This is a genomic window from Dyadobacter sp. HNCC25DJ184 (assembly GCF_056895215.1).
Genome location: NZ_JBXHAQ010000001.1, coordinates 57,672 through 115,342 on the forward strand (window position 1 = coordinate 57,672; position 57,671 = coordinate 115,342).

General features: G+C 43.3%; 41 protein-coding genes (2 of these 41 cut by a window edge). 12 read left to right on the forward strand and 29 right to left on the reverse strand.

What is annotated here, in order from left to right; genetic code table 11:
* The 5 genes from AC1XUD_RS00245 to AC1XUD_RS00265 all read right to left on the reverse strand — a co-directional run.
* Positions 1–2,127: the 5' portion of a SusC/RagA family TonB-linked outer membrane protein gene (locus AC1XUD_RS00245; protein WP_483358922.1), read on the reverse strand. The gene continues 1,029 nt to the left of window position 1, outside the view; 2,127 of the gene's 3,156 nt are visible here — the first part of the coding sequence; the start codon lies at positions 2,125–2,127; the stop codon falls past the left edge of the window.
* 784 nt (positions 2,128–2,911) lie between these two features.
* Complete coding sequence (locus AC1XUD_RS00250) at positions 2,912–3,808, reverse strand: carbon-nitrogen hydrolase (protein WP_483358923.1); 897 nt, start codon at positions 3,806–3,808, stop codon at positions 2,912–2,914.
* Between the two features lie 355 nt (positions 3,809–4,163).
* On the reverse strand, positions 4,164–5,129 hold the full coding sequence (locus AC1XUD_RS00255) for a glycosyltransferase family 9 protein (protein ID WP_483358924.1): 966 nt from the start codon (positions 5,127–5,129) through the stop codon (positions 4,164–4,166).
* Positions 5,113–6,033 carry a lysophospholipid acyltransferase family protein gene (locus AC1XUD_RS00260; RefSeq protein WP_483358925.1) on the reverse strand — a complete coding sequence of 307 codons (921 nt, stop codon included), beginning with the start codon at positions 6,031–6,033 and terminating at the stop codon, positions 5,113–5,115. The genes AC1XUD_RS00255 and AC1XUD_RS00260 overlap by 17 nt, the downstream gene beginning before the upstream one ends.
* Positions 6,034–6,117: 84 nt before the next feature.
* Positions 6,118–7,026 (reverse strand): lysophospholipid acyltransferase family protein, encoded by a 909-nt coding sequence (locus tag AC1XUD_RS00265; RefSeq protein ID WP_483358926.1) that lies wholly within the window; start codon positions 7,024–7,026, stop codon positions 6,118–6,120.
* A gap of 104 nt (positions 7,027–7,130) precedes the next feature.
* Between AC1XUD_RS00265 and AC1XUD_RS00270 the strand changes: the two genes are divergently transcribed.
* A complete protein-coding gene (locus tag AC1XUD_RS00270) occupies positions 7,131–7,472 on the forward strand; it encodes a hypothetical protein (protein WP_483358927.1) in 342 nt (113 codons plus the stop codon).
* Positions 7,473–7,611: 139 nt separating this feature from the next.
* On the opposite strand, the gene cobA is transcribed toward AC1XUD_RS00270, so the two are convergent.
* The 9 genes from cobA to AC1XUD_RS00315 form a co-directional block, all read right to left on the reverse strand.
* A complete protein-coding gene (gene cobA / locus AC1XUD_RS00275; RefSeq protein WP_483358928.1) occupies positions 7,612–8,385 on the reverse strand; it encodes a uroporphyrinogen-III C-methyltransferase in 774 nt (257 codons plus the stop codon).
* Between the two features lie 87 nt (positions 8,386–8,472).
* On the reverse strand, positions 8,473–10,689 hold the full coding sequence (locus AC1XUD_RS00280; RefSeq protein ID WP_483358929.1) for a HEPN domain-containing protein: 2,217 nt from the start codon (positions 10,687–10,689) through the stop codon (positions 8,473–8,475).
* A gap of 75 nt (positions 10,690–10,764) precedes the next feature.
* The gene (locus AC1XUD_RS00285) at positions 10,765–12,009 is read right to left on the reverse strand and encodes a sulfate adenylyltransferase subunit 1 (protein WP_483358930.1); all 1,245 of its coding nucleotides are present in this window, start codon (positions 12,007–12,009) and stop codon (positions 10,765–10,767) included.
* A gap of 78 nt (positions 12,010–12,087) precedes the next feature.
* On the reverse strand, positions 12,088–12,987 hold the full coding sequence (cysD, locus tag AC1XUD_RS00290) for a sulfate adenylyltransferase subunit CysD (protein WP_483358931.1): 900 nt from the start codon (positions 12,985–12,987) through the stop codon (positions 12,088–12,090).
* Positions 12,988–13,062: 75 nt separating this feature from the next.
* Positions 13,063–13,764 (reverse strand): phosphoadenylyl-sulfate reductase, encoded by a 702-nt coding sequence (locus AC1XUD_RS00295; protein WP_483358932.1) that lies wholly within the window; start codon positions 13,762–13,764, stop codon positions 13,063–13,065.
* Positions 13,765–13,826: 62 nt separating this feature from the next.
* A complete protein-coding gene (locus AC1XUD_RS00300) occupies positions 13,827–13,937 on the reverse strand; it encodes a hypothetical protein (RefSeq protein WP_483359465.1) in 111 nt (36 codons plus the stop codon).
* A gap of 328 nt (positions 13,938–14,265) precedes the next feature.
* Positions 14,266–14,610: a hypothetical protein gene (locus AC1XUD_RS00305; protein ID WP_483358933.1), complete on the reverse strand. Its 345-nt coding sequence runs from the start codon at positions 14,608–14,610 to the stop codon at positions 14,266–14,268.
* Positions 14,611–14,633: 23 nt separating this feature from the next.
* Positions 14,634–15,821: a trans-sulfuration enzyme family protein gene (locus tag AC1XUD_RS00310; protein ID WP_483358934.1), complete on the reverse strand. Its 1,188-nt coding sequence runs from the start codon at positions 15,819–15,821 to the stop codon at positions 14,634–14,636.
* Positions 15,822–15,966: 145 nt separating this feature from the next.
* A complete protein-coding gene (locus AC1XUD_RS00315) occupies positions 15,967–17,136 on the reverse strand; it encodes a sulfite exporter TauE/SafE family protein (protein WP_483358935.1) in 1,170 nt (389 codons plus the stop codon).
* A gap of 294 nt (positions 17,137–17,430) precedes the next feature.
* Here AC1XUD_RS00315 and AC1XUD_RS00320 point away from each other — a divergent pair, with 294 nt between their 5' ends.
* Positions 17,431–19,062, forward strand: coding sequence for an amidohydrolase (locus tag AC1XUD_RS00320; protein ID WP_483358936.1), 1,632 nt, complete (start codon positions 17,431–17,433; stop codon positions 19,060–19,062).
* Positions 19,063–19,172: 110 nt separating this feature from the next.
* Here the strand turns inward: AC1XUD_RS00320 and AC1XUD_RS00325 are convergent, their stop codons facing one another.
* The 9 genes from AC1XUD_RS00325 to AC1XUD_RS00365 all read right to left on the reverse strand — a co-directional run bounded on the left by AC1XUD_RS00325 (position 19,173) and on the right by AC1XUD_RS00365 (position 36,581).
* Complete coding sequence (locus tag AC1XUD_RS00325) at positions 19,173–21,464, reverse strand: FAD-dependent oxidoreductase (RefSeq protein ID WP_483358937.1); 2,292 nt, start codon at positions 21,462–21,464, stop codon at positions 19,173–19,175.
* A gap of 91 nt (positions 21,465–21,555) precedes the next feature.
* A complete protein-coding gene (locus AC1XUD_RS00330; protein WP_483358938.1) occupies positions 21,556–23,634 on the reverse strand; it encodes a glycoside hydrolase family 2 protein in 2,079 nt (692 codons plus the stop codon).
* A 47-nt stretch (positions 23,635–23,681) separates the two neighbouring features.
* A complete protein-coding gene (locus AC1XUD_RS00335; protein ID WP_483358939.1) occupies positions 23,682–25,388 on the reverse strand; it encodes a sodium:solute symporter family protein in 1,707 nt (568 codons plus the stop codon).
* 42 nt (positions 25,389–25,430) lie between these two features.
* Complete coding sequence (locus AC1XUD_RS00340; RefSeq protein ID WP_483358940.1) at positions 25,431–28,019, reverse strand: glycerophosphoryl diester phosphodiesterase; 2,589 nt, start codon at positions 28,017–28,019, stop codon at positions 25,431–25,433.
* Positions 28,016–29,047, reverse strand: coding sequence for an FAD:protein FMN transferase (locus AC1XUD_RS00345; RefSeq protein WP_483358941.1), 1,032 nt, complete (start codon positions 29,045–29,047; stop codon positions 28,016–28,018). Before AC1XUD_RS00345 ends, AC1XUD_RS00340 begins: the two co-directional genes overlap by 4 nt.
* Before the next feature lie 26 nt (positions 29,048–29,073).
* Positions 29,074–30,876 carry an FAD-dependent oxidoreductase gene (locus tag AC1XUD_RS00350; protein WP_483358942.1) on the reverse strand — a complete coding sequence of 601 codons (1,803 nt, stop codon included), beginning with the start codon at positions 30,874–30,876 and terminating at the stop codon, positions 29,074–29,076.
* Between the two features lie 2 nt (positions 30,877–30,878).
* On the reverse strand, positions 30,879–32,048 hold the full coding sequence (locus AC1XUD_RS00355) for a hypothetical protein (RefSeq protein WP_483358943.1): 1,170 nt from the start codon (positions 32,046–32,048) through the stop codon (positions 30,879–30,881).
* Between the two features lie 6 nt (positions 32,049–32,054).
* Positions 32,055–33,548 (reverse strand): RagB/SusD family nutrient uptake outer membrane protein, encoded by a 1,494-nt coding sequence (locus tag AC1XUD_RS00360; RefSeq protein WP_483358944.1) that lies wholly within the window; start codon positions 33,546–33,548, stop codon positions 32,055–32,057.
* A gap of 21 nt (positions 33,549–33,569) precedes the next feature.
* The gene (locus tag AC1XUD_RS00365) at positions 33,570–36,581 is read right to left on the reverse strand and encodes a SusC/RagA family TonB-linked outer membrane protein (protein WP_483358945.1); all 3,012 of its coding nucleotides are present in this window, start codon (positions 36,579–36,581) and stop codon (positions 33,570–33,572) included.
* Positions 36,582–36,905: 324 nt separating this feature from the next.
* Between AC1XUD_RS00365 and AC1XUD_RS00370 the strand changes: the two genes are divergently transcribed.
* Positions 36,906–38,087 (forward strand): LacI family DNA-binding transcriptional regulator, encoded by a 1,182-nt coding sequence (locus AC1XUD_RS00370; RefSeq protein ID WP_483358946.1) that lies wholly within the window; start codon positions 36,906–36,908, stop codon positions 38,085–38,087.
* Between the two features lie 762 nt (positions 38,088–38,849).
* On the opposite strand, the gene AC1XUD_RS00375 is transcribed toward AC1XUD_RS00370, so the two are convergent.
* The 5 genes from AC1XUD_RS00375 to AC1XUD_RS00395 all read right to left on the reverse strand — a co-directional run bounded on the left by AC1XUD_RS00375 (position 38,850) and on the right by AC1XUD_RS00395 (position 46,533).
* Positions 38,850–40,313 (reverse strand): alpha-L-fucosidase, encoded by a 1,464-nt coding sequence (locus AC1XUD_RS00375; protein ID WP_483358947.1) that lies wholly within the window; start codon positions 40,311–40,313, stop codon positions 38,850–38,852.
* A 160-nt stretch (positions 40,314–40,473) separates the two neighbouring features.
* On the reverse strand, positions 40,474–41,898 hold the full coding sequence (locus AC1XUD_RS00380) for an alpha-L-fucosidase (RefSeq protein WP_483358948.1): 1,425 nt from the start codon (positions 41,896–41,898) through the stop codon (positions 40,474–40,476).
* 158 nt (positions 41,899–42,056) lie between these two features.
* Entirely contained in the window at positions 42,057–43,091 is a 1,035-nt protein-coding gene (locus AC1XUD_RS00385; RefSeq protein WP_483358949.1) for an isoaspartyl peptidase/L-asparaginase family protein, read from the reverse strand.
* Between the two features lie 252 nt (positions 43,092–43,343).
* Positions 43,344–44,705: an alpha-L-fucosidase gene (locus tag AC1XUD_RS00390; RefSeq protein ID WP_483358950.1), complete on the reverse strand. Its 1,362-nt coding sequence runs from the start codon at positions 44,703–44,705 to the stop codon at positions 43,344–43,346.
* Between the two features lie 970 nt (positions 44,706–45,675).
* Positions 45,676–46,533, reverse strand: a complete 858-nt coding sequence (locus AC1XUD_RS00395; RefSeq protein WP_483358951.1) for a sterol desaturase family protein — start codon at positions 46,531–46,533, stop codon at positions 45,676–45,678.
* A gap of 218 nt (positions 46,534–46,751) precedes the next feature.
* On the opposite strand from AC1XUD_RS00395, the gene AC1XUD_RS00400 reads away from it, so the two are divergent.
* Genes AC1XUD_RS00400 through AC1XUD_RS00410 form a run of 3 tightly spaced genes read left to right on the forward strand, consistent with a single transcriptional unit; the run spans position 46,752 to position 49,352 of the window.
* Positions 46,752–47,642 carry a hypothetical protein gene (locus AC1XUD_RS00400; protein WP_483358952.1) on the forward strand — a complete coding sequence of 297 codons (891 nt, stop codon included), beginning with the start codon at positions 46,752–46,754 and terminating at the stop codon, positions 47,640–47,642.
* Positions 47,643–47,652: 10 nt separating this feature from the next.
* The gene (locus tag AC1XUD_RS00405) at positions 47,653–48,282 is read left to right on the forward strand and encodes an ABC transporter ATP-binding protein (RefSeq protein ID WP_483358953.1); all 630 of its coding nucleotides are present in this window, start codon (positions 47,653–47,655) and stop codon (positions 48,280–48,282) included.
* A complete protein-coding gene (locus tag AC1XUD_RS00410) occupies positions 48,279–49,352 on the forward strand; it encodes a hypothetical protein (RefSeq protein WP_483358954.1) in 1,074 nt (357 codons plus the stop codon). The genes AC1XUD_RS00405 and AC1XUD_RS00410 overlap by 4 nt, the downstream gene beginning before the upstream one ends.
* Positions 49,353–49,393: 41 nt before the next feature.
* Here AC1XUD_RS00410 and AC1XUD_RS00415 read toward each other — a convergent pair whose 3' ends face one another.
* Positions 49,394–50,107 (reverse strand): SDR family oxidoreductase, encoded by a 714-nt coding sequence (locus AC1XUD_RS00415; RefSeq protein WP_483358955.1) that lies wholly within the window; start codon positions 50,105–50,107, stop codon positions 49,394–49,396.
* A gap of 143 nt (positions 50,108–50,250) precedes the next feature.
* Between AC1XUD_RS00415 and AC1XUD_RS00420 the strand changes: the two genes are divergently transcribed.
* The 6 genes from AC1XUD_RS00420 to AC1XUD_RS00445 form a co-directional block, all read left to right on the forward strand.
* Positions 50,251–51,576 carry a cytochrome P450 gene (locus tag AC1XUD_RS00420; RefSeq protein ID WP_483358956.1) on the forward strand — a complete coding sequence of 442 codons (1,326 nt, stop codon included), beginning with the start codon at positions 50,251–50,253 and terminating at the stop codon, positions 51,574–51,576.
* Between the two features lie 242 nt (positions 51,577–51,818).
* A complete protein-coding gene (gene fabG / locus AC1XUD_RS00425; RefSeq protein WP_483358957.1) occupies positions 51,819–52,565 on the forward strand; it encodes a 3-oxoacyl-[acyl-carrier-protein] reductase in 747 nt (248 codons plus the stop codon).
* 136 nt (positions 52,566–52,701) lie between these two features.
* Positions 52,702–54,768 (forward strand): VWA domain-containing protein, encoded by a 2,067-nt coding sequence (locus AC1XUD_RS00430; protein WP_483358958.1) that lies wholly within the window; start codon positions 52,702–52,704, stop codon positions 54,766–54,768.
* A 67-nt stretch (positions 54,769–54,835) separates the two neighbouring features.
* Positions 54,836–55,756 (forward strand): DUF2279 domain-containing protein, encoded by a 921-nt coding sequence (locus tag AC1XUD_RS00435; protein ID WP_483358959.1) that lies wholly within the window; start codon positions 54,836–54,838, stop codon positions 55,754–55,756.
* Between the two features lie 59 nt (positions 55,757–55,815).
* Positions 55,816–56,799, forward strand: coding sequence for a Smr/MutS family protein (locus AC1XUD_RS00440; RefSeq protein WP_483358960.1), 984 nt, complete (start codon positions 55,816–55,818; stop codon positions 56,797–56,799).
* Positions 56,800–56,917: 118 nt separating this feature from the next.
* Positions 56,918–57,671, forward strand: the 5' portion of a protein-coding gene (locus AC1XUD_RS00445; protein WP_483358961.1) for a DUF4403 family protein. The gene runs 560 nt beyond the window's last position; only the first 754 of its 1,314 coding nucleotides appear in the window; the start codon lies at positions 56,918–56,920; its stop codon lies beyond the right edge, outside the window.

Here is a 57,671-nt window from a genome sequence, read left to right on the forward strand (position 1 = left end):
GAACTTGGTCATATTTCCGTTCCATGATCCGCTGGCAGTAAATGTCTGCTGCAATGCATATGGATCGGCGTCGTTTCCAACCTGAGCCAAACTTGCCCGCACTTTACCAAAACTGAATACGTTGCTCTGGATATTCAATAGATCGGTGAAAACAGCACTCACGGAAGCAGAAGGATAGAAGTAGGAACGGGCGTTGGATGGCAAAGTACTGGACCAGTCATTGCGGGCTGTCAGATCAAGAAAAAGCTGATTTTTCCATCCTAACTGTGCAGATCCGAATAAGCTTTGAACTTCCGATTTCATGATCGCGCTTTCATTCGAATTCAGGCTCGGTACGGAGTTGGAAGCATTATATATACCATCCACCACGAGCTCGCCAACACTTAAATAGTTTCTTTTGTAATAGTTGGTTCTGTTAATACCACCTCCCTGAACATTCAATGAAAAGTCGGTAGCCAGGGTTTTGTTGAACGTGATGATCATATCCGTGTTCGTTTCCTGGTTTCTGAGCGTTTCATCCGTGTATCTTCCCGGTGTTTTTACGCCGTTCCTAATACGTTCAAAGTTGGTGATATTGGTACGCGTGTCGTTCCAGACATCGGTTCCGCTGCGAAGCATGACGCTCAACGAAGGAAGAATTTTATAATTCAATGATATATTTCCCAGCAAACGATCCTTATCATTAGCCTGTGTCAGCTTATCCTGAATAAAAAATGGGTTTGTGAAAAACGTATGTTGCCAGTTTGGTGGATCCGTATCACCAGGTTTTTGGTTGTGAACGGCTGTGTAGTCGTTGTAGTTACGAAGTTGTGCCCACGATACATGTCTGTGTGACCATATGAACTCCTGTCCTGAGGTATATCCCCTGTTGTCTGCGCCGGATTTGATATACTCAGCTGACAGTGCAACAGATAGTTTTTTAGTCAGGTTGTAGCCAGTATTGATCTTGAAATTGTATCTATGGAAGTCGTTATTATAGGCAATACCTTTTTGATTGGTTAAGCCAAGACCCAGACGGAAATATCCTTGTTCGTTTCCGCCCGAAAGTGCCACACTGTTAGATATCGTCTGACCTGTGTTCCAGAATTCCTCCCAGTTGTTTGGTTGCGGTGTAAGTGGAGCTACATCATTTCCAGTCCACCATTGTCTCACGAGTCTTCCGTCCATTGGAGCACCCCAGCTTTCATCCGTTCCGGCAGTACCTGTCAAGGGTGCATTAGGTCCATATGCATCTCTGAATTGCTGAATTTCTAATGGATCGGTGATCGACCCGCTCCATCCGTCGTGATACCACGTACGATATCCAAAACCGCCACCATATGTATTCTGAAATTTAGGTTTGATCCAAGGTCTTTCAAAAGTGATGTTTGAGTTAACTTCTACGCCAATTCCTTTTGTTCCCTGGCCGGTTTTTGTCGTGATCAAAATGACTCCGTTTGCAGCACGTGAACCATATAGAGCGGCTGCATTCGGGCCTTTAAGAACCGATACTTCCTTGATATTGTCAGGGTTTACTTCCGACATTCCTCCACCATACTGGTTGCCAGCAGAAGTAGCAGCAGCTTGTTGCATTGGTACCCCGTCAATAACGATCAAAGGCTGATTATTACCCGAAATAGACCCCGCACCACGAATCTGGATGGTTGACCCGCTACCAGGACCACCATTTGACTGAATGCGAACCCCGGCGATTTTACCGGATAATGAATTTGCTACGTTTGTCGAACGAGATTCCGTCAGCGCGCTTCCCTTCACTTCTTGAACTGTATATCCAAGCGCCTTTTTTTCTCTTTCTATACCGAAAGCAGTTACTACCACTTCCGCAAGCTGGCGAGTGTCCGCCACTAATTTAATATCGAAGCTCGTTTTATTCCCGATGGAGACATCCTGAATTAAAAATCCTACGTAGGAAACAACAAGAACGCCGTCGCCTGGTACAGAAAACTTAAAGTTTCCGTCGGCGTCGGCGTTTGTGCCTGTGTTCGTGCCTTTATAAATGATGGAAGCTCCTGCAAGGCCCGTTCCGTCTTCGGCAGCGGTCACTTTTCCGCTTATCTCTCGGACTTGACCGAAAGCTGCAATAGAAAAGATGCTCGCCCATAAGGAAAATAGTAATGATTTACGCATGGGTATTCCGATTGGTTAGGTGAGATTTTATTCTAGCTGGATCAAGAGCAGAAAAAGTTATGGCTGTGTAGTGTCCACACTGTCGTGCGCCGCACACACATAGGCATGGACAGATCAAACACAGCCATAAGCTTGCACAACTGCTTTTCCGGAAAGCAATACCCTCTTTAATCGAGGACAGGCAAAGCGATTTCAGTATCGGTCGTCCGACCGGAATACCAAACATGTTATGCTTGTCCTCGTTACAGGGATTTAGTATTAAAAAAGTTATATAGTGCGCAGGTAGAAGCTGTCGGATTTATGCCCCTTTTAAGAGATTAATCCGGTTGAGCTTCACTTTACACTTTCAGACCTAATTAAGTGCGGCTAAAATAGATCTGATACTTACGAAGCATGGTCATTCGTTTAATGACAGTTCAAATATACTGACAATGATAAAAAATGCAAGAGAAATAATTAAATAATTAAGTTTTTGAGCAATAAAAATTGGTTGTTTAGAACAATGGTAAAATATTATGGTACTTATCCTTTATTATTTATTAAAAAAGCTGGTGCTGAATCCTTCGTACCTGGTAGTAGTATTTCTTCTATTTGGTTAAACGTATATAAGTCTCTTGAAATCAGATAATTATACAATTTAATTATTGGTTTCGATTAATTTTGACCGGATTCGCTCAAAAAGTGGGAATAAGTCCGAAAACTGAGGAATGCACAACAAAAAGGGAGTTGCCAGCGACAACTCCCTTTTTGTTATAGAAGAATAGTTATATTTCTCTTGTGTCCGTTAGTCGATAAATCGTTTCAATATCGGCTGATAGGAATCAATGCGGCGGTCGCGCAAGAACGGCCAGGTAGTTCTGTAATAATCCAGTTTTCCAAGATCCAAGGGCTCGGTATGAACCACTTCCTGGTCGTGCGGCGCAAGATATAGCAGTCTTCCCTGTGGATTGGCAATAAAAGAACCGCCCCAGAACAACTGCTCAGCTTCTACACCAACCCGGTTGACCGACACAACGTAAACTCCATTCGCAACTGCATGTCCACGCTGGATCGTCTGCCAGGCACCATATTGTTCTTCATTGATGATTGGATCCTTTTCATTCATATCCCAGCCGATGGCAGTAGGGTAGAACAAGATTTCCGCGCCCATCAGGCTGGTTATTCTCGCTGCCTCCGGATACCATTGATCCCAACAGATGAGTACACCAATTTTCGCGAATTTGGTCTCAAAAATCCTGTATCCGGTTTCATCTTTTTGGCCTGGCAGGGCTGCATCGCCGGGAGTAAAATAAAATTTCTCATAGTACCCCGGGTCGTCGGGGATATGCATTTTACGATATTTGCCCAGATATGTGCCGTCGGCATCGAGAACGGCCGTGGTATTATGATAAAGTCCGTGTGCCCTTTTCTCAAAAAGAGAGGCGATGATTACGACATTCAATTCCTTTGCCAACTGTCCCAAAGTCTCGGTGGAAGGACCAGGAATTGCTTCGGCCAAAGCAAAATTGCCGTGGTCTTCTATATCACAAAAATATAATGACTTGAATAGCTCCTGAAGACAAACAACCTGAGCTCCCTGCGCCGCAGCTTCCCGAATTTTGGAAACTGCTTTATTGAAATTGGCATCCACATCGCCGGAGCAACTCATCTGAACTAAACCAATATTTACTTCCTTGCTCATTTAAGAATATAATTACTTGATGGAATGTGATTTTTTTGGTTGAACGTTAATGGTTAACGAGCTGCCATTTTCTAAATTTTTAGCTTTCATCGTCAAACAATTATTAAACCTTCAATCCTTCTCTCATTCAATTAACAAAGTTATTAATTTATGATAGCTTATAATCCACTTTTTTCTCCTTCGATAAGGCACGTATTATGTAATTTGATTTTTTGATGTTCTTCTTCAAGTAAGCGCAATCTTTCATAGTTTGTTTGCAAAATGTTAAGAATATGATACGGATATTCATTAGATTTCTTTATTCTTCCAAACCTGACTGTGCTAAAATCACCTTCCTATCTTTTCACCGTCTTCCCTACAAAACAAAATCAAACGAACTTTCTGTCATACATTTGAAATGTTTTTTTGGGCAAGCCTTATATCCGATTTTAGAACATGGGCGACAGGATATTTCATTGTTTTCGATGCTTTCAAAAGAGGTTTGATATGGATACATGCCGAAAGCCGGGACTGTGTTTCCCCAAATCGCGTATGTTTTCTTTTTGAAAGCCGCCGCGACGTGCATCAAACCGGTATCGTGCGTGAAAACGATTTGAGCCTGTTTTAATATGGATGCCGATTGATTGAAATTATATTGCCCACATGCATTATATATTAACTGGGATCCGAGGGCTTCTTGGATCTCCTTTCCTGCATCCGCATCTTCCGGACCGCCAAGTAATATGATCGGGGAGTCGATTTTTCTACAAAGTTCGATCATTCTGTATACAGGCAGCTTCTTGGTCTGGTGTTGTCCACCGATGGCATATGCGGTAAATCGCCTTTGATGGGTTTCCGGAAGTCTTCCCTGCGCAATCATATCCTTTTCAGGAATGAAATAGTCAAGGCCTTGATCGTCATTCGTGACATTTAAAGTTCCGAGTGTATCCATATACCTGTCCACAATATGGATATCGGGCATTCGGTTGATTTTGAAATTGGTCAGAAGAAATTTTTTGAGATTTAGTTTATCAAAACTAAATGAAGGTTTGCCCAACGCCGTTTTAATACGAAGCGTCCGAATATTGTTATGAAGGTCTATGACATAGTCGTAATTTTCCTTCTGCGCGTTGGCGAGTACATCCTTTATATTGTCTTTGAGTAATATCGCACGGTCGATATAAGGATTATCGGCCAGCAAAAAACCGAACTTTTCCTTGGTCATATAGTGGACTTCCGCTTCAGGATATTGCTGCTTAAGGCAACGGATCACGGGCGTAGTCAATATGATATCACCGATTGATGAAAAACGCAGGATCAGGAATTTAACTTTTTTGTTCACGATCCAGGACTTCGAGTAGCTGTTCTTTTTGCAAAATTGCAGGGCGTTTATGTTTCCAACGTTTGTGGCTCCAAAGCCAGTTGTCAGGTTGAAGTCGAATATCTCTTTCCAGTAATTCGACCTGTTTTTCAAGTATAGCGTTAACCGGTTCCTCTTGGGGATGGGCCGTAATTTCTTCTACCTGGATTCTGTAATGACCTCTTTCTGGATTTCTGAAAATTGCCCCGTACAGAACAGGGGCGTTGAGTGCACGGGATATGCGTTCCACGCCTCGAAAAACACCGGTATCCTGATTCAAAAAACGGGTCCAATATGCTTTAAACGGATTTGGCGACTGATCATTCACGAGCAGGAACATGAACGGTTTTTCACGAGGCAGCGTGGCGACATGGTATGCCTCATGCATGGGTACCATTTCACTTCCAAATCTCGTTCTGAGATTGTAGATCCAATCCTCAAACGCGTCGTTGGCTAGCTTGTGATATACCACCACTACTTGATGTGAAAGCCGAACGGATGCAAAAAGATTTGCCATTTCCCAATTACCAAAATGACCTAAAACTACCACGAGGTTCTTTTTTTGCTCATAATATTTGTCAAACAAATAAGAATCCAACTCAAAACGCTCCAGTAATTCATTCTTTGAGACAGAGTTCATTTTCGCAGATTCAAATACAATATCCGTCACATTTCTGTAAAATACACCCGCGATTCTGTTGATTTCGCTGATTGGTTTTTCAGGGAAACTGTTTTTCAGGTTGTTGAGCACCACTTCTTTCCTATATCCAAAAACGTTGAAAGCCAGGAATCGAAATATGCCTGAAAGACGGTAAAGAGTTTTCCATGATAGCCTGGAAATAGCCGAGATGACTTTAAGGAGAATGGTCGTGGTAATGTTTTCCATACATTATCTGCTTCATATACAACGATATAGGGTCAGAACATTTAACCATATCAGCAAAGAAGCTCACGCGCACTACCTAGTCTGTCAGAGAATCTGGTTCAGCAATTGTTCCGGTTTCAGGCATTCTGGTTTCTTATGTTTCCACCTACGATGACTCCAAAGCCAGTTGTGTGGTTGCCGCCGAATATCCTTTTCCAGCATTAAAATCTGCTTCTCCAGAATACCATTAACGGGAACTTCCTTTGGGGTATTGGTTAAAGTTGATATTTCAACATGATAATAACCTCTTTTGTTCTCCACTTTGCTGAATTCTGCGTACAAAACAGTCAGATTAAGCTTTCGGGCAATGGCTTCAACTCCACGAAAAATACCCGTGTCCTGGTTCAAAAAGCTGGTCCAGAATGCTGTTTTAGGGTTTGGAGATTGGTCATTTGCCAAAACGACGACGTATGGACGGGAACGGGGCGTCAACAACTCTTTAAATATCTTATCCATCGGTACCAATTTGGCACCGAATCGCGTCCTGAGGTCGAGAAACCATTGATCAAATATGACATTTTGAAGAGGTCGGTATACCACAATGCAGTCATGTGTGAAAGCCAGTGACGAAAATAAATTGGCCAGCTCCCAATTGCCCCTATGCCCCATCAAAAAAATGGCACTTTTCTTATTTTCATAGAGATCGTCGACAGTGCTCAGATCGCCTTTGAGACGATCCCGAATTACGTCCGGAGATGCGGTTCGAAATTTCAGGGTTTCGAAAATCAGGTCGGTGAAATGGATACAAAAATTCTTTTCGATTTCACGAAGCTCCTGATCCGTTTTTTCAGGAAAACTATTTCTGAGATTAGACGAAATAACTTTCTTACGGTATCCTATAACATTAAATATCAGCCAACTTAAAGCGGTCGAAAATCTGAATGCATTTTTCCATGATAGATGACCTAGACTATTGAGGACAAAAATTGAAATTTTCGCAAATAAATTATTCATAAACATATTTTCACAAAAGTAAGGATATGAAATGTTTATAAAAAATTAGTATTAGTTTTTAAATTTGGGTAGCTTCACTATGCCTAACCAATGCGTAACCTTCTGTGTTAGAACACTTATTTGACATAAAGAACGATCGTCGCCTGAGTATGTACCTTTACCGTATGGGTTTTGGTATGTGGCTGATGTACCTGGTTTTAGGTGCTCCTGCACTTCACGCATACAAGCAGTATCGTACAGATTGCGGTGTATTTTCGTTCGTACTGATGATTGCGGGGTTTTCGGCAGCTATGGTATATGATTATTTCCATAACCGAGAGGCATATGAATATAAGAAGAAATGGCTTTTTATCAGCTATCTTATTCTCGCTCTGGTTGTCTATTTCATTGAATTCCAGCATATGGGTGCGCTCCCCGACTTGAAATCATTATTACACCTTTTTTAAAATCGGGTAATTTTCGACTTCGCCTGGTAAAATTGCCGGTTGTGCCGCAATTGTTACCGAAAATCCAGAGGATCTCTATTTTCTAAAATGCCTGTTTTTTGGGGTTAAGCTTTTCGGGGCAAGGTTTAATAGACATAGTTCAATCTAAATCCTTATTCTGCAAATTGTCTCTTTGAATCAACTTTTCAATTTCTGAGGCGGAAAGATCGGGTAGGGCAGCTAACTGGCCGATCACGATGATGGCGGGCGATGCAATACCGCTTACTTTCGCTAGGGCGGAGATATTACTCATCTTTCCCGTAACTACCGACTGATTCTCAAGCGTACCGTTTTGGATGATGCTAACCGGTGTATCGATTTTGTTGACCCGGGCATATATCTCGGCTATTTCATCGAGCTTGTGAAGGCCCATCAAAATAACAACCGTTGCCGTGGACTGCGCGGCCAGTTTAATATCCTCTGACAATTCGTGGTTTTTGGTGGTACCGGTAATCACCCAAAAACCTTCACTTATTCCGCGGCTCGTTAGTGGTATACCTGCCGCTGCTGGTGCCGCATAGCTACTCGATATACCTGGAATTACTTCAGTCTCGATTGCATGCCCTGCAGCGAATACCAATTCCTCGTAACCTCGCCCGAATATAAACGAATCGCCACCTTTCAATCGCACCACTTCTCCATATTGAGTAGCATATTCCAGGATAAGCTCATTGATTTCAGACTGACTGCAACTGGTTTTGCCGAAGCGCTTTCCAACCAAAATCTTTACACAATCCTGAGGACAGTAATCGAGCAAATGTGGGTGCACGAGGGAATCATATAGCACGACCTTCGCTTTTTGTAAAGCTTTAATGCCTTTTAAAGTAATGAGGTCAGGATCGCCGGGACCGGCGCCAATGAGCGTGAGTTTCATATTGAGGCTTTCGGCGATCAGCTGTTGGCTATCGAACTTATGCTCAATTGAGAGCTGAAAGCCGATAGCCGAAAGCTGATAGCCATTTTAACTATCTTTTCCGAATGAAAGCTCTTGTAAAACAGGAGCACCTGTTTCCATTAACTGGGCTTCACGGGAGTTTTGAACAAAAGCAAGGAACGATTCGGCTGTACTGATATAGTATGCCGCAAATTCCTGAGTCGGTTCGAATTTATTGATACTGAAAGCCAATGCCTTAAACGGCGTTTCGGCAGATTCGAAAGCACTGAATTCAGCTGGAATATCATATTGGAAATCTTTTCCGAAATGCTGATCAAAGTCGTTTACGATACCATATTGGGTATTGGTGTTCACTTCTTTGGTCATCAACAAACCTTTCGCTCCTGTGATCAACACGTTATATGCATGATATATCGCATCAGCCCAAACTCCCGATTCCAAGTTTTCTTTCGCCAGATTGAGTTTTTCGGTTGCTTCAATGATTGTTGTTCCAACTAAATCAACTAACACGCTGGCGCATTCTCCCACTCCAACTTCGGTTTTGAAAAGCTCGTCATGATCCCAGTCGCGGTAGTCGCTGTCCTGAACTGTTGTCAGGTCAGCAAGCGGTTTCAGCAATTGGTAAAAATAGTTTTTGGTCTGACGTGCATAGTATTGATTATAATATTCACCGTCGAAAGCATTTGTCTCAAAATCATTAAACAGATAGCGCAACACTTCAGGTCCGCGTTTGGTTGGAACTTTGATTACTTTATCACCGATTAAACCAACGCCATCACCTGAAAAACCGCCACCCAACAAAACCTGCAATGCCGGAAGAACCAGTTTGCCGTTTTTGATAGAGCTTCCGTGGAAACCTATATTAGATGCATTATGCTGGCCGCAGCCATTCATACACCCGCTTATTTTTATTTTAATATCCTGATTATAAATCATTTCCGGATATTCTTTCTGCATTACATCTTCCAACACACGGGTAATACCGTAGCTGCTGGATATGGCGAGGTTACAGGTATCCGTTCCAGGGCAAGTGGTGATATCAGCCGTACTGTCGAAACCTGGATTGGCAAGACCCAATTCTTTCAATTTGATGTACAATGCTGGAAGATCTTCTCCTTTAACAAAGCGAAGCAAATATCCCTGGTTAACTGTCACACGTATATCGTCGGCCGCATAAGTGCGCACGATATCGGCCAGTGCACGTGCAGTGTCAGAACTCATATCTCCCAAAAGAACGCGCAGGTTTACACCATACCACCCTTTTTGTTTTTGTTCAAAAACGTTGGTTCTGAACCATTTGGTGAAAGTGTCTTTATCTTCAATATCAGAAGCCAGAGCAAGTACTTGTTCTTCTGTAATTGACGCTCTTTCAGCATATTCCGGAGCGAAGGTCAGGTTAGGAAGAAGGTCTTCCGGAATTTCGTAAGTTTTGTTTTTCAAAGCTTTACGTTCTTCCTTCGCTCTTGCCATCATTTCATCCAGACCAAGGTCGTTCAGAAGAAATTTCATACGAGCTTTATGACGACGAACTCTTTCTCCGTATCTGTCAAAAACACGCAAAAGTGATTCGATAAAAGGTATCGCTTCGTTTTCTTCCAGGAATTCGAAAGCAGTTTGCGCAGAAAAAGGTTGCGCTCCCAAACCTCCGCCGATTAAAACTTTAAATCCTCTAACCTGCTCTCCTTTTTCGTTGGTTCCCATTTTAGCGATCAGACCCACGTCGTGGATAAAGCCTAATGCAGAATCTTTTTCCGACGAAGAAACAGCAATTTTGAATTTACGACCCATATCCTGACATATCGGATTACGGAGGAAGTATGCGAATATGGCATGAGCAGTCGGAGAAACGTCAAACGGTTCGTCTGGATCAATACCAGCAATCGCCGAGCCCGTTACATTTCTTACCGTGTTACCGCAAGCTTCTTTCAAAGTAATGCCTGCGTCTTCCAGATCTGCCCATAATTGGGGCGAATCGGAAAGTTTAACGAAATGAAGTTGTATATCCTGGCGCGTTGTAGCATGCAGGTTTCCGGTAGCAAACTTGTCTGACGTATCCGCAATCCTCACCAACTGATCAGCAGTGATACGGCCGTAGGGTAATTTGATACGAATCATTTGCACACCCGGCTGGCGCTGGCCGTATACTCCGCGGGTTAATCTGAATTTACGAAAAGCTTCCTCAGGGGTTTCTCCATTGGCAAACGATCCGATTTTATTATTTAAATCCAGAATATCGCGTTTGGCGGCGATTGAAACTTTGTCAGAAATTAATATGTCGCTCATGGTGTGAATTCTTATTGTCTATCGGATTAGTATATTAAATAGAGCTGAAATAAATCGGCTGACATTCAGTCGATTTTATTCAATCATACAAGCTCCTACGGTAATGTTTGACGTTTCATCTATCAGAATGGCAGCGCCTGTGGCCCTGTTAGTCTGATATGAATCGTAAGCGATCGGCTGAGCTGTTCTTAGCACTATTCGAGCTACATCATTCAGTTTCAGGCCTTCAACTTCGTCTATTTTCTCGTAAGAATTTATATCTATCTGGTATTCAATGCTTCTTACTGAACAGCGTGATCTTGCCGTTCCATGTTGAAGAACAAACTTACTGCCCGGTTTCAATTGTTTTTTGTCGTCCATCCAGCAAATCAACGCCTCCACATCCTGGCTAACGATTGGTGAGTTGTCAACGGTTACGATTGTATCACCGCGACTGATGTCTATATCATCTTCAAGCAAAATCGTTACAGACTGTAAAACAGACGCAGACTCTATTTCGTTTCCGCCATACTCGATTTTTGCTATTTTTGATTCCTGTTCAGATGGCAACACCTTGATCGCATCACCCACTTTAAAGGTACCGCTTTGAACTCGACCGGCATATCCACGGTAATCGTGAAGCTCCTCAGTTTGGGGGCGGATTACGTACTGAACAAAGAAACGACCGTCTTCTGTGTTCTGATCTTTCAAGACATTTACCGTTTCGAGTACCTGCAGCAACGTTTCTCCGGTGTACCAAGGCATATTAGCAGACCTGTCCACAATATTGTCGCCGTTCAGGGCACTTACCGGGATGATCGTCAGATCTTTAATAGACAATTTTTGAGCCAGTTCTTTATATGAACGGGCAATTTCCGAAAATGCATCTTCTGAATTTCCAACCAGATCCATTTTATTAATAGCCACAACAACATGCGGAATACCCAACATGGAAGCGATCAGTGAGTGACGGCGAGTCTGTTCGACCACACCGTGACGTGCATCCACCAAAATGATTGCCAGGTCAGCATTACTTGCGCCAGTCACCATATTACGGGTATATTGGATATGCCCAGGTGCATCTATACTGATAAACTTTCGATTGGGCGTCTGGAAGTATTTGTAAGCTACGTCAATCGTAATTCCCTGTTCACGTTCCGAACGAAGTCCGTCAGTTAACAAAGCCAAGTCAATTTCCCCTGCATTCCTGGTTTTGCTGGCTTTTTCAATAGCCTCCATCTGGTCTGCAAGTATATTTTTTGTATCGAAAAGCAGACGTCCGATGAGCGTACTTTTACCGTCATCTACCGAACCTGCTGTTATAAATCTTAATAAATCCACCTTTAAATTTAATTTTGAATGATCGAATTTTGAATGAGTGAATGGTTTTCATTACCCCTTCTTCCTTTCGCCTTTTTATTAAAAATATCCGCCTTTTTTGCGATCCTCCATTGCAGCTTCAGTCTGCTGGTCGTCGATACGTGTTTCACCACGCTCGCTGATGCGGGAAACTGTAATTTCCGCGATCACCTCGTCAAGCGTAGCAGCGTGTGATTCAACGGCAGCCGTACAAGTCATATCACCAACAGTCCGGAAACGAACGGTACGGGTTACGATTTCGTCATTCGCATCTTTTTCAATTACCGGTGTATTGTTCAACAAACGCCCGTCGCGAAGGATAAGCTCTCTTTCATGGGCAAAATATATAGATGGAAGATCGATCTGCTCTCTTTTCAGATATGCCCAAACGTCGAGCTCAGTCCAGTTAGAAATCGGGAAAACGCGAACGTTTTCTCCTTTATGAATACGCCCATTAAACAGGTTCCAAAGCTCAGGACGCTGACGTTTCGGATCCCACTGACCGAACTCATCACGGAAAGAGAAAATGCGTTCTTTTGCTCTCGCTTTTTCTTCATCACGACGAGCACCACCGATACAGGCGTCAAATTCAAACTCCTCGATGGTATCCAGTAAAGTAAAGGTTTGCAGCCAGTTGCGACTTGCGTTCTTACCCGTAGGTTCTTTCAATCCTTTCGCTTTGATGGTATCTTCCACATACCGAACGATCAGTTTTGAACCCGTTTGTTCAGCCAGCGCATCACGATAATTGATGGCTTCAACAAAGTTGTGGCCCGTGTCTACGTGTACCAAAGGAAATGGGATCTTCCCAGGAGCAAAAGCTTTCTGGGCCAAACGTACCAAAGTAATTGAGTCCTTACCTCCCGAAAAAAGTAAAGCAGGGCGCTCAAACTGCCCGGCAACTTCGCGCATGATGTAAATTGCCTCCGCCTCTAACTGATCCAGATAATCAAAATTCATATTCTCAAATTATTTTTTACAATACTGAATTGACCCTTCAACCGCTTGTCGGCAAGAGGTCAGTTTTATACACAACTACCTGGCGTGCAGGCCACACTCCTTTTTGGATTCATCTTCCCACCACCAGCGTCCGGCGCGGAAATCTTCGCCTTCCATGATCGCACGGGTACATGGAGCACATCCAATACTCACAAAACCCTTGTCGTGAAGTGGATTATATGGTAAACCATTTTGCTTCACATATGACTTAACTTCTTCAAAACTCCAGTCAAGTAATGGGTGGAATTTTACCAGCTGATGCGCTTCGTCGGCTTCAAGGTTGTCCATAGACTGACGGTTTCCTGACTGCTCTGCCCTGATTCCCGTCACCCATATTTTTGCACCCTTCAACGCCCGGTTCAATGGTTCCACCTTTCTGATAAAGCAGCACTCCTTACGGTTTTCAACAGATTCGTAGAAGCTGAGTGGTCCTTTGGTACTTACGAGATTTTCAACGGCCTCCGTTTGCGGATAGTAAACTTTAACCTTTGTATCGTAACGATTATTGGTTTTTTGCAAAGTCATATAGGTCTCTGCAAAAAGTCGCCCTGTATCCAGCGTAAAAATGGTAATATCCAGATTGTTTTTTAAAATGAAATCTGTGATCACCTGATCTTCATATCCCAAACTCGTTGAGAATACAACCTCTCCCGGAAAAAGCTCCGCCAATATGGCCAGCGATTCTGTCGGGGTTTTGCCTGCTATTGCAGCGCTTATAGAAGGTATGTTTATGTTCATGGTTGTTAAACTGATCACTTTATCTTTCTAAATTTAGTAATCAGTATTTTTATTTTAATTAGTCATATTTCAAAACACACAACTTTCAAATACTGGTTGTCCAAATGTTGGAAATCTTTATCCGTTGTAACCAAAGTTGCATTCAGGGCGCTTGCAAAAGCTGCAATCCACAGGTCATTTTAGCCCATATTTCTTGCTGATGCTTTTAAAGGTTTATCCTCTAATCTACCCTGGCTAAAAGCATCGATTTCTGCGTAAAGGGCAATGATCTCGTCGGATATTATATCTGCCTTTGAAATTCATTCATAAACTCGATCAACTCTTCCTTCTTTTTAGCTCCCTAGTTATTTTGAAAAGCAATCGAATAAAGTTCGCCGATTACCATCGGAGGAATAAATATCAGAAATCCCGGCTCCTATATTTTTAATTTCAATTCAACACCACTCCAAACGGGATGTTTCCTCAAAAATGCCAGAACAATATTCGTATCAAGCACATACCTCATTTTGTTAGTTGCGCTAACAAAACTTCAAGAGGTTCTTGTATATCCAATGAATCTCTCAATTCTTCCAGCTTCTTTTTGTCCAGTCCTTTATTCCCTTGTTTCTCTTTAAGCTCAGCGACCCACTCTTCAACAGACTCGTGTTTTTTACGTGGTGTTATGAGGGCCTTTAACGGATCGCTGTTGTCCAGAGTATTATATATCAGTTCATTCATAGAAACACCTGCCAAGTCGGTCGCTTGCCTTGCAGAGAGTGCCCCTTGCTGGTAAAGTTGTCCGGCTATTGAAAGCAAAACCTTTTCCTTTTCAAAATCTTCCGGAAGATTTATGGTCAGTGTTTTCATGGCGATTTTCTTTAAATTACCTTTTATCCTAATATATCAATTTTTGCAGAAACCTCCACCGCATTTGTGAAATCCTCGATCAGGTCATCGATATGCTCAATTCCTACTGAGATCCTGATCAAGCCTTCTGTGATGCCCAATGCCTCTTTCTCTTCAACTTTTAGCTTGGCATGGGTTGTAGTGAACGGGTTTGTTACAATCGTACGTGTGTCCCCCAAATTCGAAGAAAGCGTAACAATTGTCAATTCCTTCATGAATGCCGCAACGCGCTCGAAGCCACCTTCCAATTCAATTGTCACGATCGCTCCACCAGCTGTCATTTGCTTTTTAGCCAAGTCATATTGCGGATGTGATTCCAGAAATGGATATTTCACCTGCTTCACGTCAGGATGTTTAGCAAGGGCTGTAGCCAATTGAAGTGCGTTGGAGCAATGTTTTTCCATTCTCAACTCCAATGTCTCCAGGCTTTTTGTCAATATCCACGCGTTAAACGGTGATAGAGACGGGCCTGTCTGGCGACAGAAAAAGCGTAATTCTTTGATATATTCCGTTTTGCCAACCACGACTCCACCAAGTACACGTCCCTGACCATCCATGAATTTGGTAGCTGAATGAACAACCAGGTCAGCACCATAATCGGCAGGGTTTTGTAGAATTGGCGTTGCAAAACAGTTATCAACGTTGAATATCAACTTGTGTTTTTTGCACAACTTTCCGATCATTTCAAGATCAACCAAATCCAGACCCGGGTTCGACGGGGTTTCAAGGTACACCATTTTGGTATTAGGTTGAACCGCCGCTTCCCACTCCTCTGCTGATGCAGAAGCATCCAGATAGGTATGGGTAATATTCCATTTGCTCAATATCTGAGAAATAACCTGATGCGCAGATCCGAAAAGTGCGCGACAGGCCAATATATGATCTCCACTTTTTAACAAAGCAGCCATACTCGCAAAAACCGCAGCCATTCCGGTAGCCGTAGCCACGCCATCCTCACAGTTTTCAAGCATACAGACTTTGTCTATAAACTCCTGAACGGTAGGATTGGAAAAACGTGAATAAAGATTTCCTTGTTCAGTTTCGTCAAATATCGCTTTGCCTTGCTCGGCTGATTCGAAAGTGAAGCTACTCGTCAGGAAAAGTGGTGTCGAATGTTCCCGATACCCTGTCTTTTTTGTTTGCGTTCTTACTGCCTTGGTCTGCTTTTTCATTTTTGAAGCTGTTAGCTATTAGCTTTTAGCTGTTAGGCATTGGCGTTTAGCTGTTGTACTTATTTTCTATTTTTAATTCAAACCGCCCTTTGTTCTCTGTTTTGATAACCATTAGCACTAATTGCTAAGAGCTAACCCCTAACAGCTATAAGCTGCTCAGAACCATATAAATAATTCTTAGGCTGACAATAATGACGATCGTTCCTACCATAATCATCATGGTTTTGATAGGCAGCTTTCGCGACAGGCTCGCTGCAATCGGAGCCGCAACCATTCCGCCCAAGATCAATCCTAAAACTACCTGCCAGTGTGAGAAACCAATGATAGTGATAAAGGTTATCGAGCTGGCCAGTGAAACGAAAAATTCGGCCAGGTTAACCGAGCCGATCGTATATTTTGGATGCCGTCCACGTGCGATTAGCGTTGAGGTTACGATAGGTCCCCAGCCTCCGCCACCGATCGAATCCAGTGTCCCGCCAGCTAAGGCAAGCCATCCGATTTTCCTGATTGGCTTCTTTTCAATTCGCTTCTTTAACGCTTTCTGAATGATAAGAATTCCCAGGATCAGGGTATAAACTGCAACCAGAGGTTTAATAATATAGATATATTGTTCTAATGACGAAAGCAGGTATGCTCCCAGAATGGCTCCCAACACTCCCGGAAACAATATCTTGGCGAAAAGCTTACTATTTACATTGCCGAATTTCAAGTGCATATACCCCGACGCACCACTTGTAAAAATCTCGGATGAGTGAACGCTGGCACTAACTGCCGAAGGTGGCACACCCAATGTCAGCAAAAAGGTAGATGCAGTTACGCCATAAGCCATTCCCAGCGCGCCGTCAATCATTTGAGCCACAAATCCGCCTAAAACGTAATAGAAAAAGGCTTGATTTAACTCCAGTTCGTCCCACAAAACCGTCAGCCTGTCATAGGTAAAATAAGTAAAAATCAGGTGTCCAACGATCATGAGCGCAATTGCGGCAAAAAAGTTTACGGCTACCTCAGTGCGGGATCGTTTTCTCAAAGTGGCAGCCCATATCTTTTGCTGAATGGTCTCCCAGGTTAGTTCTGCCTTGTGTGGTTTTGTCGGATGTGGGTGATTTTCGGCAGGTTTTTCTGCAAGGGAAGCAAATATTTCATCAGACTCTCCTGGTAGGTCACGCAGGAATACTTTATTCCCGTTCTCTCTTGCCAATGCAGCCAGGCGTCTGTCCTCCTCAGGATCTCCACTGGCAATAATGGTAACAGGGATTGTTTCCCAGCCTTTCAGTTCACTATTAGGTGTAGGTAATGAGTCCGCTTCTTCCTTCAAGTCTATAAAGTATAGTATTATTATAGAGTAATTGCCCACTAAAAATAGCAAACGAATGGTTTGCTATTTAGCGCCGCAAAGTTAGGGCTATTTTGTTATTAATCAAAAGAAGAATGTGGGAAATGGGGTCGTAAGAATGGACTATTTTTCTACTTTACAGGGTCAGGATTTGTCAGGAAATACTCGGATACGTCACACTTATTTGTACTAAAGTTAAAATTCAATATTTTGAATGCTGGCTTCCCTTCCGTAATTTTTCATTTATTTCTTTCATCCGGCTTTCACCCAATTATTATGAAATCGACCTCTATCTGCCTGATAGTTGCTTTTGCCTTTTTTGCGACAGGCTGTTCGCGAAAGAAGAATGCTGAGTTGATCGTCCATCATGCAAAAATCTATACAGTTGATGAGGGTTTTGATACTGCAGAAGCGATGGCTATTAAGGACGGGAAAATACTCGCGGTGGGAACGAATGAGGAAATTCAGTCAGGATATTCGGCGAAGGAGGTAATGGATGCAAAAGGGAAATTCGTGTATCCCGGCTTTATCGATGCGCATTGCCATTTCACAGGTTTTGCAACCGATATGTGGAAATGCGACTTGACCGGAACAGGATCTTTTGATCAGATCACTACGAAAATAAAGGAGTACAGCACCCATGCACCGATGGAGTGGATATATGGCCGGGGCTGGGATCAGAACGATTGGGCTGTCAAGCAATTTCCAGACAACACTGAATTGAACAAGCTTTTTCCAGACAGGCCGGTTTTCCTGAAAAGAATTGACGGACACGCGGCATTGGCTAACTCAGTGGCACTCAAGCTTGCCGGAATCACTTTAAATACCCAAATTAACGGAGGCACAATTGAAAAGACAAACGGAAAACTGACAGGGATATTAGTGGACAACGCCATGGATATTGTGGAAGCGAAAATACCGCCGATATCAGATCAACTGGCAAAAGAATATTATGAAAAGGCTCAGGCAATGTGTTTTGAATTGGGTTTAACCGGAGTGCACGATTGCGGCGTAAATGAGCACACTATCGATTTGATAGAAGAGGCACATCATAGCGGCAAATTGAAAATGAAAATTTTTGCATTACTGAGCGACAATCCGGCATATTACAAAAAATGGATATCCAAAGGCCCTTACAAAAAAGATCGCCTTCATGTGGGTGGTTTTAAGGTATATGCAGATGGAGCTTTGGGAAGTCGGGGAGCTAGTTTGTTGAAAGACTATTCCGATCAGCCAGGTTGGAAAGGATTTCTACTGAGTAAACCCGCTCATTTTGACAGTCTTGCAAAGGCGTTATATGCTTCTGCTTTGCAAATGTGTACCCACGCAATCGGCGACAGCGGCAACCGTCAGATATTGAAAACATATGCCTCAGTTTTAAAAGGAGCCAACGACAGAAGGTGGCGGATTGAACACGCGCAGGTTGTCAACGAAGCTGATTTTCATTATTTTAAAGATTTCAATATCATTCCTTCAGTCCAACCAACACACGCTACCAGTGATATGTATTGGGCCGAAACCCGTTTAGGACACGACCGCATGAAAGGTGCATATGCCTATCAGAGTTTGCTAAAAACGAATGGCTGGATGCCACTTGGAACCGATTTTCCGGTCGAATATATCAGTCCGTTTAAAACTTTTTTTGCTGCAGTTGCCAGGCAGGATGCAAAGGGATATCCTGCCAATGGTTTTCAGATGGACGAAGCACTCACACGTGAGGAAGCCCTTCGGGGGATGACGATTTGGGCTGCAAAATCTGCATTTGAAGAAAATGAAAAAGGAAGTCTGGAGCCAGGCAAAACGGCAGACTTCATCTTGCTCGATATTGATTTATTAATAGAGGATAAAGGAAAGTTGTTAAATACCAAAGTACTGGGGACCTGGGTGAATGGGGAGAAGGTGTTTTAGGGATTCGGAAAAGTGTCCCATTATCATGAATAAATCAAGAATTGAATTTGGTAAATGGTTGATATAGATCCGCCATCCGTTTATTGAAGATGACGGATCTATTACGGAACCTAATAACACCTAACCTCAAAGAGCGAGACCGGAACATTCGGATTTTGTCCCGAAAGCTTAATTTTCAAATGCTGAGTATATACTGGCTCTTCCAATAAAATCGTTCGTCTGCTCAAATGGTTATCCTTGATCTCTGCGACGACTTCATTATTGCAGTTCAGAACGGAAACGTTACCAACACAAAATGGCATCACAGTTTCGGGATGTACATAAATTACATTTTCCATCGGGTGATCGTAGTCCGTGTCAAATACCAGCTCAATTTTAGAAATGGCTTTGGGCTCGTTCCAGGATATGGTCAGCAACGGATTGGTATCGTTGAAGTCAGCGACCCAGGCATTCGGTTGAGATATAGGACGATGAAGACCGTTTCTCAGATTTTCCGTTCCAAATACGTCCAGCGGTTGCGCTAATTTCATAGCCACATTCCTGCCTTCCGGGCGACGCTTCGGGCACCAGAATTCGAAAGTATCCACGCCGATATCTTCCGTCGGCTCTTGTTTTCCATAGTTAGAAACGGCAGGGTTCGTTGCGTTGAAAACTGAAACGATGCCTGAAATTCTGGCTTCGCTATATTGCAATTTCACCTTGTCATTTTTCATAAAGCACACGAAAACATAACATGGCTCGTCAAATTGAGCAGGCCAGTCCACGGTTAGTTCGTGTTTGCCTTTTGATAATGTAAAGCTTTGATTATCAATTGTGATATCAGGTGTATGGTTGATGCTCTTGCTGCTTTTACGAAGCTCAACCTCCAAAATGGTATCTTCTTCCACTTCTACCCAAAATGTAATAGCAGGCAATTTTTGAGCAGAAACAGGCAGCATTTGAGCCACTGAATCGTTAATTGTTTCCCAGGTACCCACTCCTGGTAACTCTTTTAATTTTAAGGTGGAAGATGCCGTGATATGCTCCGCGCTTTGCACCAGATCTTCCTTATCCTGAATGTCAATTTGTGGCAAATATTGCCCCGAACGCCAGAGTTCGAGTTGTAGTTCTGACAGATGCCTACTACCAACTTCGCGGGGTGAGCACTTATATTTCTTGCATAAAGCAGCCGCAATCGCCACCGCCTGTCCGCCCACAGCGCTTGTGGCCATTACTCGCGTGGATGCAAAAGCAACATGCGTCGCGCTCATGATTCGGCCAGCAATGAACAGATTGTTGACATTTTTACTATAGTAGCACCGATATGGAATAGGGTATACCCCCTTGCTATGCCACTGATTACAACCTGATTGATCGCTGTATATCCCGTCGGCGGGGTGCAAATCGAGACTCCAGCCTCCAAATGCGACTGTATCTTCGAATACTTTTTGTTCAACAATATCCTGTTGTGTGAGCAAATAATCTCCTTCAAACCGACGGCTTTCCCGTTTGCCGGGAATTGTTCCAACCCATTCCAGTGTCATGTTTTCTGACTCAGGAAAGTCGCCGGAGTTTTTGATATAATTCCACGCACCATATACCACTTTCCATAATTCCCATTTGATTTTTTCTGTATCATGAACAGTATCCAGACGTCCACCATATTCCAGCCACCAAAGTCGGCAGCCAAAATCTTTTGGGGTAAATGTTTTATAACGAGGTATTTCTGTAATATCCTGCAATGCAAACGAAGGCGGTACAAACTTGACAGGACGCCCCACGTCTTTGGAATAAAAATACATGGAATGGCCAAGCAGCTCGCCATATGACTTGTCCGGCGCGAATTTTTCTCCAAATTCTTCCATCGATTCCGCACCCATCCTGAACGCAGCACCTGAAAGAAACCCGACAATTCCATCACCCGAAGCATCACAAAAAAGTGGTGCGCTTAATGCATATTGTGTGCTATTTTGACTGCAAAATGCATACACGGTTTTGATGAGATCCTGTTCGCTATTCTGAGCTAATCCTTTATCCATATCATAAACCGCCGTGTTTAAAAGTAGGGTGATATTCTCTTCTTCGACCACCTTTTCAAGAAGAACGGTATCGAATATCAGTGGATTTCCATCCGGGTTCCGGTACAAATTTTCCACCATGATCTCGTCAATTACGCCCGTCTCGCGTGCCCACCGGTTGTTGTTGCCCATATGTGAGGTTGCTCCCAAAATCCATAGTCTTACTTCACTGGAACAATTACCACCTAACACGGGCCGGTCTTGCACTAAAGTCACTTTCAATCCTGCTCTTGCTGCCGTAATTGCGGCACATGTCCCGGTTAGTCCTCCACCGACTATTACCAGATCGGTTGATTGTGAGATAGTTTTAGGGCTTCTTTTTGGGGTGTACTCTTCCTTTATCATGGTTATATCTGGTATTTGGTCTAACCTGACTGACAATCTTGGTTTTCTAAATTATTGTCATTCAGGTTGTTGTGATTTTGCTAGTCGTGTATTATTTCAATTCTATGATCTGTTCCAATATTTTGAAGTCACCGGGCTTATAAACGCTAACGGGTACCGATTGATCAAACCCTTTGATCTTCAAGGTAATGCTCGCGCTTTCGCCGGGGTTCAAATTTCCGATTGGGTAGCTGTTGCCGTCTGCTTTTAAATAATAATTCCGGATCGCATATGCAGGAAAATCTCTTCGCGCGGTAATTTTCACTACCAACTGATGAATACCGTCTGAACCGGGCTGATATGACACTTTTTCGATAGTCAAAGGCGCCATTTCCGATTGGTAGGTATAGTAGGCAGGTCTCGGAGTTCGGTCGGGGCGAACGAGACCCCATGGCCGGTATCCGTTAATATTGGTACCATGGTGACGGCTCTGATAGTCATTATATGTCCACCAGGACGCCCCGACAACATATGGTCGTTTTCGGATTTCGGCGTTGACCGCTGAAATGTGCTGTGCCTGAGCTACTTCGCTTTCATTAAAATTGTGAGTGTCCGTTCGGGGTTTATCGAGCCAGAATTCCTTTTTATCGTCAGCCCTTACACCCCATTCGCTGATCAGTATGGGCTTGTCGGGGTATAAGGCGTGTATATGGTCAAGTACTTTGGCATGGTTTCCATAAGTATTGGTAGACACAAAATCCACATACTGGCTTGCTTCGTCTTCCGGTTTTTTGGGTAAAGTATTCAGGCGCATCGTCGCGAAAGTGTATAGTCGAGTAGGATCCAGCTGTTTCGCATATTCAATCATATCCTTTGTCCAGCGCTGACCTTCGGGAAAATCGGACAAATATTCGTTTCCAACGCTATATGCAATTACGGACGGATGGTTCCAATCACGCTCAGCCATTTCCTTAAACTGAGAGCGGAATTTGGTACGCATCGAATCATTATCCATTTGATTTGGAGTCATTTGCCAGTTTCCGGCTTCGCTGATGATCAGCATCCCGTACCGGTCGGCCAACTCATAAAATTGTTCGGTTGGAGTATAATGTGTCAATCTTTGAAACTCCATTCCGGCCTCTTTCATCAGTTTGAAATCCTTTTCCACAAGCCAGTCTGGCTCCAATGAACCGAGACCCGGATAATCAACCACCCGATTTGCGCCGCCCACTTTGATCGGCTGACCATTCAAAAGCAATTGCGCGTTTTTGACTTCAACCTGTCTTATTCCAAAATTGGATGAGATCGTATCTCCGGCCAAAACAGCCCTGATGTGATATAAATTAGGATCGTCCAGATTCCACAGCTTGGTCTGCGCAGCGGTGAGAGTTGCTGATGATTCTATGATTCCGGTTTCCCCAGCAGGGATGCTTTTCGATTCGCTCTTCCAGCTGATATTCAGTGGTTTATTTTGAAATGAAATCGAAATTGTTGCCTTTGGAGACGCTGTGTTTTTTGAAGCATTGTGAACTCGAATCAATGTTTTAATTGTCGCGGTGCCTTTTGCCAGGTCCGGATTGGCTTCGATTTTGATATTATTTGCATAAACTTCCGGCTCGACAGTGAGGTAAACAGGACGAACCAATCCACCATAATTCATCCAGCCCACAAACGGGTTATTGATTTGATTGTAATCTTTGGCCCCCGGTATCGTACCGATATTCCAGGTATTATTATTGACTGAAACCGCAAGAAGATTTTCTCCGTCCCTTAGTAAATCCGTGATATCGAAGCTAAACGGAGTATATCCACCCTCATGCTTGCCCGCTTCCTTGCCATTTAACCAAATCCGGGTTTTATAATAAGCTGCATCAAAATGCAGTATTACACGTTTCCCACTGGCGATTTTCCATGGAAATGATTTGCGGTACCAGGCAGTTCCGGTATAAAACTGAAACCGGGGATCAACAGAAAAGCAGTGGGGAACGGTGACTTTATCCATACGAAAAATTTCCTTCGGATCGTCTGCATACCATTTGCCGACAACGCCCATCTCGGCCGGATCCAGTGCGAAAGACCATTCGCCGTGAAGTGGAATCGCATTGGCCTGACGAATACTATATTGCGCCAAAGCTGACCAGGAGTTTCCTGCTATTAAAATTAAAAAGATAAACCTGCTAAATAATTTCATTGGAATTGTAACTATTTGATATTGAGTATTTTTTTGAATTTTGTTATTCAGACTGCGACTTGTTCAGGTTCGGGCTTTAGTTTTTTTGAAGCACTGAATGGAATCCATGCCGCAAGCAAAATTACCGCTGCGATAGACATGGTTATACCGCTTCCCGAAGTTGTGAAAGTGCTTAACACGAAGAGTATCAATGAAGTGAAAAGCAAAGCACCGGCGATAACCTGTAATCCGAAACGATTTTGGCGTTTGATTTCTATAGCTTCTTCAGGACTTGCCCCGACAAGATTGTCGATGCGTTTTTGTTCGCGTTCTACTTCATAATCGGTGAATTCCTGAGCGGTAATATTTCTGGATCTTGCCCACAATTCGTAGGCCAGCAGAAGCAGCAAAGGAATACCGACTCCGACAATCGTTTCCATACTTCTCGATAATTTGAAATCAAGAAGAAGCGGGGAGAGAACTTTGAAAAAGAGATTGACTGAAAGACCGATAAAGGTTACCCATAGCGTCACTTTTCCATTCAGCCTTTTCGAAAACAACGCCCATAGCGGAGGAGCGAGCAGCGGTCCTCCGGAAATCGCAGATATACTCAGAACCACCTCCACAATCCCTCCAGCTGCCGGTACAAGCAACGCTATCACGATCATACCCAGTCCGAAAACCCACGACGAGCCTCTGGCGACGCGGATCAATTGCTTGTCAGAAGCAGCAGGGTTGATCATTCCTTTATATATGTCATTTGTAAAAACGGCCGAAACAACGTTCAATGCAGTGTTTGCACTTGCTGACGTGGAGAAATACATTCCTGTTAACATCAGTCCGAGCAGGCCTGGCGGGAGCACGAGTTTACAAATCATAAGGTAGGCATTTTCGGTATCCAGGCCGGTCAGAGACGGGTTGATAGCCTTGTATATCATCGGCGGAAACATCCATATTACAGGGCTGATCAGATATAACGCGGCAAAAAGATAAGCTACTTTCCGGGCCGATTTTTCACTGTCAACGCTTGTATATCGCTGCACCATAGTCCAGTTTCCACCGATATAGCAGATATGATATATCACAAATGCCGCGACAAAACCAATGGTATATTCGCCATTGAGCAGATTAAAAAAGTCATCAGGGACATGCTGCGTAAATCCTTCCCAGCCGCCGACGCGGTTGAACGAAAGGGGTAAAAGGATGAAAACCGCCGCGCATAACACTACGAATTGAAGTATATCGGTTACCATTACCGCCCAAAGTCCGCCGATGGCAGTATAGGTGATCATGAATAGTCCAAGCACTATTGTACACGGAACTAGTGGCAGGTCGAGCGATGAGCTTACCAACCTGGCAACCGGGTACAAAACCGATCCCTTAATAAAAATGGAAACGAGGGTGAAAATGAATATATAGGTTTTCTGAACGGTAGCACCGAGTCGTTGTTTGATGAACTCTGCGGCTGTGAGAGCACCGGTTCTTTTCCATCTTGGGGCTAAAAAAAGACCAGTTAGAAGTGCGCCTATGCACATCGTCCATTGAATTGTGATGGCTACCCAACCATGTTTATAGGCAATGGAACCCCATGCGACGAACGTTCCGGCTGAGAAAAAACTCATGAAAAGCGATAAGCCTCCGATAAACCACGGCACAGCTTCCCCTCCCGCAAAAAACGACTTCAGATTTCGGCCGGTACGGGCAAATAGCAGCCCGATGCACAAAACGAAGGCAGAAAAAATGATAATCACTACGGTATCAATGGTACTGTTCATAAGGTCAATCAGGTAGTAAAGTATTAGGTAGCGTGTTGATTATTAATATTTTATAGATATTGTCCGAATGCCAAATGCCGGCATCGTCATTGGAATGGGAAGATGAACGTCGGCTATTGAACCTTTAAAATCAACATAGCTGATTTCGCGGATGTTTGCGTTGGGCTCGGGTAATTTTGCTTCACGTAATGCCACCCGAAAACTGTTTTCAGAAGCCTCGTTGTTAAGCATTGTTACATAAATCGTTTTGGTTTTTTCCGATTGTGAAATGATATAGTCAATCGAGGCATTGTCAATATTGACCAAACCTTCAATGAGTGCGAGCTGCGCTTTGTCGCCATATACATTTCCTGGTTCGAATCCATATGTTTGGTGCGGACCGACTTTCGGCGTGACAAATCCGCGGGGAAATGAAATTTTTCCGTTGGAGCGTAAATTGGCTTCTGATAAAAGGTAGTCCGAAATCCAGCCGATTTGCCACCAGGCATGGTGAGGGTAGGGGCCAGCGCCCCTGTTCATCGCCTGCCAGTAATAAGAAGCAACGCTGGTTTTACTATCCACGAACGCATCACGACCGATCGCTGCAGACCGTGCCATGTCTGCGAATATCTGTTCCCCAGTCAGTTGATGCATTCGGATAAACATGCCCGCATGGCTTGCCAACTGGATAGGCCCGAGGCGAACAGCCGAACCGAAAATGCCGCCATGTTCAAAACTCAGACCAGTTTGAGATATTTCCCAATCTTCAAGATGCGTGCCATTTACCAACTTTTCCTTGTGACTGGCGATTGGGTGCGTGTAAACTGAAGCGGTATAAATTTTAGCGCATTTAATGGCGGCGACTTTGTATTTCTCATCTTTCGTAATATCGAATAGATCAAGATAGGCCTGAGCGGATTGGCCGGTAGCGAAATCGGGGGCATATCGGGCATCCCCGCAAACTCCAAGAAATGAACCCCTGTTTACTCCGTTTTTTAGAAACCAGTCTGCACCTTTTTTTGCTGCAGCGAGGTACTTGGGATCTTTAAGAATTTGGTAGGCTACCAGTAATCCATAAAACGTGGATCGATAGTCTTTTATGTCTTTGAAAACTTCTTCCTCTGTTTTGTGATCATATGCCACAGCCCAGCTGCCATCGGTTTTTTGCCATGCCAGGAGCCGATCTGCACCTTCTTTTAAACGCGCTTTGAGCTCTTTATTCTGAGGTTCAAAAAGCAGCATGTTGCCAATGTCAAGCATTACATAATATGTAACTGCAATAGGTTCAACGACTTCGCCCCATTCTTCCACAAATTTTTTACTCTTCGCCAGATAATATTGACCTTGCACTGCTCCTTTGAAAAAGCCATCGCTGGTTTGCTGTTGTGCGAGTTTGAAATTGAGTGCTGGCGGTAAAACTTCGTCCCTTAATTTTGGGTCGTTCGTCTCTTTGGCAAGCATAAACATGGCACCATAATCGGAGTTTTTCATTGCGTCTTTATTCGAGCCAACCACTCCGCCCAGATAGGATTGCGCGCCGATTTCTCTCCCTTTATATTGCTCGATATTCCAAAGCGAGGTTTTTGGGTCCGTTAAATAATGATGCATTTTTTCAATGCGATCCGTCAGTGATTGTTTGCTTTTTCTCAATTCCAACGTGTTGTGAAAGCCATAGATATCGTTAGCAGCGTGTTTCAGTGACGCAAACCAGTCACCGTTTTGCATACTATATCTGAATGAAAATGATATTTGCTGACCGGCAGTCAATTTGGAGGTTTCTTCACCCAAAACCGGATAGTACATGGTCGGGCTCAGCTGCGCTTTTCTGTTCATATGCGACAAGCCAAGCAGCCAGTCGGTCTGAGTAATTTTGTCTTTGGCCCATGGGTCGCGGGCAAGGCCAGGCTCAGGAATTACGCTTAATGTCACTCCTGTTTTTGAGGTTACCAATGGATTTAAAGTACTGGCGCAACGCTCCCGATAAACTACTGGACGGGTCGGTATTCCATGGCCATATGCATAGGCTAGCGCGAAATTGGGCTGCATGTAGTTTCCCTGAAAATATCCGGGAACCGAAACCCATTGCATATCAGCAGTTTCCAGGTAGGCCAGGGTCGGCGACGCCATTGAATAATATCCGTCTTTTTTGGCGGTTAGGTTCAACGTTACTTTGATATCGGTCGGATATTCAGGATCCAGCTGCCATGTCGACTGGATTTTGGCAACTTCAGTTTCTTTCGAAAACTGAATACTATGGTCGGTCTCATTTACGGATTCCGGAAGAAAATGATATGCTTTTCCGGCGGTGTTCAATGCCACTTCCGTTGTACTTTCTTTCCACTGCAGTTGCTGATAATGATAGGCGTCTTCCGGGAATTTTCCCCCCGTTATTTTTTCAAAAACCTCTTTGGGTTCCGATGATGGTTTAATGTCGGTATATAAAAGCGTATACTCACCGGAAGACTTGAATGCATTGATCCACTGAGCACCTTTCTTTGTCTTAATGGATGCAATATTCAACCCGTTTGCGCCACTTTGCCATTGAATCTGAACGGCATTATTTTGCAAAACAACAGGCTTTTTAGCCTGGCCATACGCGCTGGTCGAGATAATGGTTATAAGGAAAAGTATGCGTAAATGATTTATTTTCATGGTTTTAGTAATGTTATATAGTTTTTTAATTCAGGAGATATCAACTGACTGATGTTTCCCGAAGCGTCGGAATATTGTATAAAAACGTGCAGATCGGGACGGCGTATCAGGAGCTTTTGAGACTCTTCCATATCCATCAGTACAAAAGCCGTAGCAAACGCGTCGGCGGTCATGGCGTCGGCTGCGAAAACGGTCGCATTTAACACAGTGCTGGCTTCTGCCATACCCGTTTTTGGGTTGATGATATGACTATATCTGATTCCATCCTGAACATACTGGTTTCGATAATTTCCAGAAGTAGCCATGGCCATATCCCTCATTTCGACCATGGCACAAAGCTGGCCGGGTATAGTCGGGTTTTCGATACCGAGTTTCCAAAAATGATCGCTGTCTTTTTGTCCGGCCCATCTCATTTCACCTCCGATTTCAACCACATAATTTTTGATGCCTTTCTGACCTAAAAAATTAGCAACGACGTCTACGGAATATCCCTGGGCAATCGCGTTAAAGTCAATACGAACACCTTGCTTTTTCGATTTTATCTGAACTGAATCAAATTGAATGTGTTGAAAACCAACGTATTGCAGGAGTGAGTCTAGGTCAAATTCTGCTCTCTTTTTCTTTTTGCCAAAACCATATGCTTCAACCAAAGGCAAAATAGTCGGATCAAAAAGCCCTTTTGTTTCCAGAAAGACTTCTTGTGACTTTTTCAAAACAGGAAAAAAATGCTCTGAAATGAATGTGAATTTTCCGTTTTTATTAAATTCAGTAATCTCAGAATCAGTGCGATAGCCGGAAAGTGATTTATCAATCTGTTGCAAAATTGAATCAATTTCTGATTTCTGAACCGGGCTTTTTTCTGAACAATACCGGATCTGATAAGTGGTCCCCTGCGCTTCTCCATGAATCGTCAAAAGAGTATCCGTCGCTGAGGTATACACCGAAGTATGGCCAGCAACCGCGCCAGCCGACGCTATTGAAAGCACGATACATGGGGCTGCCAAAATCAGATTCAGTATTCTAATCATTCTATTTCTGTCTGTATATCAATTGATTATGGTCTTGGAGCGATCGGTTCATCCTTGATGATCGCCATCAGCTCCGGTAAATGTTCCTGATATATTGCTCTCGGTGTGGTGTTGTATTTTTTGGTCAAAGCAGCTGCAAAGCCAACCACTTCACCCATCATACCGCAGGTGCGCATCACGCGCGTACTTCCAAAAGCCACGTGGGTAGTGCTTATATTCCTGCCGGCCATAAAAAGATTCTGGATATTGCGTGAGTAAAGACAGCGATATGGGATCGTATATGGCGCAACTTTGATATGCTTGGTTCCCGCAAAAAACTCCTGTCCTTCAAAATATTTGCTGTTCGTCGCATCCGGGAAGTGAAGGTCGATAGTCCAGGTTGCGGTTACGGTACCATCGTCATAAAATTTACCTTCCTGGATATCCATCTGGTTCAAGATATGGTCGCCCAATATCCGGCGCGACTCACGTTTTCCGCCAATATAGGCCACCCAGGCCAGCTCTTTTTTTGCGTACTTGTCTTTTTTGTTATTTTTCAAATAAGACCAATTGCCATATATCGCCCTCAAATTATGGTCGCGGATTTGTTCGGCTTGGGTAATGGTGTTGAAATTGCCAAAACCGGTTTCCCATTCCCAGTCGGCCTTGCCTTTGTCGATATGGTATTCGTCGGAGAATTGAATAGCCCACGGCGTTTCGGGGAATGTGGTGACTGTATCGCGATCCATCGATGCCCACAAGTTGGATGTGCCGAGCGTAAAATCATCTGACTGATCTGCTGCCAGCGATTCTCCGGTTTCGGCTTTGCTTTCGCGGCCCATCCGGAAATCTGCACCTGCGAGATAAGCAATCGTCCCGTCGCCCGTGCAATCGGAAAAGAACGATCCCTCAAACCTGATTTCCTGGTTCGTGGCAATATCACGCGCTACTACTGCAGTAATGATATCCGCATTTTTCTCAACTTTAAATGCATAAGTATTCAGATATAACGATATGTTTTTCTCTGCTTTAACAATCGCCGTTTTTCTTGCATCTCCATATTCTTTTGCATCAGGATTGCCATTACCCGGGTCGCCATTGTCCATTTCCCGCACAATTCTTCCGAGTTTTGGATAATGATTTTTATCAATATCACCCATCAAATGAACCCGGATTTCGGAGCTGTTATTACCACCCAAAACTGGCCTGTCCTGAATTAGTGCGACTTTCAATCCCTGACGGGAAGCGGATATGGCAGCACATGTTCCGGCGATACCGCCTCCCACCACAACCAGATCAAAATGTCCTGCGTCCGTTGCCTTTTCTGATAAATGCAGCTGTTTTCTTCTGAATTGAGATAACGCTTCGAGCTCATTTGGTGGCGTGAAATTCGCCGCGTCCGTAAATAGCAACGCGTCACAGCGGCCATTAAAACCTGTCAGATCTTTGAGAGCCAATTGCGTATCCGAATTTTTGATATCCACCTCGCCGCCATCATACCATTTCCAGGCATCAGAACCGCTTTCACCAAATACCTTTGTGGTACTTTTTCCGTCGATCAAAACCTGGAACTTTCCTGGCCCTTTCGGAAATGGTGCCCAGTCTTTCGTGCGGACCCACATGCGGTACTTGCCAGTTTTTGGGAAATGCACCTTTGTCGTCGCGTCTTTCACAGGGCGACCCATTCCGTGCGCCATGATGTAAGAAGATCCCAAAACAACATACGATTGCTGGTCAATCACCCATCCGCCTTTATCCGCGAAAGATTCTGTTTCGACAAAAACAGTTTGCTGGGCCATCAGCTGAAAACTCAGCAAAACGAGGCTTAGTATATTTAGTAATGTTTTCATATTCAGTTATTTGGGTTAGGAACCGTGTTTTTTTTGGACTTTATGTATCGATCCATTTCTGATTTGACAGCTGGGATATCGGGATGAAAATGATCGAGGATGCCATAGATTTTAGAAGAATAATTACCCTCCTTATTCAACTGTGACGATAGTTTTTCCAAAGTTGCGTTGGATAATGATGGTTGCGTAATAAGCAATTTTGCCATCAGGTCTGACTGCTCTTCATTGGCAGTTGTGATATCCTGCGCAATGGCCAGCGCCAGGTCAGCGCTCAGAGGGATATCCTGCAGTTTTTTTAGAATTGATATTTGCAAAGTGTAGCCAGCCTTGTGATATGATTCCCACAACCAGGTCTGCATTTCGCTACTTTTAAAAAATGGAGGACTTGTTTTTTGCAAAGCATGGCGGGCCACAAAGACATTTTTCCCATTGATGACATGCTTGACATCCTCCGTGAAAGCGGGCTGAATGTTGCCATTCTGATCCATCACTTTTCCCATCGCAAAATATTGATAATGGTGATTGGTGCCCGCAAGAAATTCATGTAAAAGTCTGTCGTCCACATAGTTTTCAATAATGCTTTTTATTTCGTCAGAAGTATGGCCGTAGGCGATATGCCAAAGGGTGAAACAAGTATATACCGCGCCGTCAATTACTTCATTCTTAATGGTTTTCAACGTAGCTCCTGCTTTTGCATCCACGGAATCAGCCAGGTTTTCCGTCCCTTTTGAGATCAAATCTTCCATCTTCAAACCGGCAAAAATGGAGTTTGGCTTTGCTAATATGTCTGCCAGTTTTTCATATTCATCCGGTTTGAATTCGTCATGGTCCACTTTCGTCAACACTTTTCCTTTTGGCATATCATACCGCATATAATTGCCGAGTAAGTCCCAATAGAAATTGATATGCACCGGTTTACATTCGTTGGTATAACAAACAGGAGTGAATATATTCCGGAAAAAATAGGCAGGATTCCCGGCTTCGTCGAAGGCCAGATTCAAGACATACGACGTGGTATCGTTTTCTTTGATTTTAAATTTTTTGATCCGGCCAGCAGAGAGCTGAACGGCTTGTTCGAGATACGGATGTAATGGCCGATAAGAAGCCCTCACAACATTGTGAAGGCTCATTATCAAAAAGATCGTGAAGAACGCGAAATGACGTTTTTTCATCAGCATCTATTTCCAGTCGGCGTTTTGTTCCAATTCGGGATTGGCGTTGATCTCATCCTGTGGAATCGGGAAATATTTGTTTTTAGCCTGAACAGGACGATTTGGGTAAACTGAGTTCACGGCTTTCGGGATCACGTCGAGGAATTTTCCGGTTCGGGTGAGGTCATACCAGCGGTCGCCTTCGCCGAAGAATTCCCATGATCGCTCCTGAATAACCGCGTCGATAAATTCCTGTTTGCTCAGTCCAGTACCGAGCTTCTCCAGTCCCGCTCTTGTCCGAATCGCATTGATATACTCATATGCCAATGCCGTTGGTCCATTCAGCTGTGCTTCCGCTTCTGCCGCGATCAGGTAAACATCTGCGAGGCGCAAAATTGGAATGTTGTTGATTAGTCCTGTGCTGGAAACCGGATCCTGATACTTCTTAATCAAAACTGCCTCGGTAGTGATCGGTGTAATATCCTTCTGTGCAACCCAGGTTCCTGCCTTGTTAAGATAAGTTGTGTCTAGCAATTGTCGGCGTTTATCTTTTGGATCAAAAGACTTGAAGAAGTCCATATATGCGAACATGGATCCGTAGGAAGTCTTCGCATATTCAACCCCTGCACTCCCCACGGGTCCGCATAACCCAACGAGCTGGTGACTGTTTCCCGGCGTAATCGGATCTGCTTCATATGCCCAGATGTTTTCAACGCGGGCCGCGTCTTCCTTAAGATAACTATAAACATCCATCACGTTGGGCATCAGCGAATATTTGCCCGACGCAATAACTGACTTGGCTTTTTCAAGCGCCTTAGCCCAGTCCTGATTATAGAGTGCTGCCTTTGCGTATAGCGCCCCAACTGCTTCATTGCTGGGCCGTCCTTTGTCTACAGAGGGAAAGGAAGCAAGCCCGGCCTGCGCTGCCATATCCAGATCGCTGTATATCTGTTTATATACATCAGTCGCGGCGCTTTTTGGGACATATGCTTTGGCTTCCGAAGTGCTCGGTTCGGTTTTTACGACTACATCACCAAAGTTTTTGGCGAGCGTCCAGAAGTAAAAAGCACGAAGAAAATATGCCTCACCGATGATCTGCTTTTTGCGTTTTTCATCCATCGTGGCTTCAGGCACTTTTGCGATAATCCAGTTCGCTTTTTCAATACCGCTATACGAAGAAGACCACAATTGCAACGGCGATTCATTGGTTCTACCTGCGCTCTTTTGAACCGTATAAGTTGGTTCGACCGTAAAAAGTGTCAATGTATTTCTTCCTACCACGCCACGCGGGTATATCTGATCGGCGCTGTAATCTGGTACCATGGTAGCTGCCGGGCCACCGTACATGCTTGATACTCCGCCATATACGGCCAGTAAACCCTTTTCCGCGTCGGATGCTGTTTTGTAATAATCTTCAACAAAAATGGAAGAATAGACCTCTTCATCCAGCTGGCAGGATCCCATTCCGAGGGCCAGGGCGATAAGCGGGATGGTTTTAAATATTTTTTTCTTAGATATCATGTTCTAGCGAGTTTTGAGCTATTAAAAAGTAAGTTGAACGCCTCCCAGGAATGATCTTGCCTGTGGATATACCAGATTGTCAATACCGATTGTAGTATTGGAACCCGCATAAGTGTTCACCTCCGGATCAAAACCGGTATATTTTGTAATCGTGAAAAGGTTGTTGGCGCTGACGTAAATTCTCAATCTGCTGATACCTTTCAAATTTGGAAAAGCATAGCCCAGCATCAGGTTTTTACAGCGCATGTAAGACCCGTCTTCCATCGGATAGCTGCTGATGGGCAAACGGCCGGCAACCATCGGGCTAACATATTGATTGCTTTGGTTTTCCGGCGTCCAGCGGTTTTCAACTCCCTGGAAAAGATTGCGTTGACCAAGTGGATTTTCGAACGAAAGGCGGCTGGCATTATAGATATCATTGCCATGCGTTCCCGAGAAAAATGCGCTCAGATCAAAGCCTTTATATGCCACATTGGTTGAGAATCCATAGATGAATTTCGGGTTCGGATTGCCGGTAATAACCTGATCAGCAGCATTGATAGCACCGTCGCCATTGATATCCTTCACTTTGTGTCCACCCAGACGGCCATCATATCCCGGCACGATTGCTTCTCCGGTCTGGTTGATTCCGTCGAATACATAGGTTTTGAATATCCCCAGTGGCTGGCCCACTTTCAGGACCGTGTAATTGGTCACAAACCTTTCGTCAGTCGTTCCGCCGTCCAGATCAAGCACTTTGTTGCGATTGAAAGTGATATTGCCGTTGACCGACCATTTTACCGGGCCGTCCAGGATTGTTGCGTTTGCAGCAAATTCAAATCCTTTATTTTGCAGCGCTCCGTAGTTTCCGGTGATACTGCTATATCCTGACGATAACGGCAGCGTTTTCTGGTAAAGTAAGTCGTTGGTTTTTTTGAAATAATAATCTGCGATCAATGAAATGCGGTTGTTCATTAAACTGATATCCACACCGAAGTCGGTTTGTGCAGATCTTTCCCAGCGCAAATCGGGGTTGGCAATACCAGATGGAACAATCGCAGTTTGGTAAGTATTATTGATATTATATCCGCCGCCAGCCTGCACTGTCGCAAGAGATTGATATGGATCAATGCCAGCCGCATTACCCGTAATTCCGTAGCTACCTCTTAATTTTAAATCTGAAAGCCAGGTAATATCTTTCATAAATGGCTCCTCAATGACACGCCACGCTGCCGAAACCGCCGGGAAGAAACCATATTTGTGATTTGCTCCAAACTTGCTCGATCCGTCGACACGTGCTGTCAGGTCCAAAAAGTACCGATCCTTGAATCCGTAGTTAATCCTACCCATATATGAATCAAGACGTTGAAGGCTGCGGCTGCTGTTTACTGTGCGATTCAGCGCGAGTTGCAACGCTTCATTTTTGGTGGCATCGTTGGGGAAACCATTTGCATTGATTTGGTTTGAATTCGCTTTGTTGGATTGTGTCGCAAATAATCCTGTGAATTTCAGACTATGCTTTTCATTGATCCTTTTGCTGTAAGACAACACGCTTTCATGCAACAGCCCCAATCCGTTGAAGTTGTATTTAGAGGCCGATCCTGAATTTTCGTTCCGGTCGCTGAGGGCGATAATTGAAATTGGTGAGTACGTGTCATATAGCCGGGTATCGATATCAGCATTAAATGAAGCGCGATACGTTAGTCCTGGAAGGATGGTAAATTCTCCGTAAAGGTTGATCAACGCTCTTTTGAAGTTACGGTTGTTCATCCCTGCTGCATAGTTCAAGGGATTGATTACTTCGCGATAACGTCCATTACCTTGTTCTGCGAAAGGATATATACTACCATCGGCTTTGTAGGGCTGCAATGTTGGAGGAGCACCAATCGCTGCTCCCAATACGCTGGCTGTCACCACGCCCGCATCACCAATATTCTCCGTGGCGGCACTGATTCCTTTATTATTCGAAAAACTGCCCATTATGCTCGTTCCTACTTTCAAAAGCTTGCTGACCCGATGATCAACATTCAGCCTGTAAGTCATGCGGTCAAAACCGGAATTGATAATGATCCCTTTTTGATTGAAGTAATTGGCCGACAGCGATAGCTGCGTTTTTTCGTTTCCGCCACTGATCGTCAACTGGTGGTTTTGAATAGGCGCGCTTTGGAATATCAGCTTTTGCCAGTTTGTGCCTTCGCCGAGACTGGCCGGATCAGGATAGGATTTGTCTTTGAAAACCTCATTTTCGAGTTGCGCAAACTCCGCGGCGTTCAATACGTCCAGTGTTTTTGTTGCTTTCTGAACGCCATAATAACTTTCCAGAGAGACTTTTGTTGCTCCCGCTTTTCCGCGTTTAGTGGTAATCAGGATCACACCGTTGGCTGCTCTGGATCCATAAATCGCTGATGCGGAGGCATCTTTTAGTACTTCGACTGACTCAATATCATTCGGGTTAATGGTAGACAGCGGACTCAGGTCATTAATACCACCGCTATTGGATATCTGAATTCCGTCGATGACATATAGCGGTTCCGAGTTACCATTAATTGAGTTGGTTCCACGGATACGTACACTGATATTACCGCCGGGAGCACCAGTATTCTGGTTGATCTGGACCCCGGAAACTCTTGCCTGAAGTCCTTGCGCGACATTCGTGATAGGAAGTTGGGTCAGATCATCGGATTTTACAGAAGCTATCGCACCGGTTGTTTCGATTTTACGCTGGGTACCATATCCCACTACAACTACTTCATCCAGGGCGCGATTGTCTACCATCAAAGTAATATTGACCTGTTGTTTGTTGCCAACCAGCACTTCTTGTTTTACATATCCAACAAAAGAAAATATGAGCGTTTCAGTGGCTCCGGCAGCTAATTTAAACTTACCATCCACATCGGTGAGGGTTCCTTGCTGGCCCCCTTTTATCGTTACACTTACACCCGGGATGCCTTCTCCTTTGTCGTCGGAGACTTTACCGGTAACATCAGGCGACTGGGCATGCGTTATCGAAACGCTTATTGCCAGTGTGATGAGCCAAAGTACTTTTTTAAGCATAGATAAATTGAATAAGGGTTATTGGTTTGAGTTTTCTTAAAAATGTTATATTTATTTCCGTTTCTTGGAGTATAAATCAACATTTCGAGTGTTAGTCTTTTCCGGTGTTTATGGAGAAGAATGCTTGAATATAGTAGCCTGAAATTCGAATACAAACCCAATAATTTGTTGAAATAGCGCAAAAAGTATCGGTAACGTTGTCGCAAACGTAACCGATATATAAATTTGTGTATTATTAATATTAAAAATATATGAAGTAGCGCCAATCAGTAAAAAGGGGATCAACTTAGTCTTTAAAAGGTGTTGATATATAAATAGTGCAAGATGATACATTGCCCGAAATGTGATGAGGTGGCCTTTATTATGAAAGCAGGTTTCATAAGAGGCAAGCAGCGGTACGTGTGTAAGTCGTGCCAACATTTTTTTACGATTTCAGCTAATACTGATCTTGAATTGAGAATCAAGAAAAGACGACACCAGACAACCATAATTGATATCGCCAAAGCGGTCGGCGTATCAAATTCGACGGTGTCCCGTGCTCTGCATGGACACTCGGATATCAGTCAGGAAACCCGTGAGGTTATTCTAAGTATGGCCAAGGAGCTGGATTACCAGCCGAATCAGCTGGCATATAGTCTGGCCAAAAGCAAGACCAATACGATCGGGATGATCGTGCCGGAATTTCTGAATTCGTTCTTCCCGAATATTATCACCGGCGCCCACGGCGTATTGACTGCCGCTGGCTATAACCTGACGATTATGCAATGCAATGAATCGTATCAGGTTGAAATATCGAATACCCGTACGATGCTTGCGAACCGGGTCGACGGGCTATTGATTTCATTGACGCAGGAGACAAATAATTTTGAACACCTTATGGCTTTCGAAAAGAGGGGGGTGCCCATTATTTTATTCAACAGGGTTTGCGATGAGATGCAGGTACCTCATGTGGTTGTGGATGATTTTGAGGCGTCGTTCAAAGCGGTCGAACATCTGATATTGAATGGATATAACAAAATTGCCCATTTGGGTGGTCCTTTGAGTTTGATGGTAAGTCGGGAAAGGCTGCGGGGATATAAGGCGGCGATGGAAAAATACGGCAAACCATTGCAGGAAGAGCTCATTATTCAAGGTATGCTGAATCAGCAAAAGACGCATATATATGGCCAATACCTGCTGGACCTTCCGGATCGGCCTGATGCGATATTTGCGGTCAACGACTCTGCTGCAATCGAGATCATGCTTATGGCGAAGGAAAAGGGTATATCTGTACCGGAAGATCTCGGTGTCGTAGGATTTAGCGACAACCCGGAATCTGCCTATATCGGGCCCGGACTTACTACCGTACGTCAACCGACTTTTCAAATGGGAAAGACTATCGCGGAATGGGTACTGCAATTAGTTGATGAGGAAACGGAAGAGATTTCAAATCAAAAAAGAATATTGGCTACGGAATTAATAATCAGAGGATCGTCTTCGAAGAAAAATAAAGATACCAGTAAGTGATTGATTTTAACATGCTTATCATTGGAAGGCAGAATATTTCGATTTCAGCTTTTATTTGTAGAACCAATATTTAGAAATTATAAAGTATATTAAGAATGCAATTGACGAGGCGATTATGAATAGGAACTCGAGTAATGATTATATTGCCGGGGTGAAATTCGAATTTCTCGTCATAAAAAAAACGGATCCAAGCGAATCCGTCCTTTTTAACTACAGAATATAATTAAATCTTAATGCGGGGGAGTTATGCAATGCATAGCTCCTTTATTTTTGGTGGACCTCCGAATATCTTCCAGTCTGTCTTGAGTTGTCTATTTTTACAAGATTTTCTAAGTCCTGGCCTAAACTAGTCAAATATGTATAGGATATCAGTCCAAATGGTGACAATTGTTATTTTCTATCCACTTTTGAGACAATTATTTTGAAAAACAACCACTACTCAAAACCTTATTTTTTGACAATTTTACGATACTTTTTTGATAATACTATTTCTTGATATTGAATAGATATTGTTTTTTATTTGATTATTAATATTTGCTAGAATTAAATGAATTGTACGATTTTTTCATTCAGTTTATTCTCAAAATGGTACAATGTTTAATTATTCATCCCATGGATAAAAATCTTAGTTCAACTATATATAAATAACGTAACAAGAGTCCGTCAGATAAATGAAACTGTGGAGTTCGGAATGGAAAAACCTCTTCGATTCATGTCAGCAGCACGATCCGAAGAGGTTTTATTTGCTTAAAAGGAAATAGTTTATTCAGCGTCTCTGTATAATCCGAACTCAGCAAGTGCGATGCAAACTGGTGATTTCGTAATTCTAAGTCTTACCTTCTGGGTTGTAACTGGAATCTCAAGTTTGATCAAACGCTTGGCTCCGATACTGGTTCCTTTTGAAATTTCCTTCCATTCCGTACCATCCATGATATCAATCGAAAACTCCTCAATTCTTTGGCCCAACGGGATGAACTCCTGGATGCTGATGATATCGAAAGTGGTTACCTGAGGCAGATCCAAAACAACGTCAGGAGTCTTGAAATCTTCATCAGTAGCCCAATATGATTCCGGTTTTCCGTCCAGCAAGTTTTTTGCGCCGTATACCGAGTTATATCCTCTTACATTAACCGCCTTAATAGAAGCTCTGGAAGCAAGATTAACCGCAAATGTCTTTTTGATTCGATCGCCAAATGTCTTTAACGCTGCCACATCGTCCTCATGCAGTTGACCGCGGGTATCGGGAGCGAGACCTAAATCAAGAGCCGCACCACGTCCTACACTTTTCAGATATAGATCAAAAAGTTTTTCCGGCGTTTTAGGCTTCTCATTTGCGTGATAAAACCATCCCTTTCTTAAGGGTACGTCGCATTCAGCAGGTATCCAGAATTTTCCATTTCTTGTCCCACCCGGATTTTCAGTGGCATTTGCCTGGCCGGGTACAGCCACGTTTTGTCCAACAGAAGGCACAGGCGTTAAAGTAGCCCACGAAGTTTCGTTTACGCTTCCGTCTTCATTGCCAGCCCAACGAACATCCCAACCTATATCGCTGAAAATGGACGCACCCGGCTGTAATTTGCGGGTATAATTGTTCCAGGTGTTGTCCCAATCGTAGTAAGTTGTATTATCGATCGATCGTTTCGCGCGCTCGCCACCATAATATCCATCACCACCATTCGCGCCGTCATGCCATGACATAAACAGGTCGCCGTATTGAGTATATAGCTCTTTCAGCTGATCACGGTAAATCTGGAGATATTCAGGAGTGCCATATTTGGCATTGTTTCTGTCCCAGGGAGAACAGTAAACTCCGAATTTAAGTCCATGCTTACGTGCGGCATCAGCTACCTCACGTACCAGGTCGCCTTTTCCACCACGGAACGGACTTTTGGTGATATTATAATCAGTGGTTTTGGTAGGCCAAAGGACAAAGCCGTCATGGTGCTTCGCTACCAACACGATGCCTCTCAAACCACCAGCTTTGGCAGCCAATACGATCTGCTCAGCGTTAAAATCCGAAGGATTAAAAATTTTCGGATCAGCATCGCCATATCCCCATTCTTTGTTTTCGAACGTGGTTGGAGTGAAGTGCATGATACCGTATACTTCCGTCTGATGCCAGGCTAATTGCCTCGGCGCCGGGGTCGCGCCATATGGCTTAGGCGGAGTTTGTGCAAAAGCAGTACCTACTGTCAGTAAAGTGAGAGCTGCTATTTGTTTTAACATAAAGAGTTTGGTTAGGTGTTTGTAATAGTTACAATTGTAACCGTTTGATAATAAATATGATAGCGGTTTTTATGTCGTTTTCTGTTATTCTTCGAACTGCTATCGGGCTGATTATTGTAAAACTATTACAAAAGAATAATTAAAACGTAAAAAGACGGTTTTATTCGTTGATCACGAAAAGAAACGCAGGCTGTTTGCCAACTTCGGTAGCCGTTTTCGCGGGCACTTCAATTACTCCGTCCTTTATTTTCAATAATTTCTTATTGCCTGCAAGCGTAACCTTTGCTTTTGGCGCAAGTACCAAGCCCTCGGGTTTCAGCGTTGTCGGCAAAGATTCGCCTTCTTCAGCTAAGTAAAATGCATAAGTGGTGGCTCCTTTTTTGGTATATCCCCATTTGCCCTGGCGGTACGGTGCCAAAGGTTTGGTGTCATAAATACCTGTGGAGTTCACAGCCATCCATTTTCCCATTTCTTCCAGTCGCTGATACGCCTCTTCGTGCCATTCTCCATCAGGACCCGGTGCGATATTTAGCAGCAGGTTTCCACCTTTTGCAACGATATCTACCAATGTATGCACCAGTTTTCTGGTCGATTTGAAATTTTCTTTTGGTATATACGACCACGAGTCTCCCATTGTCATGCAAGATTCCCACGGAATTGGCATATGGTGATCAGGAATAGATTGTTCAGGCGTTACGTAATTTTCGAATTCGCCGGTCACTGTGCGATCCACTACCAAAAGTCCGGGCTGATGAGAACGAGCCATCTTAGCGATGCGGGCCATATCGATATCCTGATCATATGGAATCGTTTTTTGCCAGCTGATATTCGGGTTGATCGTGCTTTTTGGTCTTACCCATCCACCGTCGAGCCAGAGAATATCCACAGAACCATAATCGGTCATCAACTCCTCAATCTGATTGTAGGTGAAGTCTTTAAACTTCTGCCACAATTCAGGGTATTTTTTCGGATCGTAGGATACGTTTCTGTCTTTCGGCGGGAAATATGGCCACCAGTATGACTTTGTATTCCAATCAGGTTTGGAGAAATACGTACCCGTCATGAAGCCCTGGTTACGGAAAGCGGCCAAAACTTCCTTCGTCACGTTCGCTTTTGGGTTAGAGCCAAATGGCGTGTTGGTGATTTTATAATCGGTATATTTGGAGTCAAACATTGCGAACCCGTCGTGGTGTTTCGTCGTGAAAACCACATATTTCATACCGGCATTTTTAGCCGCCGTCGCCCAGCGCTCGGGATTGAATTTGACAGGGTTGAAAGTTTTCGCGATGCCTTCATATGCCTTCTTGTATTCATACCAATCGTGCGAATGCGGACCTTTTCTTTCGCACCAGCCTTCGTCTTCCGGGCAAAGCGACCATGATTCGACGATCCCCCACGCGCTGTAAGTACCCCAGTGCATCAAAAGACCGAATTTAACATCCTGCCATTTACTTAATTTTTGCTGAACCAACGGGTCACTTGGAACCACATATTGAGAATGATCCTGTTCCGAGTGCTGCTGCGCGAATGATTGCCCCGAAAATGCCAAAGCCAGAGCGGGAATTAATAAACGTTTGAGTTTCATGATTGAGCTATTGGCTATTAGCTGTTAGCTGTTAGCTTTTAGTTTTGAAAACCGGGCTAACTGCTAATAGCAGTTTTTTAAATTATTATGTTTTGATTTTCTATTGAGAACATAAGTAGTTGGTTGAGAGTATGTTGCTTTGTTTAACAGCTAACAGCTCAACTAAAGTGACTCTTCGCGTTAATCACTTTTCCTTTTCCACCGGCTTCTGTAACGGTATAGTTAAAGCCCTTTTGAACTGAATATGCGCCGACTTCACCGTTTTTATTGATCGCAATAAAGCCGACCTGAAAAGTTTTTGCTCTTTCCGGATTTGGTTTTACGATTCTTTCAACCGCTTTTTTACATGCTTCTTCCGGTGACAGACCTGATCGCATGAACTCCACGACTAGGTGCGTTCCGCATACACGAATTACTTCCTCACCCTGCCCGGACGAAGTTGCAGCGCCTACCTCATTATCTACAAACAATCCCGCGCCGATAATAGGAGAGTCGCCAACGCGTCCTCTCATTTTGAAGCCCATGCCACTTGTTGTACACATGCCCGACAAATCGCCTTTGGCGTCAATAGCCAGCGTGCCCATTGTATCGTGGTTAAAAGAACCGTCTTCGAATCTGGCGGGAGCAAACGGGCCGTGCCCTTTACCTTTGTTTTGCTGTAATTCGATATTCATAACCGGCTTGTATTCTGCCTTTTCCAGCCACTTTTTGTAAGTTTTTTCTGCGTCAGGAGAAAGCTCGGCAGACTCCAGTTTGAAGCCGTTTTCGAGTGCAAACTGCTGTGCACCAGCTCCAACCAGGAATACGTGAGGCGTAGTTTCCATTAACTTACGGGCAACTGAGACAGGATGTTTAATTCTTTCAAGAAAAGCTACGGAACCACAGTTTGCCTTTTCGTCCATAATACATGCGTCCAAAGTAACATGGCCGTCACGGTCCGGATTTCCACCTAAACCAACACAGCAGTTGATATCATTTTCGATTGCAATAGCAGCCTGTTCAACTGCATCGAGGGCTTTTCCTCCTTTTTCCAAAACCGGCCATGCGGCGCCATTGGCGATCTGGCCGCTGTCCCAGGTTGAAATTACCAACGGTTTTTGGGCGGCCTTAGGTTGTGCAAAAAGTTTGTTGACTTGCGTAAACGGCAGGGCCAAAGCCGAAAGACGCAGAAAAGATCTCCTTGTGGGTGTCATGTTTTTTTTAGCGGTTAGGTGTTAGGTACGAGTTGTTAGCGATTAGGTATTAGTTTTCAGCTCTTAGCGATTAGGTGTTAGTTCTTTTTAATTGAGCTATTTCTTTTTCAACTTAGATTGGAAAATATTTTGTATTTTTTTTAATATAAGACATTATAATTCAGTTAGTTAGATTTTTTATTCTAACAGCTAACAGCTAACAGCTAACAGCTAACAGCTAACAGCTAACAGCTAACAGCTAACAGCTAACAGCTATTTAGCCGCTCCCTCCAACTTAAACACCCATGCATACTGGCATGGAATCGATGTTGGGTTCACAGCCGGCGGAGTGATACTTAGTGTGTTTTTGTTAAAACTGGATTTAACTGAACCATTATAACCTAAAAAAGCGACTTTTAAAGGTTTGTGAATTCCCGGAATCACGATTTTCTCCGGCCATTTTGTGCAGATCACGTATAGATCTTTTCCTTTGGCGGTATAGAAAACAGTGCTGTCTGCCGATGGCTTAATGGTCGCCGCTTTTGTGTCATAAATAGCTTCGCTGTTTACCTTCATCCAGTTTCCCAGATCTTTCAGGCGTTGCTGCATAATCACCGGAATTCTTCCATCGGCAGTTGGTCCGATATTGAGCAAGAAATTTCCGCCCTTCGACACAATCTGAACCAATGTATGAACAAGCTTGTCGCTGCTCATATAGTCTTCCAGATTCTCATTTCGGTTGTATCCGAATGATTCGCCAATGCCACGGCATTCTTCCCAGGGGTGATCTGACGATACGGTTCCCTGGCCATATTCGGTGGTATAAAAACTTCCGTGCTTACCTTTTGTATCATTTCCCCAACGGTCGTTCACAACGATATCTTTGCTGACAGCAGGATTATTGAAAAGCCAGGATAGAAATTCAGTGCTCCTCCATGTCTCTGAAGATTGATCCCATTCCCCGTCCGTCCAAAGTACATCCGGGCTGTATCTTGTTACAAGGTCTTTCATTTGAGGAAGCATATGCTCGCCCACATATTGTTTCACGTCCGATTTATACGTCGGATTATACCATTCATATAAAGAATAATAAAAGCCCATTCTCAAACCTTTGGCTTTCACGGCTTTGGTCAAATCGCCAGCGAGGTCACGATGAGGGCCGGTATCCGCCGAATTCCAGTTCCAGGATTGTGCACTTGGCCACAGGGCATATCCTTCATGGTGTTTGGAAGTCAAGACGATGTACTTTGCTCCCGACGCTTTGAATATGTCTGCCCACTCGTCCGGATTGAAAAGTTCGGCTTTAAACTGGTTGGCAAAATTTTGATATCCGAAGTTGGGGCCGTAAACTTTGTTCTGAAAATCAACAAACTCTTTGTGTATTTTAAGTTTCGGATCATTTAAACGTTGCCAGTACCATTCGGCATATCCGCTTCCGAATCCGTCAGCATTTGACTTGGTCGCCCATGACGGAACAGAATATAAGCCCCAGTGTATGAAGATACCGAATTTGGCATTGCCAAACCATTCAGGAGTAGCTCTTTTATCGATCGACTCCCAGTTCGGTTGATATTGGGCAAAGATGGGTTTGGCGCAAAAGGTTAATAGTAAGATCAGAAGAAATTTGTTCTTCATTGTGAAAGGTTAGGAATAAAATGGTTCTAAAACATGAAATCGGTGAATATGAGAGGAAATTCTCACAAATGCTCAATTGGACGCCAATTTATTAAAATTATTTAATAAATAGTGCCAGATTATTTCAAAAAAAGAGAGAATTAGGGAGTTTTGTTTGGAGCTGTCAGGTGTTAGCGTTTAGCTTTTAGTGCATTTAACGTGTTATTATTGATAGAATTGATGTCATCCCTTCGGGATTGATTTTGATGTTGTTCGTCTTTTCTATAATCATGTCATCCCTTCGGGATTGATTTTGATGTTGTCCGTCTTTTCTATAATCATGTCATCCGTTCGGGATTGAGATGTTGTTGCTCGTCTTTTCTATAATCATGTCATCCCTTCGGGATTGAGATGTTGTTGTTCGTCTTTTCTATAATCATGTCATCCCTTCGGGATTGATGTGTTGTTATCCTTCTTGCCTATAATCATTTCATCCCTTCGGGATTTTGAGGAGAAAAATTAGATCCTATCATCCTACACTATGACGTTGCAGAAAAGCCTGAAAGGCTGATAGTATTATAGAAAATATAGCTTATTGATATTCGTAGAACCCCGAAGGGGTGATATTGCCATTTCCTTATGAGCAGTTCTTTTTCTATTGTCATTTCATCGCTCCGGGATTTTGTGAACATCAATTGAATCCTATCATCCTACCACTATGACGTTGCAGAAAAGCCTGAAAGGCTGATAATATTATAGAAAATATAGCTTATTGATATTCGTAGAACCCCGAAGGGGTGATATTTCCATTTCCTTATGAGCAGTTCTTTTTCTATTGTCATTTCATCGCTTCGGGATTTTGTGAACATCAATTGAATCCTATCATCCTACCACTATGACGTTGCAGAAAAGCCTGAAAGGCTGATACTATTATAGAAAATGTAGCTTATTGATATTCGTAGAACCCCGAAGGGGTGATATGGTCACGCGATTATTCTTTCAACACAGTTTCGGAAGTGGCTGTTCTGGCAAGCGGTGGCCGGTATTTCTGAAAGGGGATATTGAGCAGATTTTTTACATGTGCGTTTTCGTTTGCTTCCGGATAAGTATCCAGTCCATATACAATGTCCTGCGGATTTAATGTGCGGAATGAACCAAAAACATGATCCCATACTGAGAAGATATTCCCGTAATTGGAGTCCGTGAAAGGTTGCACATAATGGTGGTGCACATGATGCATATTGGGTGTGACAATAACTGAACTCAGAATTTTATCCAGTTTTAAATTCAAAACGATATTAGCGTGATTAAACTGTGACATCACCACAGACAGCGATTGATATAGAAATACGAGCCACATAGGTGCACCGGCAATGGCAATGGCCAAAATTGTAAAGGAAAAACGGATCAGACTTTCTCCCGGGTGATGGCGATTTGCAGTTGTCGTGTCGACATGCATATCCGCGTGATGAATGATATGGAATCGCCACATCCATTTTACTTTATGCTGCGTCCAATGAGCCAGCCATGCTCCGACCAAGTCAAGAAAAAGAATTCCTATTATGGCCCGCAACCAAAATGGCCATCCCGATAACCATTGAAAAACTCCAAAATGGCTGCTTGCCGTCCAGTCACTGGTTTTGACAAGCAGAAACGCTAATGGAAAATTGACTAGAATGGTGGTGAGAGTAAAGAAGAAATTGACACCTGCATGACGCCATTTGTTATACTTAAAACTAAACAATGGCCAACTTCCTTCGATCAGCCAGAAAAGCATAATTCCTCCAATCAATATCGCACTTCGATGGGAGGACGGGATAGTTTCAAAATATTTTACAATTGCATCCATAGCAGTTGATGATTTCGAAATGATGTCTAAATATAAATTATTTCGCCTTGAATTTTGACCTAGTGTATTGATTTATAATGTTTTATTTTTCTGAGTTAATTAGGTATATCGGTTTTGTAAAATCTTGATATTCGATGCCCTGAATTCTGTGTAGGCGGTAATCTGTAAAATTTGAATCATATTTGACTTGAAAAATTTCAGTTATAAAAATTAGAATCATGAACGTGGAAGGCAATGCGAAGGTCGATGTCGCTATCAACGTGTACGGGAAACCTTATCAAACTGCGGTCACACTATTGACACTTTTGAAACATTCCGGGCAGTGGATTAATAAGATTTATTTTATTGAGGAACACAAACAACCCGAACCCTCTAAATTCCAACCTTTACTCGATAAACTTGGCGAACGGATGATTTACTACCGACCGAAAGTTTGGCTTTGGACGGGTAATGTTAAGTTTAGATTTTTGACAAAATTCAAAAAATATAGATATAGCATCCGGTATCAATATGCCTGGGAAAAGTCGGATCGCGAATTTTTGCTCGTAACTCACAATGACGTTTATTTCAAAAGCGACCTTGTTAAAGAATATCTGGATCAAATCGGCTCTAACTCAGGGATAGGTAGAATTGGTCAATGCTGGATATGCCCGGCATTGGCTGCAGGAAAATGCGACCCGGAGAGATATACCCAATATAAGCCTGATTATCAAGAGTTAATGGCAATATCAACAGAGTTTCCTCAGTCGCGCACGCAAACCTATCCGTCCATCGTCGAGCCGGAAACTCCCTGGCCACTGCCTGAATGTCGATTGAATGAATATGTGGCGATGATCAATTTAAATAAGACACGGAAGGATACCATTCCGGAGGGACCAGCTTCTGCTTTTGGTTCTATGGACAGGCTGGATACGGGCGTTAAATGGTTTTTCGACGTCAATAACATGGGGCACACCTTTAAGCATTTTGACTATGATCCATATGCGACTCACAGTTGGGTCAGTCTGAAAAATGCCGGACACGATGCCCTTTTTAATAAAGATCTTTATAAATACGAGGAGTCGGTTGCGAAGCAGGTTTTGCAGGATGAATTTGATTTCACTTTTTAATATAATCTGAATGGCGCTCGCTGTCAATGGTTTAAGGCAAAGTTACGGGTCGCAGGAGATACTGAATATTGAATCCTGGCAAATTGAGCACGGGATGTATTGGATTCAGGGCGAAAACGGGGCAGGAAAATCAACGCTGTTCCGAACTTTGGCTGGCATGCTTCCTTATACAGGAAGCGTAATTTTGGATCAAAAATTTGATTTGCAAAAAAATCCCGTCGACTACCTTTTACGACTTAATCTGGGTGAGGCTGAACCGTTATATCCCGCATTTCTGACCCCGGCCGATTTGCTGGCTTTTGTGGCACTAGCCAAGAAAAGTCCGGAAGGACAACTGGCTCATTTGGTGGAAGTTTTGGGTATTAATTATCTCAAAAATACCTTTGGAAGCTGTTCCAGCGGGATGATTAAAAAGGTATCACTCGCGGCTGCTTTTTTGGGCGATCCATCTGTGATCATATTGGACGAACCATTGATTACGATTGATATGGAGGCGCGCAAAGGATTGTATCAGCTCATTCGCGAATACCATGAAAATGGCGTGACTTTCGTACTTTCAACTCATCAATTATTTCAGGAAGAAGGACTTACCGTGAGCAAAAGTTTCAGGCTGCATAACAAAACCCTGAAGCAATTGTGAGAGCACTGGTCTTATCAACGGTTTCGGAATTCTACCGGCAAAGGACGGGGACATTCTTTGTCATTCTAGGTGTCCTTTTTGGTTTTTTGAGTAGCAATGAGCATCGAGCTTTTGCAATATTTTTCCTTACAGCCGATTTCGGAATGCTATATCTGTTTTGCATATGGCTGCTGTACAGTATCTTATGTATTCAGTATGTAGTGCAATTGTGGCGGAAGCCCGAATATACCTTTGTGTATGACCTTCGGCTTTTTTCATTATTTGATCGCCTGCGTGAACAAGCCATACTATCCTTTGGCCTGTTGCAGCCACTTTTTTTCTACGGGATATATCTGATTATCATAGGATTAACAGAACATGTTGCTCCGAAGCTGGTCCTAGTCTTTATTTTCTTTTTAATTTTAACCGCAATGTTGGTTGCGGCTATGGAATGGCGGATCAGAAATCCGGAGCTGTATGTCAGCAAAAATTCTGTAAGCTGGATTAAATGGAATTTCCCTCGTCCGGTCTCGTGGACGTGGTGGACTTTGGAATATCTTTTCCGCGTGAAAGGCGTGACGGTTCTGATATGTAAAACAGGCGCTATGCTGGTCTTTATGGGAACCGTAATGTATTATTCCAGTGATTCATATGATATCAGGTTGCTTGGAGTGGGTCTATCCATGGGATTTCTGCTGAACATCGGCTTGTCTTATGAAATCTATCGGTGGCATACTCAAATATGGTTATGGAATCGAACCTTGCCTATTCCGATTGCACGCCGGTATACTTCCATAATATTGTTGCATGCGCTTTTGATATTGCCCGAAACATTGATTGTCCTTAGAGCGGACACTATTCTTTTGGTCGAAGCCTTCCAGTTGTTTTTATTAGGACTTTCGCTGCTGTTATTATTCTATGCCTGGCTGAATAAAAAAGGAGGAGAGCTGGAAGATTATGGAAAGCTGGTATTGTCTGGTTATGTAATACTTACGCTTTTGATATTATATCGCGTTCCAATCGTTTTGCTGGCAGTCGTCGGGCTGATATTGTCCAGGTACTTTTTCAGAAAGTGGTATTATTCCAGTTAATTGGTGAGCTACCTGGGCAGCTCACCAGTAAAAGTATATACCTATTTTGGTGGCATTGAAGGTCTAACCTCAATTTTACTCGGTAGTGTGCGAGCCGGAATTTTAACTAAATCGACAACGATCTGGCCGATATCTTCGGGCTGGATTTTCCAGGCATCTTTTTCAGAAGGCTGATGATTGCTGAATTCCGTAGCGACGGAGCCGGGCATAATAGTGGTTACTTTAATTCCAGCATTCCGAACATCCATCATCATCGCCTGCGAGAAGCCCACAAGTCCGAATTTACTTGCATTATATGCCGTTCCATTTGGGAAGAAGTTGGTTCCTGCCAAGCTTGATATCGTAATGAAATAGCCTTTTGAATCAGTCAATGAAGGTATCGCCACTTTTGCGCTAAAAAATACGCCCGTCAGGTTAATATCAATCGTTTCGTTCCATTGCTCAGGAGTCAGTTCCTGAATCGGCGCAAAATGACCTACTCCCGCGTTTGCAATAAAATAATCAAGACGTCCCCATTTGGCAAGAACTGTTGCCACAGCCTTTTGCTGAGATTCGTAATTTCGCACATCCGACTCAATACCGATCGCATATCCTTCTTTTATTTTATTAAGCTCAGCAGCAGCCTTTTCCGCGCTTTCATGCGACCGGCTCGTGATGGCCACTTTTACACCATCGGCGATTAGCGCCGCCGCCACGCCATAGCCAATTCCCTTTGAACCGCCTGTTACAAGCGCAATTTTTATTTGATCAGACATAATTTGAACTAGATTGGTAAATAATATAAGGTAACAATTCTATGCCTAAGTTGGTTTGGGATAATTTTTCCAATGTTTGGAAAATGAGTATTTTCCACTCGTAAATTTGTCATGTGTCGAATCGGCAAACTTAAGGATTTCATATGCAAAGTATCCCACAATTCAAGATCGGTACATTCCGGATTCAGGCTCCTTTTATTTTTGCGAGGGACCCGCTTGCCTTTCTTGAAAAAGGTTTTGCTGCCTGCGGGGATACTTTTCATATGAAATTATTCAGGGAAATTATCGTGACCCGAGATCCCAATTTCATCAGACATGTCCTTGTCCAAAATAGTAAAAACTTCGCCAAAGGAAATTCTGCTGAAATGTTACGCCCGGTTTTGGGAAATGGTTTACTGACCAGCGACGGCGATTTTTGGTTAAGACAAAGAAGGCTGATCCAGCCAGCTTTTCATCGGGAAAGGTTGCAGGGGCTTTTTGTAACGATGGGTCAGATTACAGCCAATTTTCTTCAGGAAATGGACTCATACAGGGGAAGGGGTGCGGTGGATATCGATCAGAAAATGATGTCGGTTACGGCGGATATTGCTTTAAAAACGCTTTTTGGAAATATAACCAATGAAGACAAAGCAAAGATTTACGAACAAATAAATCGATCTCAAAAGTATATTATTAACAAAGTTCGGCGCCCTTACCGAATTCCGCTAATGAAAATCAATGGCGAGGCCAAACGTTTCAAAACGGATTTGGATTATTTCAATCAGCTCATTGCGCAGTTTATTCAGGATCGGCGGCTTTCGGGGGAAAGCAGACATGATCTTCTGCAGCTTTTACTGGATTGTATCGACGAGGAAACGGGGGCTGAAATGACCGATCAGCAGATACGTGATGAAGTCATCACCATGTTTGCGGCGGGACATGAGACGTCAGCAACGGCACTCAGCTGGCTTCTGTTCGAACTTTCAGAGCAACCCGATATCGTTGCCAGGATTAGGGAGGAAGCAAACATATTTGACGAAGTTCCCACTTTTGACCAATTGATGCAGATGCCTTATACCCGTCAAGTGGTGGAAGAGGGGCTGCGATTGTACCCACCGGCATGGACCATAACGCGTTCCGTGCTCAACGACGATGTTATTAATACATATAATATCAGCAAAGGTGCCTCTCTCTTTATGTCTATATTTAATTTACATAGAAACCCGAACCTTTGGGAGGATCCGCTGAACTTTAATCCCGAAAATTTCAGTTTCGAAAAGGTTAAAAACAGATCAAAATCGAACTATTTGCCTTTTGGAGCTGGAGCAAGAATTTGTATCGGTCAGCAATTTGCCATGATGGAAATGCAGTTAGTGCTGGCCGCGTTGATCAAGCGTTTTACATTTGAGCGGTTGCCCGACCATCCGATCGGTATGTATCCTCAGATTGTTTTAAAATCGACGAAGGGAATAAAGATGTTGGTAAGATAGGTATTGAACCAGTGAATTATTAAGCGGAATTCATGATGCTCATAATCCTTTTTTGCCGTCTGTTATCAATCTTCTATTTTTGCCGGATGTAATTTGCGGAATGAAATAGGTTATTTCCTGGTATTTCGCGTCTTTCAATTTATATATCTCAAAAGTAAACAATGAAATGAGCCATATTAAACCGGTTATGTCCGGAATGTTATGGTAAATTCCATCTGACCTTAAAAATCAAAAATTAACAGATGAAATTAGTAGAAAATAAGGTTGCCCTTGTAACAGGTGCATCTCGCGGAATCGGACGCTCCATAGCTCTCAGACTTGCCCAGGAGGGAGCTGACGTAGCCTTCACTTACCTGTCTAGTGTGGAAAAAGGTGAAGCGTTGGCGAAAGAGCTGGAAGAATTTGGTGTAAAAGCTAAAGGATACCGTTCTGATGCGTCCGATTTTGCTTCCGCAGATCAGTTGGTGACGGATGTACTTGCAGATTTTGGCAAACTGGATATACTGATTAACAATGCAGGTGTTACCCGCGATGGCCTATTGATGAGAATGAGCGAGGAGCAGTGGGATACCGTTATCAATATCAATTTAAAGTCAGTTTTTAACCTGACCAAAGCGGCGATCAAAAGCATGATGCGCGCTAAAAGTGGCTCTATCATTAATATCACTTCGGTGGTGGGTATCAGAGGAAACGCAGGGCAAGCTAATTATGCGGCTTCAAAAGCAGGTATTATCGGTTTTACGAAATCGGTAGCACTCGAATTGGGATCACGTAATATCAGATCCAATGCGGTTGCTCCTGGCTTTATCGAAACTGAAATGACAGATGCGATTGATGGAAAGGCTGTTGAAGACTGGAAGCAATCAATTCCGATGAAAAGAGGCGGACAGCCTGAGGAGGTAGCAGATGCCTGCGTTTTCCTTGCGTCGGATATGAGCAAGTATATCACAGGACAGGTGTTGCAAGTGGATGGGGGAATGTTGACCTAGAGGTTAAGAATATAGAATAGTTTAACAGGCAGTGCGTTGAATTGAAATATTAAATGCCTGCCTGTGCAATTTATTCTCTGATTATCGTTCCTTTTCTCAGGTAGTTGCCAATGCAACTGATGCTCCCTTCAACCATATGATACGTTCTGAACTCCTATTTCAAACTCCGTATTGGTTTCTCGCTTTTTGCTTCCTGGCAGGGGGAATCTATTCCTATCTTTTATATCAGCCCATTCCTTCCTGGAGTAAAACGGTCAACTATATCCTTGCTGGGCTTAGGGCCGTTGCGGTTGCCCTGATCGTCTTTTTGTTACTCGCTCCACTTGTCCGGAAAACGGAGTCGATGGTGGATAAAGCCAAAATCGTACTGGCAATTGATAATTCGGAATCGCTCCGCGCTTATTCTAAGGATGCGATAAACCAGTTGTCGGAGACGTTAGAAAAGCTGGTCGGAGATGGTTTTGAAGTAAGTATTCAAACTTTTGATAATACGCCCTCGTCGGTTGATTCTGTTCGGTTTAATCAAAAGAAAACCAATCTTTCTGCACTATTACAAAACGTAAAAACGAGTTACGAAGGGTCTAATCTGACAGACGTAATTCTGTTGTCAGACGGTATCATTAATCAGGGGACTTATCCTACATACAATCAATATCCTTTCAGAATAAATACTTTGGCGGTGGGGGATACTGTTCCTGTCGCTGATATTGCCATTAAGGATGTGATCAATAACAAAGTAGCATTTTTGGGAAATGAATTTCCGATCAGCGCCGAAGTTGTGGCGCACGGTTTGGAAGGCAAAATAACGAATATCACGCTTCGGCAAGGAGCGAAAATTATCGGTACCGAGCGTGTCGTGATTGACCGCAAAGATTTTTTTAAAACTTATGAATTTAAAACTTCATCTCAACAAAAAGGAATCCAGCATTACACAATAGAACTCGGTACAGTTGCCGGGGAAAAACTTCCTGTTAACAATCGGCGGGAGGTATATATTGATATAATCGACGGGCGGCAAAAGATTTTGTTGCTGGCTTTGGCGCCGCATCCTGATATCAAATCGCTGAGAAATTTGATTGAGGCGAATGACAATTATGAACTGGACGTACAGATATTGAGCGTTTCGAACAGCATTCCGGTCGAACCATATGACCTTGTCATTCTTCATCAGATTCCCAATAAGCTGGGACTGGGGAATGTCCAGGTTAAAAAATACCTGGACTCCAAAACACCACTGTTTGTTATTTTAGGTAATCAGTCAGCGATTCCATTGTTAAATTCCATGAATCGTGCACTCACTATCAATGGAGCCGGACAGCAAACGGATCAGGTTTCAGCCTCTTTCAACCCATCTTTTCAACAGTTGAATCTGGATCCTGAAGGTTTGAAATTATTGGAAAAATTGCCCCCATTGTCGGTTCCGTTTGGAGACTATCATGTTTTGTCGGGGTCAGAAGTGATATTGTTTCAAAAAGTAGGCACACTGGTTACGAGGAAACCTCTATTGGTTTTGAATACCGCGCAAGAGCCGAAATCTGCGGTTTTGGCAGGAGAGGGTATATGGCAATGGCGGCAGGAGGAGTTCGCGTTGACAGACAAGCAGGATATTGTTGATAATCTTTTTCAAAAAGTAATTCAGATACTGACGGTTAAGGACGATAAAAGGAAGTTCAGGGTATATCCCGTAAAAGCAGAATTTGCGACGGGTGAACAGGTAATTTTCCAAACAGAGATTTATAACGATATATATGAAGAGATTTATGGTCAGGAAGTAAGTCTGACGATTACGAATGAAAAAGGCGTTTCCCGCCAGTTTAACTATTTGCATTCGGTTGAAACTCCCCGTTTTGCGGTGAGTGATTTAGGAGAAGGCTCATATCGATTTACGGCATCGACTACCTTGAAGGGTAAATCGGAAAAGGTTGCAGGTCAGTTTGTTGTACGAGAACTCAACCAGGAAATGGCAAATACGACAGCGGATTTTAACCTGCTCCGTCAACTTGCATCGAACACGGGAGGTGCTTTTTTGAAACCTGGTGACCTTCCAGCTTTGATCGAAAAATTAAAAGAAAACCGCCCTCCGGATCGTTTGGATTCTGTGGAGAACATGGTGGAGCTCATTCATTTGAAATGGTTGTTTTTCCTGATCCTGTTTCTGCTTTCGATAGAGTGGGGGCTTAGAAAATACCACGGAGGGTACTAACTTCGCCGCCGATACCACATCAATTTACACAAAAATGCTGCATCAATTTGAGTAGTGGCGATAATGAATGAAATACAGGTTTTACCAATTAAGTTTATTGATTGTACTGTTCTACTGCATAATATGTAGTTCTGGCGCATATGCTCAGGCCGATAGTTTGAAAGTTGATTCGGTCGTTACGCCCCATCCCAATTACAAAATGCTTCGGGGTATTTTTGCGGCTCAGTCGGTCTTGTATCTGGGTACTTTATATGGTCTGAGCAAGTCGTGGTATAAAACTTCATTATCCAATTTTACGGTTAAGGACGATACGCAGGAATGGCTTCAGTTGGACAAAATGGGGCACCTTTACACATCGTTTCAGATCGCCCGCTACACGGCAGCACTCTATTCGAAAACGGGCATTTCAAAAAAGCAAATGCTGATTTACGGCGGTATATCCGGCATTATTTTTCAAACACCCATTGAGATATTGGATGGCTTTTCCCCTGATTATGGCTTTTCGCCGGGGGATATGGTGGCTAATATTGCGGGCTCAGCTATCTTCGTCACGCAGATGGCGTTCTGGGACGAAATCAGAATCCAGCCTAAGTTTTCAAGCCATTTGACTTCTTACGCATCCATTCGCCCGGGGCTGCTCGGCGCTACGTATCAGGAGAGACTATTGAAAGATTACAATGGTCAAACCTACTGGTTTTCAGGAAGTCCGGGTAGTTTTTCGAAAGGTGGGAAATGGCCTGCCTGGCTGTGTTTGTCTGTCGGCTACGGAATTGATAATATGGTGGCTGCAGAAGTTTTTAAAAGTATTGAGATGGGCCGAAAACCTTTACGACAGTTTTATCTGTCAGTGGACATTGATCTGACAAAAATTAAGACAAAAAATAAAGTGGTGCGAACGATCGCGTTCATCGCCAACTCCATCAAAGTACCGGCTCCGGCTGTTGTATTCAGTAAAAATGGAATTCAATTCAAACCATTGTATTTTTAAAATGGTTGTAAAAACAGGATCGTTCTATAAGGGTGACCAACAATTAGAAAAAGGATAAAATGAATATAGGGGATAAAGTAAGATTGGTTCACGGAAAAGAAGAGGGGATAGTATATGCCTTCCTGCCCGGAAATGTCGTTGAAATTGAGATTGAGGACGGATTTCGTATTCCGGTATTGAAAAGTGAAGTCGTAACGATTTCACCCGTTGAGCAACAAAGGTTGGTAAAACCTTTTGAGAATGCTGTTTCAAAACCTCATGAGGAAGTTTTTCGACCAAACAAGCCGTTTGCTGAGAAAGGGATATATCTCGCTTTTGTTTCAGTAAACGACAAAACTTTGACTGTTCATTTGGTGAATAATACAGATTGGGTGATCCCATTTACTGCGATTGCAGACCATGCGGGGCAGCGTCAAGGCCTTGAAGGTGGAGCATTACCAGCCCGTGGTTCTCAAAAACTGACGGAACTGCAAAGCAAAGATTTCGAGATTTGGCCCGCTTTTGAATTTAACTTTCTGTTTTATCGAACAGGAAATTACGCGTTACCTGACAGGTTGACCAAAAGAGTGAAGTGCAAAGCGCAGTCGTTTTACAAGAATAAAAAGCTGGCGCCTGTGATTAACAAAGAGGCGTATGTATATCAGCTTGATGAAGAAAATCTCAAAATTCAGGAAATGAAAATTGAATCAGAAATCAGTGCGAAGCACATTCAGGAAAGTATGATGCGAGGAAGTAATTCCCCGTCCATCCCGGTTGAAGAGCCAAATCATATTGTGGATTTACACATTGAGCGGTTGACAATAGATTTTGCGAAACTTTCGAAAGAGGAAATTGCAATGAAGCAAATCAATGCTTTTGAATTAAATCTGGATCAGGCTATTGCGGCTGGTATGCAAGAGATTACTTTTATTCATGGTGTTGGCAACGGAATATTAAGTGACGAACTTCATAAAAGATTAAGCAAAAACACACACGTTGAATATTTCAGGGACGCTCAAAAAGAAAAATTCGGCTACGGTGCTACACTGGTCAAAATCAAATAATTGTAACCCTCAAATAGGGTGGTGTGCTTTTTTTATTGGTACTATGTTGCTTTTTGGGCAGTGTACGTCCAAAAAAACTTCTCCAAAAGCACCTGTCGAAGAATATAAATATTCTGAAATGGAAATACAAAACGAGAAACATGTTTCGGTATTGAATGTGCCATTGGAAATTCCTGTTTCTGAAATTGAAAAGCAGGTTAATTTAAAAATCAACGGGCTTATATATGAGGATAATAGCTATGAAGATGGCAATGATAACCTTAAAGCCAAAGTGTGGAAATTAAGCCCGATCCGGGTGGTTGCCATCGATTCCTCGTTTTTATTTGAAGTCCCGCTGAAAATTTGGGTGAGTGCCGGATATAAGATAAGCCCTTTGGGAATCACGATGTCCGGTTATAAAGACACAGAATTTTCGATCAAGGTTAGGTTGATTTCGAAGATCGGTGTTAAACCCGATTGGCATTTAAGCGCGGAAACTGTGGTGGAAGGATATGATTGGATTACCGAGCCAAGTGTCTCCGTGGCTGGATTCAAAATACCTATAAAGGCTATGGTTAGCAGGATGTTAAATCATAATTTTGATAAAATTGCGACAGCTCTTGATGACCAGATTGGCACCAATATTGAGTTGAAAAGATATGCTTCAGTGGCATGGCGACTGGCTCAGAATCCATTCCTTTTATCAAAAGAATACAATACCTGGCTTACCGTGACGCCCACTGATATCATGATGACTCCGCTTGCTGCGAGTAATGGAATTATGAGGTCCGTGATCGGAATCAGGGCATATACTCAAACCATTACTTCTCTGGAAAAACCAGTCTTAACTACTCGTCGCAATTTCCCGCTTTTACAAATCAAGAACGCAGCTC

What these genes read in the sequence shown, in the direction of transcription:
- AC1XUD_RS00250 (WP_483358923.1), bottom strand. Translation starts at nt 3,808, where the DNA reads ATGAGCAAGGAAGTAAATATTGGTTTAGTTCAGATGAGTTGCTCCGGC.
- AC1XUD_RS00260 (WP_483358925.1), bottom strand. Translation starts at nt 6,033, where the DNA reads ATGGAAAACATTACCACGACCATTCTCCTTAAAGTCATCTCGGCTATT.
- AC1XUD_RS00265 (WP_483358926.1), bottom strand. Translation starts at nt 7,026, where the DNA reads ATGAATAATTTATTTGCGAAAATTTCAATTTTTGTCCTCAATAGTCTA.
- cobA (WP_483358928.1), bottom strand. Translation starts at nt 8,385, where the DNA reads ATGAAACTCACGCTCATTGGCGCCGGTCCCGGCGATCCTGACCTCATT.
- AC1XUD_RS00280 (WP_483358929.1), bottom strand. Translation starts at nt 10,689, where the DNA reads ATGAGCGACATATTAATTTCTGACAAAGTTTCAATCGCCGCCAAACGC.
- cysD (WP_483358931.1), bottom strand. Translation starts at nt 12,987, where the DNA reads ATGAATTTTGATTATCTGGATCAGTTAGAGGCGGAGGCAATTTACATC.
- AC1XUD_RS00295 (WP_483358932.1), bottom strand. Translation starts at nt 13,764, where the DNA reads ATGAACATAAACATACCTTCTATAAGCGCTGCAATAGCAGGCAAAACC.
- AC1XUD_RS00305 (WP_483358933.1), bottom strand. Translation starts at nt 14,610, where the DNA reads ATGAAAACACTGACCATAAATCTTCCGGAAGATTTTGAAAAGGAAAAG.
- AC1XUD_RS00310 (WP_483358934.1), bottom strand. Translation starts at nt 15,821, where the DNA reads ATGAAAAAGCAGACCAAGGCAGTAAGAACGCAAACAAAAAAGACAGGG.
- AC1XUD_RS00320 (WP_483358936.1), top strand. Translation starts at nt 17,431, where the DNA reads ATGAAATCGACCTCTATCTGCCTGATAGTTGCTTTTGCCTTTTTTGCG.
- AC1XUD_RS00325 (WP_483358937.1), bottom strand. Translation starts at nt 21,464, where the DNA reads ATGATAAAGGAAGAGTACACCCCAAAAAGAAGCCCTAAAACTATCTCA.
- AC1XUD_RS00330 (WP_483358938.1), bottom strand. Translation starts at nt 23,634, where the DNA reads ATGAAATTATTTAGCAGGTTTATCTTTTTAATTTTAATAGCAGGAAAC.
- AC1XUD_RS00335 (WP_483358939.1), bottom strand. Translation starts at nt 25,388, where the DNA reads ATGAACAGTACCATTGATACCGTAGTGATTATCATTTTTTCTGCCTTC.
- AC1XUD_RS00340 (WP_483358940.1), bottom strand. Translation starts at nt 28,019, where the DNA reads ATGAAAATAAATCATTTACGCATACTTTTCCTTATAACCATTATCTCG.
- AC1XUD_RS00345 (WP_483358941.1), bottom strand. Translation starts at nt 29,047, where the DNA reads ATGATTAGAATACTGAATCTGATTTTGGCAGCCCCATGTATCGTGCTT.
- AC1XUD_RS00350 (WP_483358942.1), bottom strand. Translation starts at nt 30,876, where the DNA reads ATGAAAACATTACTAAATATACTAAGCCTCGTTTTGCTGAGTTTTCAG.
- AC1XUD_RS00355 (WP_483358943.1), bottom strand. Translation starts at nt 32,048, where the DNA reads ATGAAAAAACGTCATTTCGCGTTCTTCACGATCTTTTTGATAATGAGC.
- AC1XUD_RS00360 (WP_483358944.1), bottom strand. Translation starts at nt 33,548, where the DNA reads ATGATATCTAAGAAAAAAATATTTAAAACCATCCCGCTTATCGCCCTG.
- AC1XUD_RS00365 (WP_483358945.1), bottom strand. Translation starts at nt 36,581, where the DNA reads ATGCTTAAAAAAGTACTTTGGCTCATCACACTGGCAATAAGCGTTTCG.
- AC1XUD_RS00370 (WP_483358946.1), top strand. Translation starts at nt 36,906, where the DNA reads ATGATACATTGCCCGAAATGTGATGAGGTGGCCTTTATTATGAAAGCA.
- AC1XUD_RS00375 (WP_483358947.1), bottom strand. Translation starts at nt 40,313, where the DNA reads ATGTTAAAACAAATAGCAGCTCTCACTTTACTGACAGTAGGTACTGCT.
- AC1XUD_RS00380 (WP_483358948.1), bottom strand. Translation starts at nt 41,898, where the DNA reads ATGAAACTCAAACGTTTATTAATTCCCGCTCTGGCTTTGGCATTTTCG.
- AC1XUD_RS00385 (WP_483358949.1), bottom strand. Translation starts at nt 43,091, where the DNA reads ATGACACCCACAAGGAGATCTTTTCTGCGTCTTTCGGCTTTGGCCCTG.
- AC1XUD_RS00390 (WP_483358950.1), bottom strand. Translation starts at nt 44,705, where the DNA reads ATGAAGAACAAATTTCTTCTGATCTTACTATTAACCTTTTGCGCCAAA.
- AC1XUD_RS00395 (WP_483358951.1), bottom strand. Translation starts at nt 46,533, where the DNA reads ATGGATGCAATTGTAAAATATTTTGAAACTATCCCGTCCTCCCATCGA.
- AC1XUD_RS00400 (WP_483358952.1), top strand. Translation starts at nt 46,752, where the DNA reads ATGAACGTGGAAGGCAATGCGAAGGTCGATGTCGCTATCAACGTGTAC.
- AC1XUD_RS00405 (WP_483358953.1), top strand. Translation starts at nt 47,653, where the DNA reads ATGGCGCTCGCTGTCAATGGTTTAAGGCAAAGTTACGGGTCGCAGGAG.
- AC1XUD_RS00415 (WP_483358955.1), bottom strand. Translation starts at nt 50,107, where the DNA reads ATGTCTGATCAAATAAAAATTGCGCTTGTAACAGGCGGTTCAAAGGGA.
- AC1XUD_RS00420 (WP_483358956.1), top strand. Translation starts at nt 50,251, where the DNA reads ATGCAAAGTATCCCACAATTCAAGATCGGTACATTCCGGATTCAGGCT.
- fabG (WP_483358957.1), top strand. Translation starts at nt 51,819, where the DNA reads ATGAAATTAGTAGAAAATAAGGTTGCCCTTGTAACAGGTGCATCTCGC.
- AC1XUD_RS00430 (WP_483358958.1), top strand. Translation starts at nt 52,702, where the DNA reads ATGATACGTTCTGAACTCCTATTTCAAACTCCGTATTGGTTTCTCGCT.
- AC1XUD_RS00435 (WP_483358959.1), top strand. Translation starts at nt 54,836, where the DNA reads ATGAAATACAGGTTTTACCAATTAAGTTTATTGATTGTACTGTTCTAC.
- AC1XUD_RS00440 (WP_483358960.1), top strand. Translation starts at nt 55,816, where the DNA reads ATGAATATAGGGGATAAAGTAAGATTGGTTCACGGAAAAGAAGAGGGG.